Source organism: Paenibacillus sp. NPDC056933 (genome assembly GCF_042674385.1).
Taxonomy (GTDB): Bacteria; Bacillota; Bacilli; order Paenibacillales; family Paenibacillaceae; genus Paenibacillus.
On the sequence record NZ_JBHUQN010000008.1, the window covers coordinates 115,343 to 160,701 of the forward strand.

A 45,359-nucleotide genomic window follows, 5' to 3' on the forward strand; every position below is an offset into this window, starting at 1 on the left:
CATACTCCCGCCAAGAATGAACATCAACAGCAGCACCGCACCATACCCAAATTTCCATTGCAGCTCAGGCATATAGGCAAAGTTCATGCCATAGATGCCAGCGATCAGTGTCAGTGGCATGAAGACCGTCGTAATTACCGTGAGGGTCTTCATAATTGCATTCATTCGGTTGGAATTCAGCGAAATATAACTGTCTCTCAGGTCTGCGGTCATCTCCCGATCAGCTTCAATCATGTCGGCCAGCTTCAGCAGATGATCATAGATATCCGTAAAATATGCCGTATGCTCCCCTGATCGCTGCACATGTTGGGAATTGACTACTCGATATAGCAGATCCCGCATCGGCACTACCGTTCGTCTAAGCTTCAGCAATCGACTGCGCAGGTCAAACACCTGGTTCATCAGCTCTTCCACCGATTCCTGCCCGCCCCGGTTCTCCAATTCAGCCAGCTCATCCTCGATGGCAAACAGTGACGGAAAATAATGATCAACCAGCTTGTCCATCACCGTATATGCAGCCGCCACCGGGCCACGGGCCCAAATGGTTCGTTCGTGTGCGTGATGCAACAACCGCTCCCATGCTTCATCCACTTCTTCCAGTACGCCATGATGAAAAGAAACCAGGAAGTTCGCCCCGAGGAACAGATCCACCTCTTCTGCTTCCAATGTGGATGGATTCAATGCATGCAATACGAGGAACTGCAAATTGTCATAATAGTCGAGCTTGGGGCGCTGCAGCACATGCAGGCAATCTTCAATCGCCAGGGGGTGAAAATGAAAATATGTATCCAGCAATCGGCTTTCCTCTTCCGAAGGCTGGTTGAAGTCTGCCCATACCCAGGCGTAATCCTGGAGGTCCAGCTGTGTCAGTGGTACATTCACGGAAACCTGATGATCCCGTGTAATCGCGAGTGTACGAATCATAAGTTAGACCACGTCCTTGTCTTGTATCCTTTACGTTATTGTACAACTTTAACCACTGAATCGTCTCCTGCAGCTGCCCATGATTCCACTTTATCCTGCGGACGTGACAACAAAAAAAGCCAACCCTGTTGGCTTCTCTCATTTCCCTATCCACAGTTTCCTGTATCCACAGGAATATCTTCTTTTGGTTTATCATTCCACGGATGGCTATCCACATATCCAGCCTGTCCACATGTTCATGCACAGGCGTCTCTTCATTATGGTTGTATAATTGTCCACATATCCCGATATTCACACAGTTATGAACAGTTTATCTGTTAACTCTGTAACCCCGAATGCTTCCGGGATAACTTTGTTTAGAACATAATCCAGTACAGCAAACCTGCGAGCAACCCCGTAATTGGAATCGTAATGAACCACGTAATAATAATACGTCCAGCAAGTCCCCATTTCACAGCCGAAAAACGCTTCGCGGAACCGACACCCAGAATGGCCGATGTGATCGCATGTGTTGTACTCACTGGAAGATGAAGCAACGTTGCTGAGAAAATAACGGATGCAGCTGACAAATCCGCGGCAAAACCGTTAATCGGTTCAATTTTAAAGATTTTGGTTCCCATCGTTTTGATGATTTTCCAACCACCGATGGACGTACCCAGAGCCATTGCCGTTGCTGCTGAGATCTTAACCCACAGCGGAACATCCAGATGATCCTGTACGCCTGCTGCAACCAGTGCAAACGTAATAATCCCCATTGCTTTCTGAGCATCATTCGTACCATGTGTAAACGCCTGGAGCGCTGCCGTAAAAATCTGGACCGTACGGAAACCTTTGTTCACGTTATGCGGACTGCGTTTCGCAAAAACATATTTGAGAATCGTCATGACCACATAACCTATGGCAAATGCAATCAGAGGGGATAACAACAATCCTCCGACGATATCAATAAATCCACTCCATTTCACTTTATCAGCGCCCGCACCAACAAGTACTGCTCCAGCAAGGGCTCCGATAAGTGCATGCGAGGATGAAGAAGGAATACCGAACCACCATGTAACGAGATTCCAGATAATCGCAGCGATCAAGGTGACGATGACGACCTCGATCCCGTTATCCAGCTTGGTGGGGTCTGTTACACTTCCCCCAATCGTCTTCGCTACTCCTGTAAACATCATGGCACCGACAAAGTTCATCACCGCAGCCATAAGGATTGCCCGGCGCGGGGTCAGTGCCCGTGTCGAAACCGAAGTTGCAATGGCATTCGCTGTATCGTGAAAACCATTAATGAAGTCAAACGCCAGTGCAAGGAAGACGACTATACCCAATACCCAAATCGTTGTTTCCATTATTCTCTGGCTCCTTAAGAATTACGCATGATGATGGATTCGAGCACATTCGCTACGTGTTCACAAGCATCCGTTGTCGTCTCAAGACGTTCATAGATTTCTTTGCGCTTGATCAATTCAATCGGATCAGGCACGGTAGCGAAAAGGTTCTTGATACAGTTGCGCAGCACTTCGTCGCCCTGGTTTTCCAAATCGTTCAGACGAATCGTGTACTCGCGGATCGCCAGCAATTTTTTCTGAGACAGCAAATGAATGGCCTTCTGAATTTCGTAAGCCGATTGGCGCAAAATTTCAGCGAATTGAACGATATATTCGTCCGGGTCAGTCAGTTGGTACATATAGAAACGGGAAGCCGTTGCTTCGAGTCCGTCCAATACGTCATCAAGTGTCGTTGTCAGTTCCATAATATCATCGCGTTCGATCGGCGTGATAAATGTCTTGTTGAGCTCTGTAATGATGGTATGAACATAATCATCACACTGGGACTCGTACTTCTTCATTTCATTGGCAAAAAGAGTCACATCCTGAAGGTTGGAAACATGTTGGGAGAAATAATCAGCCGCTTGCACGACCGTATCTGCCATGTTCTCTAGTGTCTCAAAAAATATATCCTTCTTCTTCTTAAGCTTCATAGCTCTATCCCCTTTACGAGAAATTGCCGATAACCGATGAAACATGAAATGACAACCTTTGATATCTTATCATATTTGTTTCATGGTTTGTACATAAGGCATGATCCTTTTTTATATTCTTATCACATAAATCTGAAATGAATCTTAATTATTTGGAATGACTGGAAAAATGATGATTAAATTTTACACTGCGTTTACATTTCTCTTGGAATTGGATTAATTTTGAATTTCGACATGGTCTGCAAAGTCAGGCTGATTTGGAACAATACTGATAAAAGTTTTGCCAGGAACAAGAGCAACTTCGGTCCCATTTTGCACAAAACGAATAATGTCACCCGATTTCTTTACCCACTGCCCATGAATGACCTTCCCCTTTTGAAACAGCATGGCTTCCCCGCCCTGCTCCAGATTCACCGACAGTCTGCCCACGTTGTCGAGCACCTTATGATTCGCACCGGCGACCATAATATTGGCCGCTCCAATCTGTTCGCCGTTGTCCAGATCCTGATCTGCCTTTCCGTTCACCAATCTCATATATCGTCCACTATCTTCATCATAATCATACGTGACCCGGTAACTCTCCAATAAATAATGAATATCGAATCGCTTGGCCGACTCGCCAGAGGATGTAGAACCTTCTTCGTTATACGTATACACAGGCGACTTGAAATCGTGACTATAGCCTTTGGTGTCCGCTCCTTCTCTCAGCTTGTCCGACGACGTGTACAGATTATGCGGTGCTTTACGATCGGAGGAACGCCAGAAATAGGGGCCACCATTCGAGATCTCATCCATATGCTGCTTTTGCTGCTTTTGCAAAATGGAATAAGCATCCGGGCTGCCGCCTGCATGAACTAATACACCATCGTAACTCTCACCAAGCTCGATCAGATATGGACGGATACTGCGCACAGGTCCGACCGTCTCTGCTCCGCCTTCACTCTGGAAGATCGCAATAAAACGGGTAATGCCTCCCTCTGCGAGCACTTCGATAATAATGTCAGCCGCACTCAGACCTGACTGGGGCCGTGCCGCAGGAGCATTATTAATCATGACGGCCAGTGGGCGGCGCGTAATTGCTTCATCCAAAGGCAGACCTGTGAGTGGTGCTGTGTAGAGAGACGTGGCAGGCTCTTCCGTCACTTGTTCTTCCTGTACAGGTGTTGGAACGGATTCCGGCTTCGGGTTCTGGACCATCTCCTTGTTCTGACAAGCCACCAGACTCATAGCCAAAATGAACATCGACGTTGCTGACGTCGTTTTGTTCCATTTCCATTGCTTCAATATATGTACCTCCTGAACGATTTGGCTGAAATCTAGGCTGTAGTTGCTCTTATGCGGTGACCATTTCACGTATTTCTTTCCATTTAATCACACACTGCATCATTTGTCTTCGATTAAGGGAGCATTTTGTACCCTGTATTTTACGTTTGAAACTTCAGGCAAGCTGAAAATAAGTCCTAAATGTGAACTTCTCAAACCTTACTTAAAATTTGAACTAGATTGTGATAATAATCACAAACAAGATGACTTTTGAACTATACAATAAAGACATCAAAGGTGATCACTTAGAAAAACAAAAACAACACACACTAAATTCCATGAAGGAGTGGTTTATATGTTCAGCATCAACCAATGGCTTAGAGAAAACAAAGTGGCAATGTGGATTTTGACAGTACTTCGGGTGTATATCGGTTACGACTGGATGACACACGGCTGGGGCAAACTGACAGGCGGATTTGAAGCAGGTGGATTCCTTGCAGGAGCTGTAGAAAAAGCAACAGGCGATCATCCGGCAGTTCAAGCTTGGTGGGCAACCTTCCTTGAGAAATTCGCAGTACCAAATGCAGGACTGTTCGACTTCGTCATCCCTCTCGGTGAGTTCCTTGTAGGTTTGGGCCTCATTCTTGGATGCTTCACAACACTGGCAGCATTGATGGCCATGGTCATGAACTTCGCGTTCCTCTTCTCGGGAACCGTAAGCACGAATGCTCAACTGGTTCTAATGGAAATCTTCCTTGTGGTCGCTGGAGCAAACGCTGGTAAAATCGGTCTGGATCGTTGGGTACTCCCTTACCTCCGCGGATTGTTCACTCGCAATAAAGGCAGCCAGCCTAAAGACACACCAACGATAAGCCCTACGCATAAAACAGCTTAATCATTCGACTAAATAACTTGGTCCTGCTCTCCTCCCCCTGGAGAGTAGGACTTTTTTCTTCCTTTCATAAGCCTATGTATTCAGTCTCGCTTGCTCATTCACAGAAACACGTATTATGATGAACATAGCGATTGATTATAACTAAAGGAGTACGTGACATGCCAACCCAGCGCCGTCTTGAAACCGATGCCGACTTCCAGGAAGCCATGGAAATGAAGCATAAGGTTCGTGTTTTTAAAGATAACCACCAGATCAATTCCGGTGGCGTCATTATTCGGTTTGACCATAACACGGTTGTCGTGCAGTCCAGTGTTAGTGAACTGGCTTATCATTCGCGTACAGCATGTGAGCTCTTCGAGATTCGCAAGTAGTTAACGTCTCGTATTAAAGTTGCCCAAGTTAGAAAAAGGTTCCTGTAGCCCACCAAGCTGGCTGCAGAAACCTTTTTGTCTTGCTGTTCAACTAAACGTCTGTGTGCAGAATTACAAGCAGATTAGCAAGATTACACCCACAGATCGGGTTTACGCTCTGTTGTCTGTTCCAAGTTATGCGCCGTCACCAAACTGCCAGCAGTTCAAACTGAGCGTGCCGTAAGGATACGATTGAAATAGACGTTTTGCAGATCGCGACATATCCGCTGTACCCATGGCATAGAACAAGGGTGCAATGTGCTCGGTTCCATAAGATGGAACCGCTGTGCGGGCATGGGGAGCCTTTTTGTCATATTGAAACAGCTCTCTCGTATTCCACTGGGTGAGGCGCTCCCCAACCCAATTATCGAACTCAACCGCCCATTCTTGCGGTTCGTTGTCACTACCAAGCAAGCGCAGATTATGAACCGTTCCGCCGCTGCCAAGGATCAGCACATCATCATGACGCAGCTGCTCCAGCATTCGGCCTATATCATATTGTTCCTGCGGGGAACGCAGCGAATCCACGGACACCGCGATTACGGGAATCTGGGCCTCTGGATACATGTGTAACAGCGGTACCCATACCCCATGATCCAGACCACGGCCTCGGATCGGTTGATGCGGAAGATTACTCCGGGTGAACAAAGCGCAGATTTCATTCGCAATATCTGGTTGGCCAGGTGCAGGGTAATCCATTGTATACATATTAGATGGAAATCCGTAAAAATCATGCAAAGTCTGATGTGTATCATCCATTGTGACGGACGGTTCGGGACAATCCCAATGCGCCGTAAATACAACAATGGCTTTCGGAGCCGGCAGCCTGTCTCCAAGCTGTTTCAAGAAGTGAGTGTAGTCATTGCTCTCCACCGCCAGTGCGGGAGAACCATGCGCAATGAAAAATGCGGGTAATGTCATTGCTGCCAACCTCCAGACACGATAGGATGCTTACTCTTCTATTTTACCCCGAAGAAGGCGCTTTTCCAAGCAGACATCCCAATCTGTTGGCATTCGGACGCACATGTTGCCATTTAGATCGATCATGTTGTCCCTGTGATGTTCCAGCGGTACCCTAAGACTCCACCCATATCGCTCTTAGATCATCCAGTGCTGCCAATCCTGTTCAATCTTCTGACGCTCTCCGAGCCATTCTCTCGTCCGGGTAATCAGTTGTTCCCGCTCTTTACCGGAAGAGAAGGTATGATCACCCTGGAAAATAATCTCCTTGTCGCAGCGTCCTTCCTGACGCATCCAGAGTACCTTCTGATACAGGAATGCGTAATCTACAGGAATAATCTCATCCGATGTGCCATGTACTACCAGAACATCCCCGTTGAACTTAACGGCTTCCTGGAATGGCTGATGCTCAGCGAGTGACTCAAAGAATGCTGGCGTGAACTTATAACCGAGATAATCGGCAGAACCCTGCTTCACCCCTTCATCGTAAACTTCCCTTCCTGTAATCTTCACGATGTCATTGAATGGATATCCCACGGACGACCACATCACCAGGTTTTTGACACGTTTGTCTCGAACAGCGGTAAGCAGGGCCACGGCGCCGCCCAGACTATGACCGATTAACGTTACACGGGTTGGATCTACATCACTGCAATTTACAGCGTAATCCAACACAGAGCGTGTCTGAAGAATCATGGACTCCAGCCCCTCTGCGCCATATTCACCACTGCTCTCCCCGCAGCCAATGTAATCAAAGCGCAGAACCAGATACCCATCTTCGGCCAACTCACGAGCAGTTTTTACAAACAGACGATCTACACCGATCCGGCTTCCTACAAAGCCATGACAAATGACAGCCAGAGGTACACGCTTCTGTTGATTCTCCTCCTTGATGTCTTTCACAACCGGATAATGAATCGTAGCTGTTAATTCCTCCTGCCCATGACGAATACTGATCTGACGCTCCATGTTCATTTCCCCTTTCCATTCTTCCCTGCTCTTGTTCATTTTGTTAATTATCTATAAATCCGATAAGTTTAATGTGTATTAAGATGATATTAGTATATTATCATCCTGTGATCCTCAAGTCAACGTGAGGAAATGTCCTTTTCCAAGAGGCTGCTTGTCCACATTTTATCGGGATTTCCCAAAAAAAATGAGCCATGCTGACAGCAGCTGACTCGAATCATTCCTAAGCTTGTTTATATGATGGAGATAGGCGAATAACTTGCGAACCGAGCCTCTTGTCGAAGGTGGCCTGTTAGTACTTGAATTGGGAACTTAATATCTGTCGAGACAGCTATTCGTAGCTCCGTCGGAACATCTCATGGGTCTCCACCCGTCCCTGCCAATCCTGTTCATGTGCCGAGTTAGAGCCTTCCCAGAAGCTTCCTGACGGAAAGGTGCCTTCTGTATATTCTTCGGCATATTCAGTATCTTCCAACGTCTCCTCCATAGGCACAACCTCATCCGTAACTCCACGAGAATTACTGTTTAACAGCAGCTTCCTGGTTAATTGTTCCGTTTGTTGATCCATATCTGGCACACTCCAATCCCTGGTTTCTGTTGGAAATGCTACTATTGTGGTGGAATCGGCTGCACTTTATTCATGCTTCACACAATCGTTGGAAATGGACGGAACCCTACGCATATTTACGACGAGCCAAGGGGAACATAGACCATATATCACAGGCAACATTTGCCTTTCGACTCTTCCGGTGAAAGGATTGAACTCATGGAACACATCTTGGAATGGATTCGCAATCACGGAAAACTGGTGCTGCTGTGCACCTGTGTCATTCTGGCCTTTGCAGGGCTATGGGCGAATCACAAACAGTTGTTTTATAAGGAATGACTTTGCGAAACGAGAGCCCTTCCCGTATACTAAAATACCGTCAGGGTCTCCAGATCGCCGGGGATCAGAACGTGTGTAGACAGGGGGAGCAATCATTGGGAATTTCCTATAAAAAGTTGAAAGAAATACAGAATCGCCAGATGACCGAAATGAGTAAAATGACGCCTGAAAATGTAAAGCTGTTCGACCAGATCAGCACCATTGCGCGCCATGCACCTGCTGACGAGAGAACGCAGGAAGAATGGATTCTCTATGCAGGAAAAGCCATCGTACAAGCTCAGCGTGATGGACAGCCCGCTCGTGAATTATACGGGCCTGATCTGGAACGGGATATCCGTTCGCAGCTCGGGGTTGAAGAGCATACACAGGATGCCACTGCTGGCCATTCCAAGGTTCAACCTTCCGGGGCTTCAAGTACAGCTGCATCTGGTAGCCGGAACAAATCGAATACACAAAATGCTTCCGCCAAGAAAAAAGATTCAGCGGATGAAACCGAATCCTCGGAGACACCGGATCAGGTCAGACGCACGCCCAAATGGTATGCCATGATTGCCTGGGCTGCTTTGTCTTTTGTCATGCTGATTCAGGGTGGGGCAGGGCTATTTGTCGGCTGGACAGGTGGAGATACGGAACCGTTTAGCCATATCAGCCTGTTCTCGCTAATCGTAGCGGCAGTTGGCGGAATTGCATTGGTAGAAATGCTTCGTCGTCTCGCTGAGCGGCCTGACGATCACGGAGCAGACAAGACTTCCAGACCACAAATCAACCTTCGCGGAATCGTCATTTATATCGTCATCGTTGTGCTGGTCTTGTTTGTAGGTTATCCGCTGCGTGACAGACTTCCCTTATTTACACTGGCTCCATGGATAAGTCTCGTGATCGGGATTGTGGGACTGGCGACATTGAGACCACTCTTCGGACAGAAGAAAGTATAAGTATTACCCTTTTTGGAGCAGCATCATTGGGTATATCACAACGGGATATGGTGTGCAAAAAGGAAGTAACGACACTCGGTGAGGGAATAGAATATCGAGTGTCAAAAAAGGGGCCATAATGGTAATGGCCCCTCCTACCCGGCTGTTGAGAAAGTCTCGACAGCTATTTTTATTTTCCATCCACTCCAGAAAAAGGACTAGCCTTGTCGTCCTTCAGAACGAATGATCCCCTGCGCACGTAGAGTCTTCCTCCATCTTGAGCTGAAGGCAATGCTTGATCTCCTTGCACGGGGTCTCTCCGAATTCTCGCTTATACATTAGATCTGTGGCGTATTCCCACTGCTCTGAGAAGGATCAGCAGTTGGGTTTGTAGCTTGACCTGGATCTTGAACAGGTGCATCAGGCTTAGCTAATTCCAGTTTGACTGTTCTTGATACAGCGGAAAGAGCATTACTATATGTCGTTGGATTTGCGGCTACAGACAAGATATACACTTTGTAATCATTGCCAACGGCAATATCGGTACCTGTGGAATCTTTTGTTCCTAGTGTCAAGTTGATTTCCCCCGACGCAAGTTCTCCCGGAGTAATTACTCTATAGACTGCCGAGGCTGCTGAGGCTACATTCAAATTATCTGATCCTTTAACAATAAAAAGTCGATATTGGGATATTCCAGCTTCATCCGATGGTTTACTAAATAATATCTTATAACTGACATCCGTGGTCGAGCTAGTATTTTTTAAGTCGCTTATAGTTGCGGTTTTGACTTCAGTGACTGGCGCAATAATACTGAACTCATTGGAAGCAGCGGACAGATTGGAAGCACGCGAGCTGCTGTCTGATACGGATAACACAAAGACCCGATATTTCTGCCCTACAACAAGTGACTTGTTATTAATATCCCGATGACCATTATTCAGGACGACAGGACCGGCAGCATCATTTTTGTTGATATCAATATTCGAAGAAATTCCCAGTGCAGAAGCCGTATTAAAACCACTTACTTGGTTTGCTGGTACAACAAATGCCCTGTAACCGGCAATTCCATTTTCACTGGAAGCTTTATTGAAACTTATCGTTACATCCGATGCATCTCCCGCTTGCCCCTGATTTTTCACAGTTACGTTCACGTTGCTCGCTGCTGACACAGCGGTATTGGAAGCTAATGTGATCGTTCCCGAGCCCGAAGACAATGCATTGGCAAGAGAGCCGTTATTATTCACTGCCATCACATATACTTGGTAGGCTACTCCATTGCCAATAGTACTGTTATCCACAGTTTTAGTATTACTTGTAAGGTTAACCGTCTGGTTATTTCCATTTTTGCTTACATACGTATAATTCGCACTACCAACTGCATTTGCTGATGCCAAATTGAAGTTGGTACCCGATTTTACCACAAACACACGATAGTGATTCACATTCGTCTCATCCGTCGAACGATTGAACGTCACACGCAGATCGCTACCATTACCGTTATCCCCAATATCTGTTGCCGCCACATTGCTTGGTGCAGGCACAGCTGCATTGGCAGTCAGGGTAATCTGTGAAGAATAAGAGGACAGCGCGTTCTGACTGGAATTTCCACTTGTGCTTACCGACAGGACAAACACACGATAGTTATTGTTATTGGTAACTGTGTAACCATTGGTATCTACCATATAGTTAGGAAGAGTAAATGACTGATTTCCACCCGTTTTGTTTACCTGATAGTAATTGTTCGATGCGTTAGCCGCACTCAGCGTGAAGCTGCCTGCATTGCCGGAACGTACCACATATACCCGATACGCGGAAACGTTGGATTCATCCGAAGCTCTATTAAACGAAACGCGGAGATCCCGTCCATCGCTGTAGTCACTCACATCAGCCACCCCAATATTGCTTGCGACACCAGCATTACTATTCGTTGTCAGTCTCAACTGCGTTGACGAGGAGGACAGCGCATTGGTATATCCATTCTGCTGGTTCCCCACTGCCATAACATAGATTCGGTAGTCCTGCAGATTCGTTACGTTATAACCACTGGTGTCCTTCATGGAGGATGGCAGTGTGGTTGTAATGTTGTTGCCTGTTTTGTTCACAGTATAATACAAGCTCGAAGACAGATTGCTCGCCGTAGTCAGATTAAAGCTGCTGGATACCGAGTTGCGCACTACGAAAATTCGATAATTAGCAACTTTAGATTCATCAGATGAACGGTTGAAGCTCACCTGGATGTCACGACCATCTCCATAATCGGAATTGTCTCTCACTGACGTGATGACAGGTGCTGTTGCTGTATTTACTCCAAGCGTTAGGGAAGAAGATACCGCGGACAGTTTGTTGTCTGCTGTTGCCGCATTCGAGCTTACGGACATGATGTAGACGACATAGGATGTGCCGCTTTTGATCAGTTCCCCGGATGTGTCACGCGTAGAAGACGAGAGCTGGCTTTTGACCGCCGTGCTGTTGCCTTTGTATATAATGGTTGAATTGGAACTGGACACATTATTCGCCGCAGTCAGATTGAAGGAAGAAGCATCCTTCGCTTTGACTATAAAAGCACGGTAATACGTAATATTGGATGTGGTACTCGGCTGTGTGAAGTTAATTTCCAGATCACGGCCGTCCCCATAGTCACTGATATCTGCAATCCGCAGGCTTGTGACAGGTTGCACTGTCGTTTTCACATTGTTATTTAGTTTCAAAGACTGGGAGGACCAGGCTAGCAGATTTTTGTAGCTATTGTTCCTGTTTCCCACCGTAAGGACATACAGACGATAGGTCTCATTGGAATTCAACAGATCCCCGTTCACGTCACGGGTCTGTGCATTAAGCGTCAATCTTGGATCAGTGCCATTTGGAGTAACGGATGTATAATTCGCAGCAGGCACAGCCGTTGCCGCAGACTCATTGAAACTATTCACATCACGTGTTTTTACAAGCATAATACGATATGCGGATACGGCTTTCTCGGACGTTGGACGCGTGAAGCTTACGGTCAGATCACGACCATCCCCATTGCTTCCGGATACAGAACCATAAATGTTCCATGCTGCATATTTCGTCTCATCCACAGGAGGTGTAGACGTTGTTTTAATATCTACCCGCTGATTACGAGAGTTCCAGAATACTTTTTCTCCAAATGCTTCACTGACAAAACGAATGGGAACCATCGTATTTCCTTTGATTGTATTCGCAGGTACATCCAATGAGATCGCTTCTCCGTTGATGTATGCCGTTTTGGAGCCCAGCTTCAGGATCACTTCCTGATCTTCCCGGCTTGCTGTAATGGTTTTAGTTTTATTCGTATACTTTACTGTGGCATCCAAGCCTTCAAAAATGGAGCGCAACGGAACCAGTACACGTCCACCTTTCATGACAGGGGCTTGTGCTGACGACAGCTCCGCACCGTTAATATATATGCTGATTCTTGCAGCTGCATCCATCACTGACGTGGGTAGTGCAGACATCAACATGGCTGATACGGCCAGTGCTGACATTACCTTTTTCACTTGACGTCCTCCCGCTTTCCTCATATCCAATATCCCCATTCTCTTCATTATTTAAGTTAATTGTATTCGTTTCTGAATTTCATTAATTCCTGTAATTTCCTGTGCACATCTAAGACGTATGAATAGGCGTAAAAGTTTCCAATCCCACAAAAAATATTTTCGCAGAAATCCCCTTCCATCATCTACCTTTGAAAGGTTAAAAATAACAGAATATTTTGTCATTATTCCGAAACAACATTCTTCCCAAATTCGTTTAATCTATAGTGAATAACAACCTATTATCTCTAAAACTACGGGAGGTGTACACGGATGACATCATCATATTTATCTGGCCAGCGTAAAGGGCTACGTTTCTTCATAACTGTTGTTACCCTTACTGCAATCATTACAGGAACTGCGGTGACACCTGGAATCGCAGCTGCAGCTCCCTCAGGCCCGGATGCCAAAGTAACCACCAGCAGTTCAACCGCCATATATAAAACATTCCAATCCATGCTCCAAAAAAAGAACGGCTTGCCCGCCGCTGACACCTATCTGGAATCCAATATCAAAAAGGTAACAACGCATCACGCTACCCTGATGGTTCTGCAGTTGGAGAATGCGCGCCTGAAGACTTTAACTTCGATGACGGACCGTTTGCTCGTTCCCAACGTTCAGGACAAGATGCTCAAGGCATATCAAGCGAACGACAGCTTCACCAGACTCATGAAGCGTACCCAGGACTCCGATCTGCGTGCACTGCTAAAAGAAGCCCAAGACAGCGGCTATCGTCTCGTCATGCTCGAAGGCTCCCTCTATCCCATTATGAATTATGCGGCACTCGTGAAATATACCTCTGATATTACTGAGGATATCTCAAGCTACATCTTCATCATGATGAGGGAAACGAAAAACTTGCCTGCGGATGACGGAGCTCTGGTCATTGGCTATCAGGAAATTCTCCTTCGAGCACTCAGCCAGGAAAAATTCCTGGAGCTGCATCCGAAATCGAATCGGGCCAAGCAGGTGCAGGATCTGTTGAACAGTTATACCCTGTATACCTTTTATGGGCTGAACAATACACCGCTGTTTGATTATGAAACGAACAAAATGGTTGCCAATGCCCAAAGAGGATACAATGGGGTGTTACAGCGTCTTGCATCCGTGGATAGTGAATTCCTAACCAAGCTGGGTGCCTTTATGGATGTGGTTAAGGAAGCAAAGTATGAGAAAACAGCAGCAGTGGAGAAATGGCTGGAACAGAATGTTCCGAACGTAGCAGATGCCGGCTATTAAATGATTCATCATACTAATCACCTAATGAACACAAAGAAACCGACACAGGATTCGCTCCCATGTCGGTTTTCTTTTGATTCTATCGTTGTATTTGTAACTCCTACACCCGGCTAACTCAAATTCAAGAATTACAGAATTGGCTTAACCATATGGTTATACTCATGTCCAGCAATTACAATCACATCATCTTTGGTGTATCCTTGCCGTTCGTACAACATCAAGGCCCGTCCATTGTCACGTTCAACAATGAGGGACACCTGCGAGTGTCCAAGTTCTCGACCACGCTGCTCAAAAGCAGCCATCAATGCCTTGCCGATGCCCTGCCCCTGATATGCTTCGCTTACCGATAGAGTATCCAGATAATACTCCCCGGGACGGGTTTCTTTGACCAACGTATATTTCTCATCTGTGCTCCGACCAGGCCGATCCAGAATCGGCTGATCCAGAATGTCTGCTTCTCCGCCATCATAGGCTACCAGAATTCCCGCCACTTGCTTATCCAGTTCCATTACCGTTATATTACGATAGCTGATCCGATTGTCTTCACGCACGTAAAATTGCTGCAAAATCCCCATCGCTTTCTCATGATCTTCTTCACCAGCCAGAGCGTATGCAATATCACCGATCGCCTGATAAAGTAAAGGAATGACCTGTGCTGCATCTTCTTTGCGAGCAGGTCTCAACAGAGGCTGCGCCTCACTACGGTCCGACTTCACATTGGAGTGATTCATCAGATTAACATGTTGAACAGATTAAGATTTTTGTTGAGCTCCGTATACGCGAGGCCTTTACGATTCATGCGTTCAATCAGCGGCTGGTAATCTTCCTTGTACATCAACTCAATGCCCACCAGGGCAGGCCCATTTTCCTTATCATGCTTCTTCGTGTATTCAAAACGGGCAATGTCGTCATTCGGTCCCAATACTTCCTCAAGGAACTCGCGCAAAGCTCCTGCACGCTGTGGGAAATTGACCATGAAATAATATTTCAGACCTTCGTAGATCAAGGAACGCTCCTTAATTTCCTGCATCCGGTCGATATCGTTGTTCCCGCCGCTGATTACACAAACAACGGTCTTACCCGCAATTTGCTCGCGATACTGCTCCAATGCAGCAACCGCCAGGGAACCGGCAGGCTCTACAACAATGGCATTTTCATTATACAGCTCCAAAATGGTGGTGCAGGCTTTACCTTCAGGAACCTTCACAATGTCGTCCAGCGTGCCACTACAGATATCAAAGGTCAGGTCACCCACGCGTTTTACCGCAGCACCATCCACGAATTTATCGATATCATCCAGCGTGACCACCTGTTTACGGAACATGGCTTCACTCATGGAAGCTGCGCCAAGTGGCTCTACACCAATGATACGCGTTTCCGGACTGACCGTCTTCATATAAGTTCCGACTCCAGCAGCGAGACCGCCGCCACCGATAGTAACAAACATATAGTCCGCGTTCTCATCCAGGCTCTCCATGATTTCCATCGCCACCGTACCATTACCTGCAATAATCTTGGGTTGGTCGAATGGATGGATAAACGTCATGCCTTGTTCATTACACGTACGAATTGCTTCTTCATAAGCATCGTCATACGTATCGCCCGTGAGCACAACTTCAACATTATTTCCACCAAACCGACGTACCTGTTTCACCTTTTGGTTAGGCGTCGTGCTCGGCATAAAGATTTTGCCGTGGATGCCCAAAGCATTACAGGAAAAAGCAACGCCTTGTGCATGGTTTCCTGCGCTCGCACAGACAATGCCTTTCTCCATCTCTGCTGGAGTCAGACTACGAATCATGTTGTATGCACCACGTATTTTGAACGAACGTACCACTTGCAAGTCTTCCCGTTTGAGATATACATTACAGTTATATTTGGCCGACAATACAGCGTCCCGCTGCAGCGGCGTTCTTACAATGACTTCACGCAACACATGATGTGCGCGCACGATATCTTCCATGCCAACACTGGCACGGCCGGGATTTGTAGTTCCCGTTGGTTCTTGTTCCACTGGTTTCATCTCTTCTCCACACTCCGCTTATCTTGGTTGGCAATGCAAGCATTGCTTTTTCTTTTTATTGTATCACTTTTGTTCTTTCCTTGCGCCTTTTATAGATTATTCCACCCTTTAGGACAAGGCGTATTAAACATTGGCAATGTACTGTAGCCCTATTAATCATTTTCCAGATCAACATCTCGGCCCGAGAAGCACATCAGTAAAAATGCCAAAAAAGGGTGTCCCCGTCATTTTCATGACTATGGGACACCCCTTTTAAAGAAGTATTTAAAGCATCCAGGGAGATTTATCCCTGAGTTTTAAACCATGCCGCCGCAGCTTCCGCCTCGGTACGGGTCAGCTGATGGCCCTGACGCTCCCAGTGCATGTGCACGGCTGCGCCTGCTCCACTCAGAAGTGAAGCGAGTTCTTCCGTCTCACGTTTCGGCACAATCGGATCGTTCTCTCCAGCTCCGATAAATACAGGCAGACCTTTCAGGTCTGGCATTTCGAGACCGCGCAGGGGTACCATCGGATGGTGCAGAATCGCCCCTTTGAATGCGTCAGCTTGATGGAAGATCAGACTCGCGGCGATGTTAGCACCGTTGGAATAGCCCAGTGCGAAGACATTGGCACGATCAAAGCCATACTCGACAGCAGCTGCATCCACGAATGAACCCAGTTCTTCTGTTCGTGCAATGAGATCTTCTTCGTCAAACACCCCTTCCGCCAGACGGCGGAAGAATCGGGGCATCCCGTTCTCAGAAACGTTACCACGTGCCCCCAGAATACCTGCTCCTGGTGCAATCATCTCGGCCAGACCAACCAGATCATTCTCTGTTCCACCTGTTCCGTGTAGCAACAACAGTGTAGGGGCATCCGATTGTGCACCTGCTTTATAAATATGTTTCATTGTATTGGTAGTAGTCATGATTTGGACTCCCCTTTCCATTCACGTACTTCAATGCGTGGCAGAAGCTGCTCAATCTGCTCACGTTGTGGTTCATACCATTCAGGCAGCATCAGTTTCTGTCCCATGCTCTCCTGTGGTTCATCCCGTGCAAATCCCGGAGGATCCGTAGCCAGTTCAAACAGTATACCTCCCGGTTCCCGGAAATACACAGCGTTGAAGTACTGGCGGTCAATGACCGGCGTTGGATGGTATCCGGCTTTTTGAAGATCCTGCTGCATTTGTTCATGCTCGACATAATCTTTTGCACGCCATGCAATGTGGTGAACCGTACCTGCTCCGCCAATGCCCCGCTGAATTCCAGTCGATTGAATGTCGATCAGTTGACCGATGTCACCAGTCGCCTGCAAGCGAATGATTCCATCCTCTTCTCCAACCTGCTCCAGACCAAGCATCGTTGTCAGTACATCCATTGTTTTGTCGGGTACATGGCTGAATAATACAGCTCCACCAAAACCTTTGATCGCATGTTCAGACGGTACACCATTGAATGCCCACTGACTTGGCTGACCTCCTTCACGCTCGACCAATTCGAGCAACAGACCGCCTTTATCGAAGAAGCGAATGTACTGCTCGCCAAATCGTGTTTTATTTTCAAACGGGATATTAAAGGAAGTCAGACGTTCTTTCCAGAATGACAGGCTGCCCATTGGAATCGCATATACGGTTACGCCGGTCTGTCCTGAGCCGATGACACCTCTTCTTGCATTTTGCTGTGGGAAGAACGTGATAATGGTGCCCGGTGCCCCATCCTCATTGCCATAATACAGATGGTACACATCCGGTGCATCAAAGTTAATTGTTTTTTTCACCAGTCTCAGTGCCAATACACCTGCGTAAAAATCAACATTTTTCTGTGCGTCATCTACAAAAGCCGTAACGTGATGGATTCCTGAAGTTCTGAACATAATCTCCACTCCCTTATTTTTAATTGTATCATTGTTATATTTAGCAGTTTGTTATGCATTGCCTTTTGTTATTTATCTTTAAATTAAGATTCTTTAAATTTATATTAATCTATCTGCCGACATTATGCAAGCTTTTGTTTTAAAATTAAGACATTGTTACTCTTTTAACTTGCTTAACCATGGCTTGAGCTATTTTCAGGAACAAAAAACAGGTTCCCGATCACTCGGAAACCCGTCTTTCTTTGTACCTTATTTGGACGCTTTCTAGGTTAATTTCAATCGCTTTGGCGGTTGAACCAGATCTTTGCCATCATACTCATCCTTGATATCTCCAACAATTTCTTCAAGGATATCCTCCATCGTAACCAGACCAACCGTTGCTCCCTCCGCATTATGAACCGTTGCGATATGGGAACGACTTTGCTGCATCTGGATCAAGACATCCTTTATTGGAGATAACTCCGAAAATCTCAACATGTCATGTACAAACGTATCCATGTTGAATGCACGGCCTGCGGCAACACTTGTCAGCATCTCTTTTGTATGAATAAATCCAACGAAGTGATCCTTATTTCCTTTTTCGATCACAGGGAAGCGTGTATATTCATGCTGCTTTAAAACCTCAATCATACGATTCAGCGGCATTTCTTTGTCCAGCGTCACAATTTTTTCTTTGCGGATCATAATCTCCTGAAGCAGACGCTCATCAAAAGCAAAAATGTTCTTCAGATAGTCCAGCTCCGTCTGATTGATCTCCCCGCTCTCATAACTCTGCGCCATGATCAGCTTCAATTCCTCTTCAGAGTGAACCGTATCGTGACCGGCAGGCTTTATACCGAATATGCCAAGCAATAGACGGGCAGCCCCATTCAGCGCGTAGATGAACGGATTCATGATTTTGCCAAACCAGTATAGCGGTGGTGCCAGCATAAGCGTCATCTTCTCGGCAAACTGAATCGCCAATGTTTTTGGTGCCAATTCACCAATTACGACATGCAGGAACGTGATGATCGCGAGGGCAATTCCGTAAGAGAGTACTGTAGACAAGGCTGCTGGCACTTCCAGTCGCTCAAACAGTGGATGCAGCATTTTCTCAACGGTAGGTTCACCCAATGCACCCAATACGAGAGCCGTGATTGTGATACCCAATTGACAAGCAGATAGATAATAATCCAGATTGTGAGCCACTTTTTTGGCCAAAACCGCTTTTTTGTTCCCTTCCAGGATCAGTTGATCGATTCGGGACATCCGTACTTTCAGAATTGCAAATTCTGCTCCAACGAAAAAGGCAGTCAGACCTATAAATACGGCTACTAAAAATAAATTCAAGGCTATTATTCCGTCCAATGATTTCCCTCAGGTTGAGGGATTCACCTCCAATAAAATTTAAAATAAGGTTGCACGAGTGACGTTGCCAAAACTTTTAAATGCTGAGGGCAGTAGCCAATTGCGCAGTCAAACCCAAGATTACAGCCCTGAGCGAACCAAAATCACGCAAGGTCACTGGCTGTTTCCTTAACCTCAGCACCGTTTACACGTTCAAGCAGTACCTGCTTAATGTGAAAATTCTCTGCGTCCACAACGGTCCAGACGTAATCACCGTGTTCTACCGTATCTCCTTTTTCCACACCGACACCCTTCTGGAATTGAATCCATCCGGCCACGGTATCCATCTCTTCATTGCCTTCAAAAACAAGCCCAAACTGCCGCTCCAGCTCATCCAGAAGCACCCGGCCGTTAATGAGATACTGGTTCTCTCCAGTCTCCTGAATGTCAGCAACTTCATCGGCATCGAACTCATCCCGAATTTCACCGACGAGTTCTTCCAAAATATCTTCCATCGTCAGAATACCTGCTGTACCGCCATATTCATCCACAACAACAGCCATATGGACTCGCTCTTGCTGCATCTTGATCATGGCATCCTGGATACGTGTAACTTCGGATACGAATGGAATCTCGCGCACGAATTCGCTCAGTTGATGTGCCCGAGTAGCAACCATGTCCGGCAATATCTTTTTCACATTCACCACACCGACAATACGGTCCTTGTCTCCATCCTCGATGACGGGATAACGTGAATAATTATGTTCATCCAATATCGGAATAATATCGTCATAGGTCATATTCTGATTCAGTGTCACAAGCTCCGTCCTTGGAACCATAATATCTTTGGCATCACGTTCATCGAATACAAATACATTTTCCAGATACGAAAGCTTGGTCTTGTTGTCCTCGTCCCCTTCGTAACTCTGGTTCATGATGATCTTGATCTCATCCTCCGAGTAGGCTTGATCATGCCCGGCAGGTTTAACGCCGAATCCCCGCAGAAGGACACGTGACGCTCCATTCAGCGCCCAGATGAACGGATACATGATTTTCCCGAACCAGTACAATGGCGGTGAGAGCAACAGCGTCAATTTTTCCGAAAATTGAATTGCCATCGTCTTGGGAGCCATCTCACCAACAACAACGTGCAGGAACGTGACGAGTATAAACGCAATCGCATACGATGCAACAGACGAGATGGAAGCAGATACGTTAAGGTAATCAAATACAGGATACAGTAGCCTTTCAACCGTTGGTTTACCGAGCGCTCCCAATCCAAGGGCAGTGACGGTAATACCAAGTTGACAGGCTGACAGATAATAATCCAGATCCGACACTACTTTTTTCGCCAAAACAGCCTTCTTATTGCCTTCCGCAACAAGCTGATCTATTCGTGACGTACGAATCTTGACCACAGCGAATTCGGATGCAACGAAAAATGCGGTCAACGCAATCAAAATAATGAGTAATACAATATTCAATATGGTAATTATGTCCAATGATTTCCCCGCTTCTCAGGGATTCACCTCCAGAGATAGTTACAGCGTGAGTCGTTAACTTTGTTAACCATTCAACCGCTGATTTTCGTTCAAACACGGCGTATGCCTTATATAAAATCGATCTGATCTTAACGTTTGTATAAGTTGTACTCTGACCTTGTAAAATTGCAAAACAGGAATTCAGGATGAAGTCAATCAACTTAGAAACTACTTCACTAAAAACAGGGTTGCCCCTCATGCTGTCATGGTTTCCCGATTTACTCCACCAAAATTCTCCATTTGGACAGTTTACAATATCGCCTTCCCAATAGATATCCACCTCCCCTCTTGTTCATTCCTGTTTCAGAAAAGTATAACATGATCTGCGCCAAACCATCCAGTTGCACGTTATGGTTTGGAATGTGGATTCTAAAACGTGTTCACAAAATAAACTTTTATGTACGTGTTCTTGCTTTGTATCGTGCCTACAGTTAATTCATGTGATATTGTTCACATGTATAGTATAGACCAGTTTATAGAAAAACTACCCCTTACTTTAGTGGATTAAACCTGCTCAGGACCTTTAATTTACACCAATTCACTTTGTCGTATCCAGACTAAGATCAGTCCAGCAGTACATACCATAATCATATATACGTTGAAAAGGGCCCGCAGGATGCAAACACCTTTTTTCGGCGCACATCTTTACGGACCCTCATGTGTTACTGTATTTAATTCGAATGGGTTAAACCAAAGCTTTGGCAGCGATGTCAGAACGCAGATGCTTTCCGTCAAAACGGATTCGTTCCGCTTGCGCATAAGCTTTGTCTCTGGCTTCAGCAATATCAGAGCCAAGACCCACAATGCCCAGAATCCGCCCACCATTGGTGACCCATTCTCCAGCTTCATTGCGTGCCGTTCCAGCATGGAATACTACGGCTTCATCAACTTGATCCAGTCCCTCAATGGCTACTCCCTTTGCATAAGGACCAGGATATCCCCCAGAAGCAAGCACTACACATACAGCGGCTTCGTCGCTCCACTCAATCTCAATATCAGCCAATTTCCCGTGCACGGTTGCCCAGAAAATATCGAGCAGATCACTCTTCAAACGCGGCAACACAACCTGTGTCTCTGGATCACCGAAACGTGCATTGAACTCAATTGTTTTGGGTTTGCCATCGGGAGAGATCATCAGTCCGGCAAACAACACGCCCTGGAACGGACGCCCTTCGGATACCATCGCCTTGGCTGTGGGTTTGATGATCGTCTCCACAGCTTCTTCAATGATCGAAGCGGGGATATGAGGCAATGGTGAGTACGTACCCATGCCACCTGTGTTTGGCCCCTGATCGTTATCGAATACCGGTTTATGATCCTGTGCAGCCGCCATGGGACGAACGGTCTCCCCATCGACAAAAGCCAAAATCGACATTTCCTGACCTGCCAGGAATTCTTCGATGATGACCTTGGCTCCTGCTTCCCCAAATACCTTGTCCACCATAATGCTGCGGAGTGCCAGGTCAGCCTCATCACGGGAATAGGCAACGGTCACGCCTTTTCCAGCTGCAAGCCCATCGGCCTTGATCACCACAGGAATGGCTTGCTCATCCAGATAAGCCTGCGCCTGCTCATAGTTGTCGAATTTTTCATAGGCCGCAGTCGGAATATTGTATTTGTGCAGCAGGTCTTTCATGAACGTTTTGCTGCCCTCAATCTCTGCTGCATTACGGCGTGGTCCAAATACCGGTATGCCTGTCTTGTCAAAAGCATCCACAATGCCGTCTGCAAGCGGATCGTCTGGCCCAATAACAACCAGATCCACGTTTAGCTCCACGGCAAGCGCCGTCAGTTTATCGAATTCATTAACCGCAATCGGATGACACTCGGCGAGCTGTGCAATTCCTGCATTTCCCGGAGCACAATGAATCTTGCCAGCCTTCGGGCTTTTCGCCAGTGCCCATATAATTGCATGTTCCCGGCCACCGCCGCCTACTACGAGAATATCCATTAGCGTTGTTCCCCTCCATGAATTAAGAATATGTTCCGTTCTCTTGGCCAAAAAACTGAAAAAGAGGGATGTCCACATAAGTCATGAGCATGACGGAGGACACCCCTTACCAACGCATACCAGTCTAACGAATCGAGCGCATTCTATTCACACCAATTTTTTTATATAGTGGTTGATTAGTGTTTGAAGTGACGAACGCCAGTGAAAACCATGGCAATGCCGTATTCATTCGCTACTTTGATGGATTCTTCATCCTTGATGGAGCCACCTGGTTGAATAACAGCCGTAACTCCAGCTTTCGCTGCGAGTTCCAGTGTATCGCCCATTGGGAAGAACGCATCGGATGCCAGAATGGCTCCTTTGGCTTGATCCCCTGCTTGTTCAATAGCAATCTTGGCTGCGCCGACACGATTCATTTGCCCAGCACCAACACCTACAGTCATGTCGTTTGCTGCAAGCACGATCGCATTGGATTTCACATGCTTAACCACTTTCCAGCCAAACAACAGCTGTTTCAATTCTTCTTCGGATGGTGCACGATCTGTAACAATTTTCAACTCGCTCGCTTCGATGGAATGCACATCGCTTTGTTGCACGATCATGCCTCCGTCGATGGAAGTGACTACGAATTGGCTCTCCCGATTGCGGGCAGCGTTCAGTTCACCCGTTTTGAGCAAACGAATGTTTTTCTTTTTGGTCAGGATATCGAGTGCTTCTTGTGTAAAGTTAGGAGCCAGCACGATTTCCAGGAAGATTTCACTCAGTTTGGCTGCTGTATCGCTGTCGATAATGCGGTTCGCTGCCACGATTCCGCCAAAGATGGAAGTTGGATCTGCCGCATAGGCTTTACCATAAGCTTCGTAGATGCTTTCGCCAATACCTACGCCGCAAGGATTCATATGTTTAACCGCCACAACTGCCGGTTCTTCAAATTCTTTAACGATCTGCAAGGCTGCGTTTGCATCGTTGATATTATTGTAGGACAATTCTTTGCCGTGTAACTGCTCGGCTGTTGTCAACGTATCTTGGGCTGCAAGCGGTTTGCGGTAGAATGCCGCCTGCTGGTGCGGATTTTCGCCGTAGCGCAAATCTTGAAGTTTCTCGTAAGTAACCGTCAGTCGCTCTGGCAGTGGGTCACCGTTCAGGTTGGAGAGATAATCGGAAATAACTGCATCGTAAGCCGCTGTATGGCGGAACACTTTTGCTGCAAGCCGTTTGCGTGTTTCGAGTGTGGTGTCTCCATTGCTGCGGACTTCTTCAAGCACCTTGCCATAATCTGCGGTGTCTACAACGACACTAACATAAGCATGGTTTTTAGCAGCAGAACGAAGCATAGTTGGACCACCGATATCGATGTTTTCAATTGCATCTTCATACGTTACGTCCGGCTTGGCGATGGTGTCCTGAAATGGATACAGATTCACAACAACGAGGTCAATATAACCCAGCCCGTTCTCTTCCATTTGGCGTTTGTGCTCTTCGCTGTCACGAACAGCCAGCAAGCCACCATGAACTGCCGGATGCAATGTTTTGACACGTCCGTCCATAATCTCCGGAAATCCGGTCACATCTGAAATTCCGATGACAGGTACGCCTTCCTTCGACAACAGGCTGCTTGTACCTCCTGTCGAAATAATCTCCACACCCATTTGCGACAGCTCGCGGCAAAAGTCCACGATACCTGTTTTATCCCATACGCTGACCAGCGCTCTTTTGATACTCACAATATGCTCCTCCTTTAATGTCCCATGGCTTCGCGTTTCATGGCGAAACACAACCGATTTATTTCCCGAGAAATATCACAAAATGCGTACCAATATTCGACTTCTGTTATACAGTTGATACATGGATTTTCACACTAAAACACTACGAGTCCAGAATAATCTTTCGATCGCTGTTATTCCTGGATTTTTTTGAACAATTTCTCAATGGTAAAAATCCAGTAATAAGCCTATGCTTCCGAAGTAGCTTTCTTTCAGAAAGCTTTTAGGCGAGCGCTTTGCTTCTCCAGCTTATTTCTGTCCTCTCCGTTAATGTGTGAAACAGTTTAAAACTATATCAAACCGGTTTGTTAACAGTAACATGACGTCCGTCTAATTGAACCAGACCTTGAGCGAACCAGGAAACAACCTCAGGGTATAACTGCTGTTCGGCTGCATGGATGGAACGGCTGATTGACTCAGGCGTATCCTCTGGCAAAATGGGAACCGGATGCTGGGCAATAATCGGCCCTGTATCCATGCCTCCATCCACAAAGTGGACGGTAACTCCGGTAATTTTAACGCCGTATTCCATTGCTTGTCCTATCGCATCCTTGCCTGCAAACGCGGGCAACAAAGATGGATGAATGTTAATCAGCCGGCCTGCATAGCGATCCACTACCACCGAAGTCAATAATCTCATGTATCCTGCAAGAACAACCAAGTCGATTTTTTTGGATTCAAGCACTTCCACGATCTCTGCCTCATAGGCTTCACGGGAAGCATAATTTTTCGGAGTAAACAGATGACAATCCACGCCTGCATCCTGTGCCCGCTGCACAACACGTGCAGACGGTTTATCACATACGAGCAGATCTACGGATGCATTCAGCCCACCGTTCCGTACTGCATCGACCAATGACTGAAAGTTAGTCCCTTCACCCGAGGCAAATACAGCTATGCGGTAGTTCGCCATTAAACATCCGCTCCCGTGAAGGTTACTCGCGCATCTCCTTCAGTAACACGGCCAATGATGTATGCTTCTTCACCAGATGATTTCAGTTGTTGCAGAGCTTCCGCAGCATCTGCTTCATTAACCACCAGGACAAGTCCGATGCCCATGTTAAATGTGGTGAACATGTCACGATTAGAGACAGCTCCCTTTTCCTGTAACAGGTTGAAGATCGGCAGGATCGGCCAAGAGCCGTAGTCAATATCCACATTTACGTTGCTTGGCAACATACGGGGAATATTCTCGATGAAGCCACCACCTGTAATATGTGCCATACCTTTTACTTTTACCTTTTCCAGCAGGGACAACAGGGGTTTAACATAGATTTTCGTTGGTTCCAGCAGGGCATCACCCAATTTGCCGCCCAGTTCCGCTATGTCAGTGTGGAGATCCAGTCCCGCTTCTTCAAGCAGGAGTCGGCGTACCAACGAGAACCCGTTACTATGCACACCGCTGGAAGCCAGCCCAATTACAGTATCACCAGGAGCAATGGTTGTACCGTTGATGATCTTGGCTTTGTCCACGATTCCTACGGTAAATCCGGCAATGTCGTACTCCCCTTCGCTGTACATGCCCGGCATTTCAGCCGTTTCACCGCCGATCAATGCACAGCCGGATTGATGACAGCCTTCCGCGATACCCGCAACGATCGCTTCGATCTTCTCAGGAATGACTTTGTCACAAGCGAGGTAGTCCAGGAAAAAGAGTGGCTCTGCTCCCTGTACAACAATGTCGTTCACACACATGGCTACCGCGTCGATGCCGATCGTGTCGTGACGATCCATGGCAAACGCGATTTTCAGCTTGGTTCCTACGCCGTCTGTACCGGATACAAGTACCGGCTCATCATATTTATCTTTGTTCAAACCGAACAGGGCGCCAAAGCCCCCCAGATCTGTCATCACTTCTGGACGGAAGGTACGCTTCACGTGTTTTTTCATCCGTTCAACCGCTTCATTGCCTGCCGCGATATCAACCCCGGCCTTTTTATATGCTTCTGACAAGTGGAATCAGCTCCTTTTTTTCGCCCCTCCTAAATCCTCCCGCCCGGGAGGACCCCATAGGACCTTGGCAGGCCCTCTGGACACCCGCCAAACAAGCGGTGCAGGGGTGGCTGGTATGATCTTGCTATGGTTGATTCGTGCGTGTGCTCGCTGGATTGTTCGCCGATTCCGTTGGCCACAGGCCATCGGTCAGCGAACCCCGCTCGGCTGCGTTGCGGGCAAGCCCGCGGGGGCAGCTGCTTCGCCTGGCTGCCCTTGCCCCTGTTGCTCCGCAAGGCGGGGCTTAAGGGCTTGGGCTGTGCCCGGGGGCTGCTGCTTCGCCTGGCTGCCCTTGCCCCTGTTGCTCCGCAAGGCGGGGCTTAAGGGCTCGGGCTATGCCCGGGGGCAGCTGCTTCGCCTGGCTGCCCTTGCCCCTGTTGCTCCGCAAGGCGGGGCTTAAGGGCTTGGGCTATGCCCAGGGGCAGCTGCTTCGCCTGGCTGCCCTTGCCCCTGTTGCTCCGCAAAGCGGGGCTTAAGGGCTCGGGCTGTGCCCGGGGGCAGCTGCTTCGCCTGGCTGCCCTTGCCCCTGTTGCTCCGCAAGGCGGGGCTTAGGGGCTTGGGCTATGCCCGGGGGCAGCTGCTTCGCCTGGCTGCCCTTGCCCCTGTTGCTCCGCAAGGCGGGGCTTAAGGGATTGGGCTATGCCCAGAGGCAGCTGCTTCGCTCGGCTGCCCTTGCCCCTGTTGCTCCGCAAGGCGGGGCTAAGGGCGTTCGGGCTGCGCCCGGCGGCAGCTGCTTCGCTTGGCTGCCCTTCCCCTGTTGCTCCGCAAGGCGGGGCATTACAACTAGCAGCTACAGCCGAATTTCTCTTCGCCGTCGAAGTCGAGCCGGGTTGGGTAATCATGATCAAAACATGCAAGGCAGAGCCCGCCTTTATAGTCATCCTGATTATCTCCCTGAATCGAAGCAATTAGCCCATCGGGACTGAGGAACTCCAGGGAGTCCGCGTTGATCTCACGGCAGATCTCTTCCACTGACAATGATGATGCGATCAATTCGCGGCTGTCAGGCGTATCAATACCGTAGAAACACGGGTTTTTGAACGGTGGTGAGGTAATACGAACATGTACCTCGGTTGCTCCTGCATCACGCAGCATGTTCACGATCCGGCGGGACGTTGTTCCCCGTACGATGGAGTCGTCAATCATGACCACACGTTTGCCTTCCACCACACGACGCACGGCACTCAGCTTCATCTTCACACCCTGCTCTCGCAGTTCCTGGCTTGGCTGAATAAACGTACGTCCGGTGTATTTGTTTTTGATCATACCCATCTCATACGGGATTCCCGTTTGCTCAGCGTATCCGATTGCCGCGGAAATACTCGAATCCGGTACACCAGTTACCAAATCGGCATCCACAAAGGACTCAATCGCCATCCGGCTACCCATCCGTTTACGGGCAGCGTGCTGGTTGACACCGTTCATGTCGCTGTCCGGACGAGCAAAATAGATATACTCCATCGCGCACAACGCCTTGCGGTGTTTATGATGATCGAAACGGTCTTCGTGAAGACCATCCGCATCCAGCACCAACAGTTCACCGGGCTCAATGTCACGAATCAACTCTGCGCCGATCGTCTCCAATGCACATGTCTCGGATGCGAATAAATACGCATCTCCCAATTTGCCCATCGTCAACGGTCGCAGACCGTGGGGATCAGAAGCAACCAGCAGCTTGTCGTTGGTCATGATCAGAAATGCATAACCACCCACAATACGCTGGAATGCATCCTTTGCCGCTTCCACCAATCCCTTGGATGATCTCGCGATCAGATGGGCAATAACCTCAGTATCACTCGTCGTCTGGAAAATGGACCCGCTCTGCTCCAGCTCACGCCGGATCGTTGGTGCATTGACGATGTTGCCGTTGGTTGCTACAGCCAGATCACCATCACGATACTTGAATACCAATGGCTGTGCGTTCGTCAGCTTACTGTCACCACTGGTCGAATAGCGAACGTGTCCGATGGAGATATCCCCGGTCAACGTCTGCATCAGGTCTTTGGTGAACACTTCTTTCACAAGTCCCATACCGCGGTGATAGTTAAACTGCGTACCGTCACTCACACACATGCCTGCACTTTCTTCCCCGCGATGCTGCAGCGCATGCAGACCATAATAGGAAAGAGAAGCCGCGTCAGGGTGACGATACACCCCAAACACGCCGCATTCTTCCTTCAATTTGTCGAGTCCTTCTTTGCCGGACCCTTCGTTATAATAATCACCTGTCCACAATGGTCCTGTCGTCAGTTCATGAGACATGGAATCGCATCCTCCCAGACCTGAGTTAAACCTCCTACAGGTTCGTTCACGGCTGATGTTCCGTTCAATTCAATCGTCAGGTTACTTCCTTCTACACGTCCAATTACAGCTACAGGTACACCACGCTCACGTACAAATGCTTCGAGCTTGCTCGCTTGCTCCGGCGAAGCGGACAACAGAATACGGGATTGGCTCTCACTGAACAATGCATGGTCTGCACGCAATGCCGTCTCCACATTCACTTGTGCGCCCACGTTACCGCTGATGCAGGACTCTGCCAATGCAACAGCCAGACCGCCTTCAGACAAGTCATGCGCAGAGCGAACGAGACCAGATTGGATGGCTTCCAGCACAGTGCTGAGCAATGCTTTTTCCGTTTGCAAATTCAGTTCTGGCGGACGGCCTTCTGTTTGACCATGAACGGTGTATTGCAGCTCGCTGCCGCCCAGCTCGGCTTTGGTTTCACCGAGGAGGATAATGACATCACCTTCGGATTTGAATGCTTGTGTCGTAATATGATCCGTGTCATGAACGAGACCTACCATACCGACGACTGGCGTTGGATAGATGGAGCCTTTGGCGTTTTCGTTATACAAACTCACGTTACCACCGATAACCGGCGTATCCAGCACGCGGCAAGCTTCTGCCATACCGTCTACTGCTTTTTCCATCTGCCAGAAAATATCCGGCTTTTCCGGGTTACCGAAGTTCAGGTTGTCCGTAATCGCGAGTGGCTCTGCACCGGAACATACAATGTTACGGGCAGCTTCACTGACAGCAATCCGTCCGCCTACTTCTGGATCAAGATACACATAACGTCCATTACAGTCTGTTGTCATTGCCAGACCCTTACGTGTTCCACGAATCGTTACAACCGCTGCATCCGAACCTGGACGAACCGCAGTACTTGTACGCACCATGTAATCGTATTGATCATAAACCCATTTTTTACTTGCAACCGTTGGTGAAGCCAGCACTTGTTTCAACGCTCCGCCGAGATCCGACACTTCGTCGTAACGAAGCGTGTCGATGGAAGCACTTGCTTCATAATAAGCTGGTACGGAAGAAGGTTTGTCATATACTGGACATTCATCAACCAAAGCCGTTACTGGCATATCCCCGACCACTTCGCCGTGGTGAATTAGTTTCAGACGACCATCATCCGTTACTTTACCGACTTTGGCACAGATAACGCCCCAACGTTCAAAGATCTCCATCGCCTGCGCTTCATCCTTCGGCTCAACAACGAACAGCATACGTTCCTGAGACTCGGATAGCATCATTTCATAAGGTGTCATGCCTTCTTCACGCTGTGGCACCTGATCCAGATACAGTTCCAGACCATTGCCCGCTTTGCTCGCCATCTCTGCACTCGAACATGTCAGACCGGCAGCACCCATATCCTGAATTCCGAGCACGATTCCCGTGTCGATCAATTCCAGACAGGATTCCATCACCAGTTTCTCCATAAACGGATCACCAACCTGAACCGCTGTCCGTTGGGACTCCGATTCTTCCGTTAGTTCAACCGATGCAAAGGTAGCGCCATGAATACCATCCCGGCCTGTTGGCGGTCCGACATAATACACAGGGTTGCCCACACCTTTTGCTACGCCGCGCTGGATCTTGTCATGATCAATCAGACCCACACACATGGCGTTAACCAGTGGATTGCCTTCGTAGCTCTCATCAAACATCACTTCACCTGCAACGGTAGGAATACCGATACAGTTCCCGTACCCGGCAATACCTGCTACAACATGCTCGAACAAATATTTAACGCGATCGCTCTCCAGCTTGCCAAAACGCAGGGAATTCAGCAACGCCACGGGTCTTGCGCCCATGGAGAAAATATCACGGATAATGCCGCCTACACCTGTTGCCGCACCTTGGTAAGGCTCAACCGCGGAAGGGTGGTTATGGCTTTCAATTTTGAAAACAACCGCCTGATTGTCACCGATATCTACGATACCGGCACCTTCACCCGGTCCCATCAGGACACGCGGCCCACTCGTAGGGAAACGGCGCAGTAACGGCTTGGAGTTTTTGTACGCGCAATGCTCGGACCACATGACACTGAATACACCGATTTCCGTATAGTTCGGCTTGCGCCCCATGAACTCACAGATCAGCTCATACTCGCTGTCAGACACGCCCATTTGTGCGTAAAGTTTATGTTCTGCGACCTGTTCTGCTGTTGGTTCCTTAGCGGATAGCTGCTGCGTCATGCCGATCCCTCCATGCTTTCAAAATAGATGTAAACATACGTTTGCCGTCTTCCGAACCGAGCAGTGAGTCCACCGCGCGCTCTGGATGCGGCATCATGCCGACCACGTTACCACCCTCGTTGCAAATCCCCGCGATATCGCCCAGGGAACCATTCGGGTTGCTGCCATACGTAAATACGATCTGGTTGTTCGCCTGCAAACTCGCAAGTGTCTCCTCGTCGCAATAATAGTTGCCTTCACCGTGAGCAATCGGAATGATAATTTCTTCCCCAGGTGCGTAGTCACGCGTAAATGGCGTATCTGTATTTGCCACTTTCAATACCGTATCGTGACAACGGAATTTTAGGGAGGTGTTGCGGATCAATGCACCTGGAAGCAATCCCGCTTCAGTTAGGATCTGGAATCCGTTGCAAATGCCCAAAATATATTTGCCTTGTTCAGCAGCTTTGGCTACCTCGTTCATTACCGGTGCAAAGCGGGAAATCGCTCCGCAGCGCAGATAGTCACCATACGAGAAACCACCCGGAACCAGAATACAATCATAAGCCGAAAGATCTGTAGCCGTGTGCCATACATAATCAACCTCTTGTCCAATTGCATCTTCTACCGCTTTATAACAGTCGATGTCGCAGTTGGAGCCAGGGAACACAAGAACTGCAAATTTCATGGGATTAACCCTCCAATTCGTAGCGGTAATCTTCAACAACGGTGTTGGCCAGCAGCTTTTCACACATGACTTTCAATCGTTTCTCCGCTTCCGCACGATCTGTTGTATCCAGGTTCAGTTCCATGACTTTACCGATCCGTACACTTTCCACTTCATTGAATCCCATTGAATGCAGGGCTCCTTGAACAGCTACGCCTTGCGGGTCGAGTACGCTTTGCTTAATAGTGACATATACGGTTGCTTTGATCATGATCCTTATGTTCCTCCTCAGTAATGAACGGGATAAATGCTTTATGCTGTTAAAAAAGTGACTTGGGAGCTTGCTCCGGGGCGGATTGTTCTTCCGGTCGCTGGTTGTCCCCGGGTTTTTTGGATTGTTTTGGCCCGCTGTGCGGTCAAAACCCGGGGACAAAGGCGAACGCTTCGCTCCTTTAAGAACAATTCCGCCCCTCCGCTAGTCCATGCGACGTTTTTCAAAGGCCTAAACCTTTTACGTTGCACGGTGGGTAATAGTAAAGCTTGCTCCGGGGCGGATTGTTCTTCCGGTCGCTGTTGTCCCCGGGTTTTTTGGATTGTTTTGGCCCGCTCTGCGGTCAAAACCCGGGGACAAAGGCGAACGCTATCGCTTCTTTAAGAACAATTCCGCCCCTCCGCTAGTCCATGCGACGTTTTTTAAAGGCCTAAACCTTTTACGTTGCACGGTGGGTAATGGTTGAGACTGACCATTACATGAAACAGTGAATGGTCTTCAAGTTACATTAGTAACCTTACTGTTTTGATATTGGTAGACTTCCTATATATGAAGAGAAGTCTTTGTCTTCAATTGCCTCATCCCCCAGTTTGACACTGGCGGAGGGAAAGATTTGAGCTGGAGAAGCGAAGCTAAGAGCTTTCTGAAAGAAAACTGCTTCGAATGCATATGCTTCGCCTTTGCAACCGGAATGTATCCTTTTGAAAAAAAGGATTCCAATAAAAAGCATTCCGGGGGCAACAGCGATCGAAAGCCAAACTTTCCCGCAGCTTGCACAAACGTTACCATTTATTGTGCCGTTAAACGGTTATAAATATCGACGTATCTTGCGGTTGTTGCCTCCACAACCTCTTGTGGAAGCGGGTCAGGTTTGCTGTTCTTGTCCCAATCGCTGCCTAACAAATAGGTGCGTACCGGCTCTTTATCCATGCTGTCGATCTCGATGTCGAGTGCATAATTCTCTTTAGCCCAGAAGCGAGAAGCGTCTGGAGTGAAGATTTCATCGATCAGAATGACTTTGCCATCGACAATACCGAATTCGAATTTGCAGTCTGCAAGAATGATACCCCGCTGATCGCAATAGTCGCGAGCGAATTCATAGAGACGCAGGCTCTTTTCCTGTAACTCAATCGCCAGAGCGTCCCCAACGAGTTCTTTCATTCGATCCATCGGAATGTCTTCGTCGTGACCAACATCGTTTTTGGCAGCAGGAGTGAAAATGGGAACGTCGAGCTTGGCGTTTTTGCGAAGTCCATCCGGCAGCTTGATGCCGTTCACTTCACCGCTCGCCTCATATTGTCTCCATCCGCCCCCGGTAATGTATCCCCGTACCACACATTCAATATCAATGCGCTCGGCTTTGCGGGTCACCATGATGCGGTCCTTGAGCAGTTCAGGGTCCGTAAGGATATCGCCCAATTGGTTCACATCGGTATGCACCACGTGGTTTTCCATCATGTCGCCCGTCAGTTCAAACCAGAAACTACTCAGTTTATTAAGCACATTGCCCTTCTCAGGAACAGCTGGGTCCAGCACATAGTCAAACGCCGAAATCCGGTCTGTAACCACGATGAGAAAATGTTCACCCAGATCGTACAGTTCACGTACTTTTCCTTTATATAACAGAGGTGCTTTTACGAGATCTGCTGCAGTGGATAATGCCATGATGCTCACCTTCTTTCAGGAGATGTAAGGCTATAAACAGAACCGCGATGGTGCACATTTCACTCCGACGACAGAACAATCTTCCGATCGCTGTTATCCCCAGATTTTTTTGATTCCACTTTTGCAAAGTGAAAATCCGGGGATAAAGGCGAACGCATTCGCTTCTTCAGCTTATTTCTGTCCTCTGCGATCCCTGCAAATCCATCATTCTGTTCTTCTAGCCTTATGAGAGTATTTATATTAGTCGTTCAAACCAAGTTTCTTGAAGATCGTATCCACATGCTTCAGGTGCCACGATGGGTTGAACGCATCTGCGATTTCCTCTTCGCTCAGCACTTCAGTGATTTCCGGTGTGGATTTCACGATATCCTGGAACTGGCGTTGTTCTTCCCATGCCTGCATCGCACGTGGTTGAACCGTATCGTAAGCCTGCTCACGGCTGAAACCTTTGTCGATCAGCTTCGTCATGACGCGACCGGAGAACGGTACACCGAAGGTACGCTCCATATTGCGTTTCATATTTTCAGGGAACACGGTCAAGTTCTTCACGATGTTACCGAAACGGTTCAGCATGTAGTTCAGCAGCATCGTTGCATCCGGCAGGATGATACGCTCTACGGAAGAGTGCGAGATATCGCGCTCGTGCCACAGCGTCACATTCTCGTATGCCGATACCATATGTCCGCGAATGACGCGGGATAGACCGGAGATGTTTTCACTGCCGATGGGGTTACGTTTGTGCGGCATTGCAGAAGATCCTTTTTGACCTTTCGCAAATGCTTCTTCCACTTCACGGAATTCACTCTTTTGAAGTGCACGTACTTCTGTAGCAAACTTGTCCAAAGATGTGGCGATCAATGCCAGGGTTGCCATGTATTCGGCGTGACGGTCACGCTGCAGCGTTTGGGTCGAGATTGGTGCAGGTTTCGTGCCCAGCTTCTCGCAGACAAACTCTTCAACAAACGGATCGATGTTCGCGTACGTTCCTACTGCGCCTGAGATTTTTCCGTATTGTACGTTGTCTGCTGCATGACGGAAACGCTCCAAATTCCGTTTCATCTCTTCATGCCACAACGCCATTTTCAGTCCAAATGTTGTTGGCTCCGCATGTACCCCGTGCGTACGTCCCATCATTGGTGTGTGCTGATAGGTCAGTGCTTTTTCACGAAGAATTTCAATGAAATTCACGATATCCTTTTCCAGAATCTCATTCGCTTGACGCAGTACATAACCCAGAGCCGTATCCACGACATCTGTGGAAGTCAGTCCGTAATGTACCCATTTCCGCTCTGCACCCAAACTTTCAGATACCGTACGTGTAAATGCGATAACGTCATGACGTGTCTCCTGTTCAATCTCGTAAATGCGGTCAATATCAAAAGAAGCGTTCTGACGAAGCAATGCTGCTTCTTCTTTAGGGATCACACCGAGTTCGGCCCACGCCTCACATGCACAAATCTCAACCTCCAGCCATGACTTGAATTTGTTCTCCTCAGTCCAGATGGCTCTCATTTCGGGTCTGCTATAACGTTCGATCATGAATTTGTATTCCTCCAAAGATTAGTTTGTTCAATCCATTGTAAACCTTCTTCTACATCCTGACAGAGCAGATTGACATGCCCCATCTTACGTCCTGTCTTCGCTTCGGTTTTACCATATATATGAAGCTTGGGAATCACACCGAGTTCCAGTGCTTCCGCGTCAGCCTGACCCGTTCTGGCAATAATACCTTCCAGATGTTCTCCAAGCACATTAACCATAACAACCGGACTCAATAATGAAGTATCTCCAAGCGGTAATCCGCAAATCGCACGAATATGCTGTTCAAATTGTGATGTGGCACAGGCCTCCATTGTATAGTGACCCGAATTATGCGGCCTTGGTGCCAGCTCATTCACATACAGTCTTCCATCTGCCGCAACAAACAGTTCCACCGCCAGCAATCCAACGGCTTGCATCGATTTCGCCACGGCTGCTGCCAGTTTCTGCGCTTCAATCTGCACTTCCGTAGCCACTCTCGCTGGGACAATCGAGGCATGCAAAATGTTATTCACATGAATGTTCTCCGCAGGCGGGAATGTCTTAATCTCCCCATTGGTGCTCCGTGCAACGACAACCGAGATTTCGCAGTCAAACTTGATGAATTGCTCCAACACCAGTTCAGCACCGGTAGCTGCGAGTTCTTCATAAGCGGCTAACGCCTGATCCGCTTCCCGAATGACCCGTTGGCCCTTACCGTCGTAACCTCCGGTCACTGTCTTCAGTACACAAGGAACCCCAAGTTCGCTTACGGCTGCTTGCATCGTATCCTTACTCGTAATTTCTCGATAGGGGGCTACGCGCACACCTGCTGCTTCAATGGCTCGTTTCTCACGCAAACGGTGCTGAGTCGTGTACAATAATGAACTTCCTTGAGGCACGTAGGATTCCCGCTCCAGCAATGCAGCAACATCTGCATCTACATTCTCGAACTCATACGTGATTACATCACATTGCCGGGCCAGTTCGAGCGCTGCCTTCTCGTCGTCATATCCAGCTTCAATCTGGTCGGCAATTTGTCCACAGGGTGCATCTGCTGCCGGATCAAGCGTAACAAACCGATAACCCATCGCTGTCCCGGCTAATGTCAGCATGCGTCCCAGCTGCCCGCCCCCGAGAACGCCGATGGTTGTTTTCCCTGGAAGCAAGACATGTTCTGATTCGCCTGCCGATCCAGATAGAGCCCTTGTATGTGTATTATTCATATTTCGTCACTGCTTTCGAGCACTTCTTGTTTAATACGCTCTCTGCGAGCTTCACTACGACGTTGGACATCCTGGTCAAAAGCACCGATGATCTGAGCTGCCAGCAATCCTGCATTCGTTGCACCTGCTTTGCCAATCGCTACAGTTGCGACGGGAATTCCACCAGGCATCTGAACAATGGACAACAAGGAATCGAGACCGTTCAACGCCTTGGACTGCACAGGAACTCCAATGACCGGAAGCATCGTTTTGGAAGCAACCATGCCGGGCAAATGTGCTGCCCCGCCCGCACCTGCAATGATAACCTTGAATCCGCGGCCAATCGCTTGCTCCGCATATTCAAACATCAAATCCGGTGTGCGATGCGCAGATACGACCTTCTTCTCATATCCAATCTCGAGCTCGTCCAGCACCTCACACGCATGCTTCATCGTTTCCCAATCTGACTTGCTGCCCATAATTACAGCGACCTGCAATGACATGTATAATCCAACTCCCGTCTGAGCTTTTTTGATTTCATCGTATCTTGTTTCATTCCATTTCCTTATGAAATGAAAAAATCCGCTACCCTCGAAAACATCACATTTTCTTCGGACACCGGACTCCAAGAAATACGTATCCCGCATTTGGGCATGCCAAAAGTGGGCTTGCTGTCCGCATCTGTATTCATGCGACTCTCAGCCGTATCTCCTCGTAGTCCGGAAATTTACGGTTCCCGGGTAGATACTTCCGGGCCCTATTCCCGGCGTTATACGAGCAAATATCTATTTCAAACCATCTTATTCATTCTATTCCATCTTCTACACACTTCGCTCTTACTCGACCTTATTTTCATCTGATCGACACATCTAACATTTTAACAATCCCCTACAGCTAATGTCAACTTAAAGACGAACATTTAACATATTGACAAATATAATGTTCGGGAATAACGAACATTATAGAGGTAGTCCATCCAATTTAAGCCAAAAAAGAAAGCCGACTTCTCTTCAATCCATCGAAGACAGCCGGCTTCCTGCTTATTTTTGTAATCATTTTTTTCTACTTTTATTTCACGATAAGAACAGGAACCTGAGCATGCTGCACCACGTTATGACTGACGCTGCCCAATACAAATTCACGAATTCCCCCGAGACCGCGGCTACCAATGATTATGATGTCCGATCCGTTTTCTTTGGCATAATCCAGAAGAACCTCGGCAGCAGCACCCTGAATCAAATCGACGTTCGCTGTAACTCCCGCAGCCTGAACCCGCTCTTTCGCTTCATCTGTGGTTTGAACTGCCAGATTATAATAGTCATTATTGATTGATGGTGGCAAAGGTGCCAATCCTTCTCCAATGAATACACGTGGGAAATCAAAGGCATGAATAATATCCAGTACAGCGTTCGGGGAAACTTTGGCTAGCTCAATCGCACGATCAAGTGCTTTATTTGAAGCTTTTGAACCGTCGTAAGCAACCAGTATTTTGGAGAATAACATGAAAATCCCGTCCCTTCCTTTATATGTAGAACTCTCGAAGCAAGCTTCGGTCTGACATAAAATAAATTAAAATATAATACAAAAATTCATGTAACTCCTTAAACATGCCTTGACCCAAGTGAACCATTCGTACGGAAATAATTACACAGTACTACGAGTAATTCACAAGAATTACCACAAATTATTAACATCCATTTATTCCGTCATCTTATTGCAGAAAATAACCATAGATTACCGCATTCAGAAACAACAACAACGGAATGCCAATCGTGAAGCTGGGATGTTTTGTTTTGTGACGTTTACGATACATTGCAATCCACACTCCTAAAGCTCCACCGATGAAGGCAAGCAGAAAGAGCGTTCGTTCGGGTGTACGGTCACGACGGCGTTGCGCACGCTTCTTGTCATCTGACATGACCAGGTAACCTACTACGTTGATAAATAAGAACCACAGTATCAATCCGGTTTGCATATCCTTTTAGCGGTCCCCCTATCCCGGGACATCTCCCTGTACCTCCATTATAGTCCTCTGAAGGAACATGATCAACGCGAGAAGGGAACCGCAAAGATATTTAGAAACAATGAAGCCCGAATATTGATCCTATGACTCCTGTTTAGGAATACCATTCAGGCTGGGTACTCTTTTAGCTGCCTTATCGGGACGTACAGCGATACTTTCTTCCTGAATACTGTCTTTGTTCTGCTGATTATGAATCTTCTCTGGTTTGTTATGTGGCATCTGCGTATCACCTCCTAGGCTTACGTTGCCTGAAAAAGGAGAATCTTATACGACCATCACCACTTGTGTTCTTCTAAGGACTTATTCTCCCTTCTTCTCCATGGCTGCCTTCAGCAACTCTCCCAGATTGGAACCGATCGACTCCTGCTTCGCATATTGTTTAACCAGCTTTTGCTGATCGCGTTTATTCACATGCTGTTTGTCTTTATCTAATGTTTCCGTTATGCCGCAAGGCAGACACTGCACGTATAACCCTGCCTTACCCTCTTTTATCTCCATCTTTTTGTGACACTGTGCACAGCGACGGTTGGATAATCTTTTCTCTGCCGAACGACGATATCCGCAATCCTCTGTAGGACACACGAGGAACTTGCCGCGTTTACCCTTCTTCTCCAGCAAGCGGGCATTACAATCCGGACAATGACTATTGGATACATTATGCGGCTTGTACTCGGCTTTGCTTCCTTTTACCGTAGATACAAGCTCTTTCGCCATCAAGCGTATACTCTCCAGGAAAGGCTCAGGCTTCCCTTGTCCACGTGCGATGCGCTCCAGTTCAGCTTCCCAACGGGCTGTTAGCTCCGGGGTACGCAGCTGAGGGGCAGCAAGTTCAAACAACTGCTTCCCTTTTCCTGTTGGATGCATGCTGTTGCCTTGACGATCAATGGTGTCGGAACTGACCAGCTTCTCGATAATATCCGCACGTGTAGCCGGCGTACCCAATCCATGCTTGTCCATTTGGGAAAGTAATGCTGCTTCGGTATAACGTTTAGGCGGCATCGTCCGTCCACTTTTGATATGACACCGTTGAACGGTCACTGACTGTCCTTGCTTTACGTCTGGCAAAAGCGCACGCTCATGGTCTGATGGATCGTCAGCACGATCATCATCCTCATCGCTATAATCCCCGCCGTATACTTCTCGCCAGCCGCTTTCTTTTACCGTTGTGCCTTTCACATGGAAGGAATCATTGCCCACCTGAACTGTGATCGCCACAGAATCGTACTTCGCCGCCGGATAGAACAAGCTGATAAAACGACGTACGATGAGGTCATAGAGCTTACGCTCCTCTGGATTCAACTGATTAAGGAGAACTGTCTGTTCTGTTGGAATGATCGCGTGGTGATCCGTCACTTTGCTGTCATCCACGATACGTTTGGTAATATTCAGATTTTTACGCAACAACGGACGAGCCAGCGACGCATAAGGGCCAATCGCTACACTCTCCAAGCGCTCTTTCAATGTACCTGTCATATCCGAAGTCAGGTAACGGCTGTCTGTACGCGGATAGGTTACCAGCTTGTGCTGTTCGTAAAGTCGTTGCAGCACATTCGAAGTTTGCTTGGCAGAAAAACCGTATTTCCGGTTGGCATCCCGTTGTAATTCCGTCAAGTCATAAGCCAGCGGATGCGGCTCAACTTTCTCGCTTTTTTTCACTTGGGCAATTGTGCCCTTACGGCCATCTACTCGTTTTTTTAATTCTTGTGTCTCCTGCGGATTGAAAATGCGTGAATCACCGCCTGCAGCCCGCCATACCGCCTGAAAACCGCCCAAATCTGCCGTTAACGTCTCATACTCCTGCGAGCGGAAACCGTTGATCTCATTTTCCCTATCCATAATCATGCCAAGTGTAGGAGTCTGTACCCGTCCAGCTGACAATTGTGCATTAAATCGGACCGTCAATGCACGGGTTACGTTAAGCCCGATCATCCAATCCGCTTCTGCCCGGCAGCGTGCCGATTCATATAGACGATCAAACTGGCTGCCTGGCTTCAGCGATGCAAACCCATCCTTGATTGCCTTGTCCGTCTGGGATGATATCCACAGCCGTTTGAACGGCTTTTTCCACTGCGCCATCTGCATAATCCACCGAGCCAGCAATTCTCCCTCTCGCGCTGCATCCGTTGCAATGACCAGTTCACCAACATCCTGACGTTTCATCAGCTGCTGTACCGCTTTGTATTGGTGGTTTGTCTCCTTGAGCACCTTCAGTTTGGTACGATCGGGCAGAATCGGCAAATCCTCCAGATTCCACGTTGCATACTTCTTGTCATAATCCTCTGGCTCAGCCAATCCAACCAAATGTCCAAGCGCCCAGGTCACGATATATTTTGGGCCTTCCATATAGCTTTTATGTTTATCACGCGCGCCCATCACTCTGGCTATTTCGCGTGCTACAGATGGTTTTTCTGCGAGTACCAATGTTTTCACTTTATCTCTTCCTCTCTTCTTCAAGCCTATGACTCTTCTCTTCCTGATCAGCTCATCTTCTCATTATAACATTTCACGGTAAAGCTTTGCTGCTTCCTCTCTCGTTACTCGCTTCTTATGTATCTTTCTATCAAATTAATGTTAGATAATATAACACAATAATCTTCGACAATTTTCTTCTATGCATGAGATACGTAGGATTTGGCAGGAAAAACATTGAAAAGACAAGCTGTATACGTTTTCATGGATAAATACGAGCATTGTAAGAATACCTTACATCTACTTAAAATGTGACAAAAGCATCTATATCAGAATCTGCTAGCACACACATCATTGATACACAGGAAGGGAGCGTGGATGCATGACTTATCATGGATCTGTATTGAAAAAAGGTGGGGCTTTGTTACTTGCTGGAGCAGTTGTTGCCACAACATGGGGAGGAACGGTTCCCTCAGCGTCAGCTGCAGTAGCAACGCCTTCGAGCAAAACTACGGTTGCAGCCGTAACAACTGGTAAGGCGCCTGTCACCGCAACGGCATTTGTTCAAGCTATGAAGGAAGCGGCTACACTTGCAGGTGTTCCTTTTTCCATGGACAAGCTTTCCGGCACAACGGTACAGCGTAAAGACGCTGCTGTAGCCCTGCAAACCTGGCTGAAGCTGGAGTCCACACCAGAGTCGTTCACGGATATTCCGGATCAGGCGAGCTTTGCCGGAGCCGTTGGTGCCCTGAACACCGCTGGGTTGATGAAAGGATATACCGACACCCTCTTCCTTCCTAATGCAGTACTTACCCAAAATGATGTCGCCATACTGAAAGACCGCATTTATAACTACATAAAGCCATTTGTTCTGGAGGAAGCAAGCATCATGGATATCCAGGCTGCCATGACGCAAGGAAAGCTGACATCCAAAGAACTCGTGCAGAAGTATCTGGATCGGATTGAAAAATACGATGATCAGGGTGTGAGTATTAACGCAGTCCTGACGTTGAATCCGGATGCACTTCAAATCGCTGAAGCTTTGGATGAGGAACGTGCTGCTCAAGGCGCCCGTGGGCCTCTACATGGTATTCCGGTTTTGGTCAAAGATAACTTTGATACAAACGATATGCCTACAACCGCAGGTTGTATCTGTTTGAAAGATTCTGTACCTGCTCACGATGCCGAGCAAGTGAAGAAGCTCAAAGCAGCCGGTGCCATTATTTTGGGCAAAACAAACCTGCATGAATTCGCATTTGGCATTACCACTTCCAGCTCACTGGGTGGACAAACACTGAACCCTTACGCGCTGGATCACTATCCAGGCGGTTCAAGTGGGGGTACAGGTGCCGCCATCGCTTCAAACTTTGCAGCTGCAGGCATGGGTACAGACACGGGCGGATCGATCCGCATCCCATCCAGCTTCAACAGCCTCGTGGGTATTCGTCCAACGATCGGACTGTCCAGCCGTGAAGGAATTATCCCTCTCGCATTGACACAGGATGTAGGCGGCCCTATGGCTCGTACCGTGAGTGATGCTGCAATTATGCTGGATGCTACAGCCGGTTATGACAAAAACGATGTCGCTACAGCCTATGCCGTAGGCAAAATCCCTTCCAGTTATACAGACTTTCTGGATGTAAATGGACTGAAAGGTGCACGGATCGGTGTGGCCACCGAACTCATTCCAAATACCAAAGCTGAAGAAAAAGCCGTCGCTGACGTGATTAACAACGCTGTAGAAGAACTCAAATCTCTGGGAGCTACAGCAGTTCCGATCAGCATTCCCAATCTGGCGGAAATCAACAAATATCCGAGCTTGAGTGGATACGAGTTCAAATTCCAACTGAATGACTACCTGGAATCCCTTGGTGACAAGGCCCCTTATCACAGCTTGTCGGAGATTATTGCTTCCGGGCAGTTCGACAAGTCACAAGAACAGTCGATGAAGACTCGTGATGCGCGGGAAACGCTGGAAACTACAGAATACAAGGACATTGTATTGAAACGCACAAAAGTTACACGTGAGTCCTTGCTGAAAGTTATGGCAGATAACCACCTGGATGCCATCATTTATCCAACATCCACACAAGCTGCTGGTGTTATTGGCGAGGGGCAGAACTCCGGCGGGAACAACCGTTTGAGTCCATTCTCAGGCTTCCCGGCCATTACAGTTCCTGCCGGTTTTACTACAGACGGTTTGCCTGTAGGTATGGAATTCCTGGGCCGTGCCTTTGATGAAGGAACTTTGATCAAGCTGGCTTACAGCTATGAGCAAGGGACTCATCACCGCCATGCCCCTAAGCTCACACCATAAATTTTTAATCAGGTTAATTAGACTTGGATTAGAATAATCTAAGCAATTTATGCTAAATATCCGGCACGATGGGAATTGCGTGGTAGCAATCAGCATAATATTGCTATCGAAGTTACACACAACTTGTGTCCAATCGTTCTGCAAACAAAAAAGCACACCCACTTCATGCGTTCATGAATAGGGGTGTACTTTTTTTGTGATTAACTCAAATCACTATGAGAAGATATGCATTCGGTTTTTTAATTGGTATCTGGCACGCTCCATCTAAGCACCAGACCAGCATACGTCAGGCCACCGCCAAAGCCAAATAGAGCTACGCTTTGCCCTTCTTTCAACTTCCCTTCATCTACTGCAAGCTGTAGAGCAAGCGGAATGGACGCCGCCGAGGTATTTCCCCGATATTCCACACTAGTTAAAGTACGTTCCAACGGAATAGGGCCACGTTCACAAACAGCTTCAATCATTCTAAGATTAGCACTATGGGGTACAAACCAATCGATCTGCTCCGGTTTCATCCCTGCTTTGGTTATAAGTCCACCCAATTGTTCCGGAATCATGCGTACTGCCCACTTATAGATCTCTCTGCCATTCTGGACAAGGCATCCCTCACCCTGCAGAGGAACGCCATTCATCTCCGAAGATAGACCGCTCTTATAGAGATGAATACCTCCTTCTCCACTTGTACCTGAGATGGCTGCCATAAAATCGCCTTTCTCAGCAGATCTTTCTACCAAAAATGCACCTGCCCCGTCCCCGAACAATACACATGTCGTACGGTCTGTATAATCGGTAATTTTGGACAACGTCTCTGCTCCAATAACCAACACTTTATGATACATACCACTGCTTACCAAACTGTCAGCCAGCTGCAATCCATACGTAAACCCTGCACATGCTGCATTCAAATCAAGGACTCCCGTATGTGGGATCTTGAGATTGGCCTGGACTCTGGATGCTGTGCTCGGAAAAGAATATTCAGGTGTGCTGGTAGCCACCAAAATCATATCCACATCTTCTACGCTAACATGATAGCGACGCATCATATCTTCTACAGCCCTTGTGGCCAGATCAGATACAAATTGATCAGCAGCTGCAATCCTCCGTTCTCTCATTCCTGTACGCTGTACAATCCATTCATCACTCGTGTCGACCAGCTTCTCCAAATCAGCATTACTTAATATTCGATCCGGTACATACGTACCCATTGCCGTAATTGTTGCCTTTGATTGATTCATACCGGTAGTCACCTCGTTTGTTTTTTATCATTATAGCACTAAGTATTAGTACTTGGTACTAATTTTTTTAAATATTTATGGTCATTTTTTATCTGCAGTTATTTATAGTGCCCTTTAACATACCTATTACCCAGAGCCATGCAAAGAATAATATGCATTTTTGATGAAGAAATGTGGCTATTCCCTGAGAAACATGAAGAATACCTTAATTAAATCCGTTTTTTATAGACAGTCTACTCCTAGAGGAGGAAAATAATTAAATCGCCTACATTACTAAAGAATAGAGATGATGTTACATTGAAGAAAGAATTAAATATTCTTGCGATTTCCGGGAGTCTGCGCAATCAGTCCTCCAATACGTTACTAATGCATGCCATAATTAAGCTGGCTCCTCCTAACCTTAAGTTTGACGTATACAATGGATTAAACGATCTACCGCATTTTAACCCTGACCTCGATGTCCAGGAAGGTCCTGAGTCCGTGCAAAATTTGAGAGCCCAACTCAAGCATTCGGACGGAGTACTGATCTGCACGCCGGAGTATGGAAACGGAGTTCCCGGAGCCTTAAAAAATGCATTAGATTGGATTGTATCTTCTGGAGAATGGCTTAATAAACCCACCGTTGCCATCGCTGCTTCTCCAAGCCCCATGGGCGGTGACAAAGCCCACGCCTCACTATTGCTGACGTTAAACATGATTAATGCCCGAGTCTTACATGAAGCCTCACTAACCATTCCTCATATTACATTGAAAATGAATAAACAAGGAGTCATCATAGATTCGGAAACCCAGCATGCATTGCAGAACTCCCTTATAAGTCTAGGGGATGCTTGCAATTAATGAATGGATAGATAGATAGATAGATAGATAGTGGATGCTTAGTTCGATGTACTATAAAGAAATGAACAACCTTAGAAGGTTTGACATATTCACATATATTGAACTAAAAAAACAGCCCGGTGAATATCCAGGGCTGTTAAGGTTTATATATGTTATTTCTTATAAACAAATAAAAACCACCACCGAATAACATCGGCAGTGGTTCTTTGCTTGGCGGCGTCCTACTCTCCCAGGACCCTGCGGTCCAAGTACCATCGGCGCTAGAGGGCTTAACGGTCGTGTTCGGGATGGGTACGTGTGG

General features: G+C 47.5%; 40 protein-coding genes, 1 rRNA gene and 1 riboswitch (1 of these 42 cut by a window edge). Of the genes, 8 read left to right on the plus strand and 33 right to left on the minus strand.

The genetic code is table 11. From position 1 onward, the window contains the following. The 4 genes from corA to ACFTRD_RS30595 all read right to left on the minus strand — a co-directional run. Positions 1 to 924, minus strand: partial view of a magnesium/cobalt transporter CorA gene (corA, locus tag ACFTRD_RS30580; protein ID WP_379386591.1) — the 5' portion only. It extends 36 nt beyond the left edge of the window; 924 of the gene's 960 nt are visible here — the first part of the coding sequence; the start codon lies at positions 922 to 924; its stop codon lies off the left edge, out of view. Positions 925 to 1,280: 356 nt separating this feature from the next. Beyond that, a complete protein-coding gene (locus ACFTRD_RS30585; RefSeq protein ID WP_192263254.1) occupies positions 1,281 to 2,270 on the minus strand; it encodes an inorganic phosphate transporter in 990 nt (329 codons plus the stop codon). A gap of 14 nt (positions 2,271 to 2,284) precedes the next feature. After that, positions 2,285 to 2,902, minus strand: a complete 618-nt coding sequence (locus tag ACFTRD_RS30590) for a DUF47 domain-containing protein (protein WP_062327047.1) — start codon at positions 2,900 to 2,902, stop codon at positions 2,285 to 2,287. 216 nt (positions 2,903 to 3,118) lie between these two features. Continuing rightward, on the minus strand, positions 3,119 to 4,186 hold the full coding sequence (locus tag ACFTRD_RS30595; protein WP_379386594.1) for a DUF3048 domain-containing protein: 1,068 nt from the start codon (positions 4,184 to 4,186) through the stop codon (positions 3,119 to 3,121). 334 nt (positions 4,187 to 4,520) lie between these two features. Between ACFTRD_RS30595 and ACFTRD_RS30600 the strand changes: the two genes are divergently transcribed. Together ACFTRD_RS30600 and ACFTRD_RS30605 are read left to right on the plus strand one after the other, a co-directional pair. Next, positions 4,521 to 5,060, plus strand: a complete 540-nt coding sequence (locus ACFTRD_RS30600) for a DoxX family protein (protein WP_379386596.1) — start codon at positions 4,521 to 4,523, stop codon at positions 5,058 to 5,060. 158 nt (positions 5,061 to 5,218) lie between these two features. Beyond that, positions 5,219 to 5,431: a hypothetical protein gene (locus ACFTRD_RS30605; protein ID WP_192263250.1), complete on the plus strand. Its 213-nt coding sequence runs from the start codon at positions 5,219 to 5,221 to the stop codon at positions 5,429 to 5,431. 174 nt (positions 5,432 to 5,605) lie between these two features. Here ACFTRD_RS30605 and ACFTRD_RS30610 read toward each other — a convergent pair whose 3' ends face one another. The 3 genes from ACFTRD_RS30610 to ACFTRD_RS30620 all read right to left on the minus strand — a co-directional run bounded on the left by ACFTRD_RS30610 (position 5,606) and on the right by ACFTRD_RS30620 (position 7,967). Beyond that, a complete protein-coding gene (locus tag ACFTRD_RS30610) occupies positions 5,606 to 6,391 on the minus strand; it encodes a DODA-type extradiol aromatic ring-opening family dioxygenase (protein ID WP_379386598.1) in 786 nt (261 codons plus the stop codon). Between the two features lie 177 nt (positions 6,392 to 6,568). Then, positions 6,569 to 7,399, minus strand: a complete 831-nt coding sequence (locus ACFTRD_RS30615; RefSeq protein WP_062327037.1) for an alpha/beta hydrolase — start codon at positions 7,397 to 7,399, stop codon at positions 6,569 to 6,571. 331 nt (positions 7,400 to 7,730) lie between these two features. Beyond that, positions 7,731 to 7,967, minus strand: coding sequence for a hypothetical protein (locus ACFTRD_RS30620; protein WP_192263246.1), 237 nt, complete (start codon positions 7,965 to 7,967; stop codon positions 7,731 to 7,733). Positions 7,968 to 8,380: 413 nt separating this feature from the next. Here ACFTRD_RS30620 and ACFTRD_RS30625 point away from each other — a divergent pair, with 413 nt between their 5' ends. Continuing rightward, entirely contained in the window at positions 8,381 to 9,220 is an 840-nt protein-coding gene (locus tag ACFTRD_RS30625; protein ID WP_379386601.1) for a hypothetical protein, read from the plus strand. Between the two features lie 317 nt (positions 9,221 to 9,537). Here ACFTRD_RS30625 and ACFTRD_RS30630 read toward each other — a convergent pair whose 3' ends face one another. After that, positions 9,538 to 12,714 carry a stalk domain-containing protein gene (locus ACFTRD_RS30630; protein WP_379386603.1) on the minus strand — a complete coding sequence of 1,059 codons (3,177 nt, stop codon included), beginning with the start codon at positions 12,712 to 12,714 and terminating at the stop codon, positions 9,538 to 9,540. A 309-nt stretch (positions 12,715 to 13,023) separates the two neighbouring features. Between ACFTRD_RS30630 and ACFTRD_RS30635 the strand changes: the two genes are divergently transcribed. Beyond that, positions 13,024 to 13,989 carry a hypothetical protein gene (locus tag ACFTRD_RS30635; protein ID WP_379386605.1) on the plus strand — a complete coding sequence of 322 codons (966 nt, stop codon included), beginning with the start codon at positions 13,024 to 13,026 and terminating at the stop codon, positions 13,987 to 13,989. A 128-nt stretch (positions 13,990 to 14,117) separates the two neighbouring features. Here the strand turns inward: ACFTRD_RS30635 and ACFTRD_RS30640 are convergent, their stop codons facing one another. The 10 genes from ACFTRD_RS30640 to purM all read right to left on the minus strand — a co-directional run bounded on the left by ACFTRD_RS30640 (position 14,118) and on the right by purM (position 26,400). Next, positions 14,118 to 14,720 carry a GNAT family N-acetyltransferase gene (locus ACFTRD_RS30640; RefSeq protein ID WP_379386607.1) on the minus strand — a complete coding sequence of 201 codons (603 nt, stop codon included), beginning with the start codon at positions 14,718 to 14,720 and terminating at the stop codon, positions 14,118 to 14,120. Further along, positions 14,720 to 16,012, minus strand: coding sequence for a threonine ammonia-lyase IlvA (gene ilvA, locus ACFTRD_RS30645; RefSeq protein WP_192263236.1), 1,293 nt, complete (start codon positions 16,010 to 16,012; stop codon positions 14,720 to 14,722). The genes ACFTRD_RS30640 and ilvA overlap by 1 nt, the downstream gene beginning before the upstream one ends. A gap of 283 nt (positions 16,013 to 16,295) precedes the next feature. Further along, positions 16,296 to 16,901 (minus strand): alpha/beta hydrolase, encoded by a 606-nt coding sequence (locus tag ACFTRD_RS30650; RefSeq protein WP_379386666.1) that lies wholly within the window; start codon positions 16,899 to 16,901, stop codon positions 16,296 to 16,298. A 14-nt stretch (positions 16,902 to 16,915) separates the two neighbouring features. Continuing rightward, the gene (locus ACFTRD_RS30655; RefSeq protein WP_379386610.1) at positions 16,916 to 17,866 is read right to left on the minus strand and encodes a ring-cleaving dioxygenase; all 951 of its coding nucleotides are present in this window, start codon (positions 17,864 to 17,866) and stop codon (positions 16,916 to 16,918) included. Positions 17,867 to 18,130: 264 nt separating this feature from the next. Continuing rightward, positions 18,131 to 19,213 carry a hemolysin family protein gene (locus tag ACFTRD_RS30660; protein ID WP_379386612.1) on the minus strand — a complete coding sequence of 361 codons (1,083 nt, stop codon included), beginning with the start codon at positions 19,211 to 19,213 and terminating at the stop codon, positions 18,131 to 18,133. 143 nt (positions 19,214 to 19,356) lie between these two features. Continuing rightward, on the minus strand, positions 19,357 to 20,694 hold the full coding sequence (locus ACFTRD_RS30665) for a hemolysin family protein (RefSeq protein WP_379386614.1): 1,338 nt from the start codon (positions 20,692 to 20,694) through the stop codon (positions 19,357 to 19,359). A 724-nt stretch (positions 20,695 to 21,418) separates the two neighbouring features. Further along, complete coding sequence (gene purD, locus ACFTRD_RS30670; RefSeq protein WP_379386616.1) at positions 21,419 to 22,684, minus strand: phosphoribosylamine--glycine ligase; 1,266 nt, start codon at positions 22,682 to 22,684, stop codon at positions 21,419 to 21,421. Positions 22,685 to 22,860: 176 nt separating this feature from the next. After that, on the minus strand, positions 22,861 to 24,408 hold the full coding sequence (gene purH / locus ACFTRD_RS30675; protein WP_379386618.1) for a bifunctional phosphoribosylaminoimidazolecarboxamide formyltransferase/IMP cyclohydrolase: 1,548 nt from the start codon (positions 24,406 to 24,408) through the stop codon (positions 22,861 to 22,863). A gap of 334 nt (positions 24,409 to 24,742) precedes the next feature. Beyond that, positions 24,743 to 25,360, minus strand: coding sequence for a phosphoribosylglycinamide formyltransferase (gene purN, locus ACFTRD_RS30680; RefSeq protein WP_379386620.1), 618 nt, complete (start codon positions 25,358 to 25,360; stop codon positions 24,743 to 24,745). Beyond that, a complete protein-coding gene (purM, locus tag ACFTRD_RS30685) occupies positions 25,360 to 26,400 on the minus strand; it encodes a phosphoribosylformylglycinamidine cyclo-ligase (protein WP_379386622.1) in 1,041 nt (346 codons plus the stop codon). The genes purN and purM overlap by 1 nt, the downstream gene beginning before the upstream one ends. Positions 26,401 to 26,537: 137 nt before the next feature. On the opposite strand from purM, the gene ACFTRD_RS30690 reads away from it, so the two are divergent. Both ACFTRD_RS30690 and ACFTRD_RS30695 read left to right on the plus strand, forming a co-directional pair. Then, complete coding sequence (locus ACFTRD_RS30690; protein WP_379386624.1) at positions 26,538 to 26,687, plus strand: hypothetical protein; 150 nt, start codon at positions 26,538 to 26,540, stop codon at positions 26,685 to 26,687. Positions 26,688 to 26,850: 163 nt separating this feature from the next. Next, positions 26,851 to 26,991 (plus strand): hypothetical protein, encoded by a 141-nt coding sequence (locus tag ACFTRD_RS30695; RefSeq protein ID WP_379386626.1) that lies wholly within the window; start codon positions 26,851 to 26,853, stop codon positions 26,989 to 26,991. On the opposite strand, the gene ACFTRD_RS30700 is transcribed toward ACFTRD_RS30695, so the two are convergent. From ACFTRD_RS30700 to ACFTRD_RS30760, 13 genes are all read right to left on the minus strand, one after another. Then, positions 26,988 to 27,281: a hypothetical protein gene (locus tag ACFTRD_RS30700; RefSeq protein WP_379386628.1), complete on the minus strand. Its 294-nt coding sequence runs from the start codon at positions 27,279 to 27,281 to the stop codon at positions 26,988 to 26,990. The two genes, ACFTRD_RS30695 and ACFTRD_RS30700, sit on opposite strands and share 4 nt — an antisense overlap. Further along, positions 27,223 to 28,701 (minus strand): amidophosphoribosyltransferase, encoded by a 1,479-nt coding sequence (purF, locus tag ACFTRD_RS30705; protein ID WP_379386630.1) that lies wholly within the window; start codon positions 28,699 to 28,701, stop codon positions 27,223 to 27,225. The genes ACFTRD_RS30700 and purF overlap by 59 nt, the downstream gene beginning before the upstream one ends. Further along, positions 28,686 to 30,929, minus strand: a complete 2,244-nt coding sequence (gene purL, locus ACFTRD_RS30710; RefSeq protein ID WP_379386632.1) for a phosphoribosylformylglycinamidine synthase subunit PurL — start codon at positions 30,927 to 30,929, stop codon at positions 28,686 to 28,688. Before purL ends, purF begins: the two co-directional genes overlap by 16 nt. Next, positions 30,907 to 31,596 carry a phosphoribosylformylglycinamidine synthase subunit PurQ gene (gene purQ / locus ACFTRD_RS30715; protein WP_379386634.1) on the minus strand — a complete coding sequence of 230 codons (690 nt, stop codon included), beginning with the start codon at positions 31,594 to 31,596 and terminating at the stop codon, positions 30,907 to 30,909. The genes purL and purQ overlap by 23 nt, the downstream gene beginning before the upstream one ends. A gap of 4 nt (positions 31,597 to 31,600) precedes the next feature. Beyond that, positions 31,601 to 31,846 (minus strand): phosphoribosylformylglycinamidine synthase subunit PurS, encoded by a 246-nt coding sequence (gene purS, locus ACFTRD_RS30720; RefSeq protein ID WP_017690695.1) that lies wholly within the window; start codon positions 31,844 to 31,846, stop codon positions 31,601 to 31,603. Positions 31,847 to 32,635: 789 nt separating this feature from the next. Then, the gene (locus ACFTRD_RS30725) at positions 32,636 to 33,511 is read right to left on the minus strand and encodes a phosphoribosylaminoimidazolesuccinocarboxamide synthase (protein ID WP_379386637.1); all 876 of its coding nucleotides are present in this window, start codon (positions 33,509 to 33,511) and stop codon (positions 32,636 to 32,638) included. A gap of 240 nt (positions 33,512 to 33,751) precedes the next feature. After that, on the minus strand, positions 33,752 to 35,050 hold the full coding sequence (purB, locus tag ACFTRD_RS30730) for an adenylosuccinate lyase (RefSeq protein ID WP_179261724.1): 1,299 nt from the start codon (positions 35,048 to 35,050) through the stop codon (positions 33,752 to 33,754). Further along, positions 35,047 to 36,255 (minus strand): 5-(carboxyamino)imidazole ribonucleotide synthase, encoded by a 1,209-nt coding sequence (gene purK / locus ACFTRD_RS30735; protein WP_379386639.1) that lies wholly within the window; start codon positions 36,253 to 36,255, stop codon positions 35,047 to 35,049. Before purK ends, purB begins: the two co-directional genes overlap by 4 nt. Then, complete coding sequence (purE, locus tag ACFTRD_RS30740; RefSeq protein WP_192263211.1) at positions 36,252 to 36,737, minus strand: 5-(carboxyamino)imidazole ribonucleotide mutase; 486 nt, start codon at positions 36,735 to 36,737, stop codon at positions 36,252 to 36,254. The genes purK and purE overlap by 4 nt, the downstream gene beginning before the upstream one ends. A 192-nt stretch (positions 36,738 to 36,929) precedes the next feature. Beyond that, positions 36,930 to 37,031, minus strand: a riboswitch (purine riboswitch). A 271-nt stretch (positions 37,032 to 37,302) separates the two neighbouring features. Beyond that, positions 37,303 to 37,737 carry a universal stress protein gene (locus ACFTRD_RS30745; protein WP_192263209.1) on the minus strand — a complete coding sequence of 145 codons (435 nt, stop codon included), beginning with the start codon at positions 37,735 to 37,737 and terminating at the stop codon, positions 37,303 to 37,305. A gap of 208 nt (positions 37,738 to 37,945) precedes the next feature. Then, complete coding sequence (locus tag ACFTRD_RS30750; RefSeq protein WP_063568208.1) at positions 37,946 to 38,209, minus strand: DUF1294 domain-containing protein; 264 nt, start codon at positions 38,207 to 38,209, stop codon at positions 37,946 to 37,948. 129 nt (positions 38,210 to 38,338) lie between these two features. Beyond that, complete coding sequence (locus ACFTRD_RS30755; protein WP_167666131.1) at positions 38,339 to 38,476, minus strand: hypothetical protein; 138 nt, start codon at positions 38,474 to 38,476, stop codon at positions 38,339 to 38,341. 81 nt (positions 38,477 to 38,557) lie between these two features. Next, positions 38,558 to 40,687 (minus strand): DNA topoisomerase III, encoded by a 2,130-nt coding sequence (locus tag ACFTRD_RS30760; RefSeq protein ID WP_379386643.1) that lies wholly within the window; start codon positions 40,685 to 40,687, stop codon positions 38,558 to 38,560. Between the two features lie 361 nt (positions 40,688 to 41,048). Here ACFTRD_RS30760 and ACFTRD_RS30765 point away from each other — a divergent pair, with 361 nt between their 5' ends. Then, positions 41,049 to 42,983: an amidase family protein gene (locus tag ACFTRD_RS30765; RefSeq protein ID WP_379386645.1), complete on the plus strand. Its 1,935-nt coding sequence runs from the start codon at positions 41,049 to 41,051 to the stop codon at positions 42,981 to 42,983. A gap of 239 nt (positions 42,984 to 43,222) precedes the next feature. On the opposite strand, the gene ACFTRD_RS30770 is transcribed toward ACFTRD_RS30765, so the two are convergent. Further along, positions 43,223 to 44,218, minus strand: coding sequence for a ketoacyl-ACP synthase III (locus tag ACFTRD_RS30770; protein WP_379386647.1), 996 nt, complete (start codon positions 44,216 to 44,218; stop codon positions 43,223 to 43,225). A 297-nt stretch (positions 44,219 to 44,515) separates the two neighbouring features. Between ACFTRD_RS30770 and ACFTRD_RS30775 the strand changes: the two genes are divergently transcribed. Next, complete coding sequence (locus tag ACFTRD_RS30775) at positions 44,516 to 45,058, plus strand: NADPH-dependent FMN reductase (RefSeq protein ID WP_379386649.1); 543 nt, start codon at positions 44,516 to 44,518, stop codon at positions 45,056 to 45,058. A gap of 208 nt (positions 45,059 to 45,266) precedes the next feature. On the opposite strand, the gene rrf is transcribed toward ACFTRD_RS30775, so the two are convergent. Further along, positions 45,267 to 45,359, minus strand: a 5S ribosomal RNA gene (gene rrf / locus ACFTRD_RS30780); the annotation flags it as partial.

Excerpts from the sequence above, each read along its gene's own strand:
- ACFTRD_RS30585 (WP_192263254.1), bottom strand. The coding sequence starts at position 2,270 with ATGGAAACAACGATTTGGGTATTGGGTATAGTCGTCTTCCTTGCACTG.
- ACFTRD_RS30590 (WP_062327047.1), bottom strand. The coding sequence starts at position 2,902 with ATGAAGCTTAAGAAGAAGAAGGATATATTTTTTGAGACACTAGAGAAC.
- ACFTRD_RS30600 (WP_379386596.1), top strand. The coding sequence starts at position 4,521 with ATGTTCAGCATCAACCAATGGCTTAGAGAAAACAAAGTGGCAATGTGG.
- ACFTRD_RS30605 (WP_192263250.1), top strand. The coding sequence starts at position 5,219 with ATGCCAACCCAGCGCCGTCTTGAAACCGATGCCGACTTCCAGGAAGCC.
- ACFTRD_RS30610 (WP_379386598.1), bottom strand. The coding sequence starts at position 6,391 with ATGACATTACCCGCATTTTTCATTGCGCATGGTTCTCCCGCACTGGCG.
- ACFTRD_RS30615 (WP_062327037.1), bottom strand. The coding sequence starts at position 7,399 with ATGGAGCGTCAGATCAGTATTCGTCATGGGCAGGAGGAATTAACAGCT.
- ACFTRD_RS30620 (WP_192263246.1), bottom strand. The coding sequence starts at position 7,967 with ATGGATCAACAAACGGAACAATTAACCAGGAAGCTGCTGTTAAACAGT.
- ACFTRD_RS30635 (WP_379386605.1), top strand. The coding sequence starts at position 13,024 with ATGACATCATCATATTTATCTGGCCAGCGTAAAGGGCTACGTTTCTTC.
- ACFTRD_RS30640 (WP_379386607.1), bottom strand. The coding sequence starts at position 14,720 with ATGAATCACTCCAATGTGAAGTCGGACCGTAGTGAGGCGCAGCCTCTG.
- ilvA (WP_192263236.1), bottom strand. The coding sequence starts at position 16,012 with ATGAAACCAGTGGAACAAGAACCAACGGGAACTACAAATCCCGGCCGT.
- ACFTRD_RS30650 (WP_379386666.1), bottom strand. The coding sequence starts at position 16,901 with ATGAAACATATTTATAAAGCAGGTGCACAATCGGATGCCCCTACACTG.
- ACFTRD_RS30655 (WP_379386610.1), bottom strand. The coding sequence starts at position 17,866 with ATGTTCAGAACTTCAGGAATCCATCACGTTACGGCTTTTGTAGATGAC.
- purD (WP_379386616.1), bottom strand. The coding sequence starts at position 22,684 with ATGGATATTCTCGTAGTAGGCGGCGGTGGCCGGGAACATGCAATTATA.
- purN (WP_379386620.1), bottom strand. The coding sequence starts at position 25,360 with ATGGCGAACTACCGCATAGCTGTATTTGCCTCGGGTGAAGGGACTAAC.
- ACFTRD_RS30695 (WP_379386626.1), top strand. The coding sequence starts at position 26,851 with ATGCCCAGGGGCAGCTGCTTCGCCTGGCTGCCCTTGCCCCTGTTGCTC.
- ACFTRD_RS30700 (WP_379386628.1), bottom strand. The coding sequence starts at position 27,281 with ATGATTACCCAACCCGGCTCGACTTCGACGGCGAAGAGAAATTCGGCT.
- purF (WP_379386630.1), bottom strand. The coding sequence starts at position 28,701 with ATGTCTCATGAACTGACGACAGGACCATTGTGGACAGGTGATTATTAT.
- purL (WP_379386632.1), bottom strand. The coding sequence starts at position 30,929 with ATGACGCAGCAGCTATCCGCTAAGGAACCAACAGCAGAACAGGTCGCA.
- purQ (WP_379386634.1), bottom strand. The coding sequence starts at position 31,596 with ATGAAATTTGCAGTTCTTGTGTTCCCTGGCTCCAACTGCGACATCGAC.
- purS (WP_017690695.1), bottom strand. The coding sequence starts at position 31,846 with ATGATCAAAGCAACCGTATATGTCACTATTAAGCAAAGCGTACTCGAC.
- ACFTRD_RS30725 (WP_379386637.1), bottom strand. The coding sequence starts at position 33,511 with ATGGCATTATCCACTGCAGCAGATCTCGTAAAAGCACCTCTGTTATAT.
- purB (WP_179261724.1), bottom strand. The coding sequence starts at position 35,050 with ATGATCGAACGTTATAGCAGACCCGAAATGAGAGCCATCTGGACTGAG.
- purK (WP_379386639.1), bottom strand. The coding sequence starts at position 36,255 with ATGAATAATACACATACAAGGGCTCTATCTGGATCGGCAGGCGAATCA.
- purE (WP_192263211.1), bottom strand. The coding sequence starts at position 36,737 with ATGTCATTGCAGGTCGCTGTAATTATGGGCAGCAAGTCAGATTGGGAA.
- ACFTRD_RS30745 (WP_192263209.1), bottom strand. The coding sequence starts at position 37,737 with ATGTTATTCTCCAAAATACTGGTTGCTTACGACGGTTCAAAAGCTTCA.
- ACFTRD_RS30750 (WP_063568208.1), bottom strand. The coding sequence starts at position 38,209 with ATGCAAACCGGATTGATACTGTGGTTCTTATTTATCAACGTAGTAGGT.
- ACFTRD_RS30755 (WP_167666131.1), bottom strand. The coding sequence starts at position 38,476 with ATGCCACATAACAAACCAGAGAAGATTCATAATCAGCAGAACAAAGAC.
- ACFTRD_RS30765 (WP_379386645.1), top strand. The coding sequence starts at position 41,049 with ATGACTTATCATGGATCTGTATTGAAAAAAGGTGGGGCTTTGTTACTT.
- ACFTRD_RS30770 (WP_379386647.1), bottom strand. The coding sequence starts at position 44,218 with ATGAATCAATCAAAGGCAACAATTACGGCAATGGGTACGTATGTACCG.